This is a genomic window from Thalassotalea litorea, from assembly GCF_043642205.1.
Taxonomy (GTDB): Bacteria; Pseudomonadota; Gammaproteobacteria; order Enterobacterales; family Alteromonadaceae; genus Thalassotalea_A; species Thalassotalea_A litorea.
The window spans coordinates 1-57,671 of the sequence record NZ_JBHZSG010000009.1 but is presented as its reverse complement, the minus strand read 5'-3'; the positions used below and the strand labels follow the sequence as shown (position 1 = coordinate 57,671).

45 protein-coding genes (1 of these 45 running past the window's edge) are annotated in these 57,671 nt (G+C 44.7%); 16 read left to right on the top strand and 29 right to left on the bottom strand.

Annotated features, from left to right (window positions below):
* From pnp to ACHUFQ_RS06650, 11 genes are all read right to left on the bottom strand, one after another.
* Nucleotides 1-1,809 carry the 5' portion of a polyribonucleotide nucleotidyltransferase gene (gene pnp, locus ACHUFQ_RS06700; protein ID WP_394174144.1) on the bottom strand. 312 nt of this gene lie to the left of the window's left edge, so 1,809 of the gene's 2,121 nt are visible here — the first part of the coding sequence; the start codon lies at nucleotides 1,807-1,809; the stop codon falls past the left edge of the window.
* A 279-nt stretch (nucleotides 1,810-2,088) separates the two neighbouring features.
* Complete coding sequence (locus ACHUFQ_RS06695) at nucleotides 2,089-3,006, bottom strand: dienelactone hydrolase family protein (RefSeq protein WP_394174142.1); 918 nt, start codon at nucleotides 3,004-3,006, stop codon at nucleotides 2,089-2,091.
* Between the two features lie 480 nt (nucleotides 3,007-3,486).
* Nucleotides 3,487-3,756 (bottom strand): 30S ribosomal protein S15, encoded by a 270-nt coding sequence (rpsO, locus tag ACHUFQ_RS06690; protein ID WP_138319238.1) that lies wholly within the window; start codon nucleotides 3,754-3,756, stop codon nucleotides 3,487-3,489.
* Between the two features lie 192 nt (nucleotides 3,757-3,948).
* Nucleotides 3,949-4,896 (bottom strand): tRNA pseudouridine(55) synthase TruB, encoded by a 948-nt coding sequence (gene truB / locus ACHUFQ_RS06685; RefSeq protein WP_394174140.1) that lies wholly within the window; start codon nucleotides 4,894-4,896, stop codon nucleotides 3,949-3,951.
* Between the two features lie 5 nt (nucleotides 4,897-4,901).
* On the bottom strand, nucleotides 4,902-5,318 hold the full coding sequence (rbfA, locus tag ACHUFQ_RS06680; RefSeq protein WP_394174138.1) for a 30S ribosome-binding factor RbfA: 417 nt from the start codon (nucleotides 5,316-5,318) through the stop codon (nucleotides 4,902-4,904).
* Between the two features lie 188 nt (nucleotides 5,319-5,506).
* Complete coding sequence (gene infB, locus ACHUFQ_RS06675; protein ID WP_394174137.1) at nucleotides 5,507-8,155, bottom strand: translation initiation factor IF-2; 2,649 nt, start codon at nucleotides 8,153-8,155, stop codon at nucleotides 5,507-5,509.
* A 24-nt stretch (nucleotides 8,156-8,179) separates the two neighbouring features.
* Complete coding sequence (gene nusA / locus ACHUFQ_RS06670) at nucleotides 8,180-9,676, bottom strand: transcription termination factor NusA (RefSeq protein ID WP_394174135.1); 1,497 nt, start codon at nucleotides 9,674-9,676, stop codon at nucleotides 8,180-8,182.
* A gap of 30 nt (nucleotides 9,677-9,706) precedes the next feature.
* Nucleotides 9,707-10,162 carry a ribosome maturation factor RimP gene (rimP, locus tag ACHUFQ_RS06665; protein ID WP_394174134.1) on the bottom strand — a complete coding sequence of 152 codons (456 nt, stop codon included), beginning with the start codon at nucleotides 10,160-10,162 and terminating at the stop codon, nucleotides 9,707-9,709.
* A gap of 523 nt (nucleotides 10,163-10,685) precedes the next feature.
* Nucleotides 10,686-11,540 carry a sugar-binding protein gene (locus ACHUFQ_RS06660; protein WP_394174132.1) on the bottom strand — a complete coding sequence of 285 codons (855 nt, stop codon included), beginning with the start codon at nucleotides 11,538-11,540 and terminating at the stop codon, nucleotides 10,686-10,688.
* A 34-nt stretch (nucleotides 11,541-11,574) separates the two neighbouring features.
* Nucleotides 11,575-14,688: a gluconokinase, GntK/IdnK-type gene (locus tag ACHUFQ_RS06655; RefSeq protein WP_394174130.1), complete on the bottom strand. Its 3,114-nt coding sequence runs from the start codon at nucleotides 14,686-14,688 to the stop codon at nucleotides 11,575-11,577.
* On the bottom strand, nucleotides 14,675-16,048 hold the full coding sequence (locus tag ACHUFQ_RS06650) for an MFS transporter (RefSeq protein ID WP_394174128.1): 1,374 nt from the start codon (nucleotides 16,046-16,048) through the stop codon (nucleotides 14,675-14,677). The genes ACHUFQ_RS06655 and ACHUFQ_RS06650 overlap by 14 nt, the downstream gene beginning before the upstream one ends.
* A 458-nt stretch (nucleotides 16,049-16,506) precedes the next feature.
* Between ACHUFQ_RS06650 and cspE the strand changes: the two genes are divergently transcribed.
* Nucleotides 16,507-16,710: a transcription antiterminator/RNA stability regulator CspE gene (gene cspE / locus ACHUFQ_RS06645; protein ID WP_138319247.1), complete on the top strand. Its 204-nt coding sequence runs from the start codon at nucleotides 16,507-16,509 to the stop codon at nucleotides 16,708-16,710.
* Nucleotides 16,711-17,013: 303 nt separating this feature from the next.
* The gene (locus ACHUFQ_RS06640) at nucleotides 17,014-17,181 is read left to right on the top strand and encodes a hypothetical protein (RefSeq protein WP_394174126.1); all 168 of its coding nucleotides are present in this window, start codon (nucleotides 17,014-17,016) and stop codon (nucleotides 17,179-17,181) included.
* Nucleotides 17,182-17,887: 706 nt separating this feature from the next.
* On the opposite strand, the gene ACHUFQ_RS06635 is transcribed toward ACHUFQ_RS06640, so the two are convergent.
* Nucleotides 17,888-19,012, bottom strand: a complete 1,125-nt coding sequence (locus ACHUFQ_RS06635; protein ID WP_394174124.1) for a S8 family serine peptidase — start codon at nucleotides 19,010-19,012, stop codon at nucleotides 17,888-17,890.
* A gap of 522 nt (nucleotides 19,013-19,534) precedes the next feature.
* Between ACHUFQ_RS06635 and ACHUFQ_RS06630 the strand changes: the two genes are divergently transcribed.
* Nucleotides 19,535-20,152, top strand: a complete 618-nt coding sequence (locus ACHUFQ_RS06630) for a HutD/Ves family protein (protein WP_394174123.1) — start codon at nucleotides 19,535-19,537, stop codon at nucleotides 20,150-20,152.
* Here the strand turns inward: ACHUFQ_RS06630 and ACHUFQ_RS06625 are convergent.
* From ACHUFQ_RS06625 to ACHUFQ_RS06570, 12 genes are all read right to left on the bottom strand, one after another.
* Nucleotides 20,149-20,493 (bottom strand): DUF2956 domain-containing protein, encoded by a 345-nt coding sequence (locus tag ACHUFQ_RS06625; RefSeq protein ID WP_394174122.1) that lies wholly within the window; start codon nucleotides 20,491-20,493, stop codon nucleotides 20,149-20,151. The genes ACHUFQ_RS06630 and ACHUFQ_RS06625 overlap by 4 nt on opposite strands.
* A gap of 114 nt (nucleotides 20,494-20,607) precedes the next feature.
* The gene (locus ACHUFQ_RS06620; RefSeq protein WP_394174120.1) at nucleotides 20,608-21,795 is read right to left on the bottom strand and encodes a DEAD/DEAH box helicase; all 1,188 of its coding nucleotides are present in this window, start codon (nucleotides 21,793-21,795) and stop codon (nucleotides 20,608-20,610) included.
* A gap of 207 nt (nucleotides 21,796-22,002) precedes the next feature.
* Complete coding sequence (locus ACHUFQ_RS06615) at nucleotides 22,003-22,371, bottom strand: hypothetical protein (RefSeq protein ID WP_394174118.1); 369 nt, start codon at nucleotides 22,369-22,371, stop codon at nucleotides 22,003-22,005.
* Between the two features lie 100 nt (nucleotides 22,372-22,471).
* A complete protein-coding gene (locus ACHUFQ_RS06610; RefSeq protein ID WP_394174116.1) occupies nucleotides 22,472-23,809 on the bottom strand; it encodes a M20/M25/M40 family metallo-hydrolase in 1,338 nt (445 codons plus the stop codon).
* Nucleotides 23,810-23,968: 159 nt separating this feature from the next.
* The gene (locus tag ACHUFQ_RS06605) at nucleotides 23,969-24,679 is read right to left on the bottom strand and encodes a SapC family protein (protein WP_394174115.1); all 711 of its coding nucleotides are present in this window, start codon (nucleotides 24,677-24,679) and stop codon (nucleotides 23,969-23,971) included.
* 17 nt (nucleotides 24,680-24,696) lie between these two features.
* Entirely contained in the window at nucleotides 24,697-26,262 is a 1,566-nt protein-coding gene (locus tag ACHUFQ_RS06600) for a tryptophan halogenase family protein (RefSeq protein ID WP_394174113.1), read from the bottom strand.
* Nucleotides 26,263-26,417: 155 nt separating this feature from the next.
* Complete coding sequence (locus tag ACHUFQ_RS06595) at nucleotides 26,418-29,192, bottom strand: TonB-dependent receptor (RefSeq protein WP_394174112.1); 2,775 nt, start codon at nucleotides 29,190-29,192, stop codon at nucleotides 26,418-26,420.
* 185 nt (nucleotides 29,193-29,377) lie between these two features.
* Complete coding sequence (locus ACHUFQ_RS06590; RefSeq protein WP_394174110.1) at nucleotides 29,378-30,433, bottom strand: SMP-30/gluconolactonase/LRE family protein; 1,056 nt, start codon at nucleotides 30,431-30,433, stop codon at nucleotides 29,378-29,380.
* On the bottom strand, nucleotides 30,423-32,747 hold the full coding sequence (locus ACHUFQ_RS06585; RefSeq protein WP_394174109.1) for an agarase: 2,325 nt from the start codon (nucleotides 32,745-32,747) through the stop codon (nucleotides 30,423-30,425). The genes ACHUFQ_RS06590 and ACHUFQ_RS06585 overlap by 11 nt, the downstream gene beginning before the upstream one ends.
* Nucleotides 32,748-32,843: 96 nt before the next feature.
* Nucleotides 32,844-35,174 carry an agarase gene (locus ACHUFQ_RS06580; protein WP_394174107.1) on the bottom strand — a complete coding sequence of 777 codons (2,331 nt, stop codon included), beginning with the start codon at nucleotides 35,172-35,174 and terminating at the stop codon, nucleotides 32,844-32,846.
* A 149-nt stretch (nucleotides 35,175-35,323) separates the two neighbouring features.
* On the bottom strand, nucleotides 35,324-36,547 hold the full coding sequence (locus ACHUFQ_RS06575; RefSeq protein ID WP_394174106.1) for a DUF1501 domain-containing protein: 1,224 nt from the start codon (nucleotides 36,545-36,547) through the stop codon (nucleotides 35,324-35,326).
* Between the two features lie 2 nt (nucleotides 36,548-36,549).
* A complete protein-coding gene (locus tag ACHUFQ_RS06570; protein ID WP_394174104.1) occupies nucleotides 36,550-37,917 on the bottom strand; it encodes a DUF1800 domain-containing protein in 1,368 nt (455 codons plus the stop codon).
* A 414-nt stretch (nucleotides 37,918-38,331) separates the two neighbouring features.
* On the opposite strand from ACHUFQ_RS06570, the gene ACHUFQ_RS06565 reads away from it, so the two are divergent.
* The 4 genes from ACHUFQ_RS06565 to ACHUFQ_RS06550 all read left to right on the top strand — a co-directional run bounded on the left by ACHUFQ_RS06565 (nucleotide 38,332) and on the right by ACHUFQ_RS06550 (nucleotide 43,014).
* The gene (locus tag ACHUFQ_RS06565; protein ID WP_394174103.1) at nucleotides 38,332-39,444 is read left to right on the top strand and encodes a TauD/TfdA family dioxygenase; all 1,113 of its coding nucleotides are present in this window, start codon (nucleotides 38,332-38,334) and stop codon (nucleotides 39,442-39,444) included.
* The gene (ltaE, locus tag ACHUFQ_RS06560; RefSeq protein WP_394174102.1) at nucleotides 39,432-40,448 is read left to right on the top strand and encodes a low-specificity L-threonine aldolase; all 1,017 of its coding nucleotides are present in this window, start codon (nucleotides 39,432-39,434) and stop codon (nucleotides 40,446-40,448) included. Before ACHUFQ_RS06565 ends, ltaE begins: the two co-directional genes overlap by 13 nt.
* A 135-nt stretch (nucleotides 40,449-40,583) precedes the next feature.
* Nucleotides 40,584-42,020 carry an aldehyde dehydrogenase family protein gene (locus ACHUFQ_RS06555; protein ID WP_394174100.1) on the top strand — a complete coding sequence of 479 codons (1,437 nt, stop codon included), beginning with the start codon at nucleotides 40,584-40,586 and terminating at the stop codon, nucleotides 42,018-42,020.
* A gap of 232 nt (nucleotides 42,021-42,252) precedes the next feature.
* The gene (locus ACHUFQ_RS06550; RefSeq protein ID WP_394174099.1) at nucleotides 42,253-43,014 is read left to right on the top strand and encodes a PEP-CTERM sorting domain-containing protein; all 762 of its coding nucleotides are present in this window, start codon (nucleotides 42,253-42,255) and stop codon (nucleotides 43,012-43,014) included.
* A gap of 10 nt (nucleotides 43,015-43,024) precedes the next feature.
* Here the strand turns inward: ACHUFQ_RS06550 and ACHUFQ_RS06545 are convergent, their stop codons facing one another.
* The 4 genes from ACHUFQ_RS06545 to ACHUFQ_RS06530 all read right to left on the bottom strand — a co-directional run bounded on the left by ACHUFQ_RS06545 (nucleotide 43,025) and on the right by ACHUFQ_RS06530 (nucleotide 47,712).
* Nucleotides 43,025-44,584 carry an amidohydrolase family protein gene (locus tag ACHUFQ_RS06545; RefSeq protein ID WP_394174097.1) on the bottom strand — a complete coding sequence of 520 codons (1,560 nt, stop codon included), beginning with the start codon at nucleotides 44,582-44,584 and terminating at the stop codon, nucleotides 43,025-43,027.
* A 309-nt stretch (nucleotides 44,585-44,893) separates the two neighbouring features.
* Complete coding sequence (locus tag ACHUFQ_RS06540) at nucleotides 44,894-45,166, bottom strand: DUF4242 domain-containing protein (RefSeq protein WP_394174095.1); 273 nt, start codon at nucleotides 45,164-45,166, stop codon at nucleotides 44,894-44,896.
* 191 nt (nucleotides 45,167-45,357) lie between these two features.
* The gene (locus ACHUFQ_RS06535) at nucleotides 45,358-46,911 is read right to left on the bottom strand and encodes an AbgT family transporter (protein WP_394174094.1); all 1,554 of its coding nucleotides are present in this window, start codon (nucleotides 46,909-46,911) and stop codon (nucleotides 45,358-45,360) included.
* Nucleotides 46,912-47,157: 246 nt separating this feature from the next.
* Complete coding sequence (locus ACHUFQ_RS06530) at nucleotides 47,158-47,712, bottom strand: NlpC/P60 family protein (RefSeq protein WP_394174093.1); 555 nt, start codon at nucleotides 47,710-47,712, stop codon at nucleotides 47,158-47,160.
* A gap of 704 nt (nucleotides 47,713-48,416) precedes the next feature.
* Here ACHUFQ_RS06530 and moaB point away from each other — a divergent pair.
* The 8 genes from moaB to ACHUFQ_RS06490 are packed head-to-tail and all read left to right on the top strand — an operon-like array spanning nucleotide 48,417 to nucleotide 53,694.
* Nucleotides 48,417-48,959, top strand: coding sequence for a molybdenum cofactor biosynthesis protein B (moaB, locus tag ACHUFQ_RS06525; protein ID WP_394174091.1), 543 nt, complete (start codon nucleotides 48,417-48,419; stop codon nucleotides 48,957-48,959).
* A complete protein-coding gene (gene moaC, locus ACHUFQ_RS06520; protein ID WP_394174090.1) occupies nucleotides 48,959-49,468 on the top strand; it encodes a cyclic pyranopterin monophosphate synthase MoaC in 510 nt (169 codons plus the stop codon). The genes moaB and moaC overlap by 1 nt, the downstream gene beginning before the upstream one ends.
* Nucleotides 49,468-49,719 (top strand): molybdopterin converting factor subunit 1, encoded by a 252-nt coding sequence (gene moaD / locus ACHUFQ_RS06515; protein WP_394174088.1) that lies wholly within the window; start codon nucleotides 49,468-49,470, stop codon nucleotides 49,717-49,719. The genes moaC and moaD overlap by 1 nt, the downstream gene beginning before the upstream one ends.
* Nucleotide 49,720: 1 nt before the next feature.
* Nucleotides 49,721-50,173, top strand: a complete 453-nt coding sequence (gene moaE, locus ACHUFQ_RS06510) for a molybdopterin synthase catalytic subunit MoaE (protein ID WP_394174086.1) — start codon at nucleotides 49,721-49,723, stop codon at nucleotides 50,171-50,173.
* A 16-nt stretch (nucleotides 50,174-50,189) separates the two neighbouring features.
* Complete coding sequence (gene modA, locus ACHUFQ_RS06505) at nucleotides 50,190-51,044, top strand: molybdate ABC transporter substrate-binding protein (RefSeq protein WP_394174084.1); 855 nt, start codon at nucleotides 50,190-50,192, stop codon at nucleotides 51,042-51,044.
* A gap of 2 nt (nucleotides 51,045-51,046) precedes the next feature.
* Nucleotides 51,047-51,760, top strand: coding sequence for a molybdate ABC transporter permease subunit (gene modB, locus ACHUFQ_RS06500; RefSeq protein WP_394174082.1), 714 nt, complete (start codon nucleotides 51,047-51,049; stop codon nucleotides 51,758-51,760).
* Nucleotides 51,757-52,911: a molybdenum ABC transporter ATP-binding protein gene (locus ACHUFQ_RS06495; RefSeq protein WP_394174080.1), complete on the top strand. Its 1,155-nt coding sequence runs from the start codon at nucleotides 51,757-51,759 to the stop codon at nucleotides 52,909-52,911. The genes modB and ACHUFQ_RS06495 overlap by 4 nt, the downstream gene beginning before the upstream one ends.
* Nucleotides 52,912-52,941: 30 nt before the next feature.
* Nucleotides 52,942-53,694 (top strand): HesA/MoeB/ThiF family protein, encoded by a 753-nt coding sequence (locus ACHUFQ_RS06490; protein WP_394174078.1) that lies wholly within the window; start codon nucleotides 52,942-52,944, stop codon nucleotides 53,692-53,694.
* Nucleotides 53,695-53,815: 121 nt separating this feature from the next.
* Here the strand turns inward: ACHUFQ_RS06490 and moeA are convergent, their stop codons facing one another.
* Nucleotides 53,816-55,060 (bottom strand): molybdopterin molybdotransferase MoeA, encoded by a 1,245-nt coding sequence (gene moeA / locus ACHUFQ_RS06485; RefSeq protein WP_394174076.1) that lies wholly within the window; start codon nucleotides 55,058-55,060, stop codon nucleotides 53,816-53,818.
* 889 nt (nucleotides 55,061-55,949) lie between these two features.
* Here moeA and ACHUFQ_RS06480 point away from each other — a divergent pair.
* Complete coding sequence (locus ACHUFQ_RS06480; RefSeq protein ID WP_394174074.1) at nucleotides 55,950-57,368, top strand: sulfatase-like hydrolase/transferase; 1,419 nt, start codon at nucleotides 55,950-55,952, stop codon at nucleotides 57,366-57,368.
* The last annotated feature ends 303 nt before the right edge of the window (nucleotides 57,369-57,671 follow it).

Below are 57,671 nucleotides of genomic sequence, written 5' to 3'. Positions count from 1 at the left end.
ATCAGTGGCTGCAATCTTAACCGTACCATCGTCTTCAATTTCGATGGTCGTGCCAGTTTCTTCGGTTAATTGACGAATAGTCGCGCCACCTTTACCGATAACGTCACGGATTTTGTCCGAGTTTATCTTCATTGTGTGGATGCGAGGAGCAAACTCAGAGATATCATCGCGATGTGCATTGATAGCTTCGTCCATTACGCTAAGGATGTGAATACGCGCACCCTTGGCTTGATTAAGAGCCGTTTGCATAATGTCCTGAGTGATACCTTCAATTTTGATATCCATCTGCAATGCAGTAATACCTTTTGACGTACCCGCAACTTTAAAGTCCATATCACCTAAGTGATCTTCATCACCTAAGATGTCTGAAAGAACAACGTGGCTGTCACCTTCTTTAACTAGACCCATCGCGATACCTGCAACAGAATCTTTAATCGGAACACCAGCGTCCATCAAAGCAAGTGATGTACCACAGACAGAAGCCATAGACGATGAACCGTTTGATTCAGTAATCTCTGAAACAACACGCACAGAATATGGGAATTCTTCAATGGTAGGCATTACCGCAAGGATACCGCGTTTTGCCAAACGACCGTGACCGATTTCACGACGCTTCGGAGAACCGATAAAACCTGTTTCACCCACACAATATGGAGGGAAGTTGTAATGCAACATGAAGTTGTCTGTCTTCTCACCAAGAATGGTTTCTACACGCTGAGCATCACGCTGTGTACCTAAAGTCGCAGTCACTAATGCCTGAGTTTCACCACGGGTGAATACTGCAGAGCCGTGAGTACGAGGTAAGACACCAGTCATTACATCAAGCGCACGGATCATTTCTGGATCGCGGCCATCAATACGAGGAGCACCAGATGTGATTCGCTCACGAACGATTTTTTTCTCTAAATCGTGTAACAGATCTTTTGCATCGCCCTGGTCCAGCTCTTCGCCTTCCGCAAGGTCAGCAGTCAGTTGCTCAATAACTTTAGATTTGATTTCGCCAATCGCTTCATAGCGTTTCGCTTTTTCAGTGATCTGATAAGCTTCGGTAATGTCCGCAGACGCCAATTCAGCAATCTTAGCAACAAGCGCTTCATTTTTCGCTGGCGCTTGCCATTCCCAAGATGGGGTATTTACTTCGGCAGCAAACTCTTTGATCGCATTGATCGCAGTCTGAGATTGCTCATGACCGTATACCACGGCGCCTAACATCACTTCTTCAGATAATACTTCGGCTTCGGATTCAACCATCAGTACTGCTGACTCTGTACCGGCAACAACTAAGTCCAGTTTACTCTCAGCAAGTTCAGCCTGAAGTGGGTTTAATACGTATTTGTCGTTGATATAACCAACGCGAGCCGCACCAATTGGACCACTGAATGGAATGCCAGAAATTGCTAACGCTGCTGAAGTACCTAACAAAGAGATAATATCAGGGGCGATTTCAGGGTTGGCAGAGACCACGGTAATAATAACCTGAACTTCGTTTGTGAAACCTTCAGGAAATAATGGGCGGATTGGACGGTCGATTAGACGAGCCGTTAACGTTTCTTCTTCCGAAGGACGACCTTCACGTTTGAAGAAACCACCAGGGATTTTACCCGCGGCGTAAGTTTTTTCTTGATAGTTAACCGTTAATGGGAAAAAGTCCTGGCCAGGTACGGCTTCTTTTTTACCAACAACAGATACTAGTACGCTCGTATCATCCATGCTTGCCATGACAGCTGCGGTTGCTTGACGAGCAATAACTCCAGTTTCCAGAGTTACTTTATGCTGTCCGAATTCAAATGTTTTAGTAATCGGAGTCACTTTCTTTTCCTTATCTTTTAATACCATCTGGTATTAGGTCTGTATTTTCATATATTAATTCGAGGCTAATTATACGCACTTAAATTGTGAATGCCAGCAAAACAAAATGATGGGACAAACCCGGTTTAGGAATTGCGAGTCAGATTTTTTGTCGAGTGCCAAAATGACAAATAATCTGACCAAAACCACAGGTTCGAGCACCTGATGCAATGCGCATTGTGAATGACCGGTTCAACTTAAATTGAGTTTCTGGAATTTTAACAACCGTCTAAAAATCCCTTAGGTGCTCAGATGTTGTTTAAAGAAGTCCACGGTTCTTTGCCAGGCGAGTTCTGCCGAACCTTCATCATAACGAGAGGTAGAATCATTATGAAAGCCATGATTGGCGCCCTTGTACATATGCATTTTATAATCCACGTCATATAGTTTTAGGTCTTCTTCATATTCCGGCCAGCTAGCATTGACGCGCTTATCTAGCTCCGCCAGTTGGATCTGCATTGGCGCTTTAATGTTTTTACGAAGTTCCCGAAGTGCAGGTGTGCCGTAAAATGGCACGCCCGCATTTAACGCATCCCCCATTGTCGCGGCTAACATATTGACGATGTAGCCACCAAAACAAAAGCCCACTGCGCCAAGCTTACCGTTGCTCGACGGGTGGTTCTTTAAGAAGTTTGCTGCAGCGATAAAATCCTGTTCGATTTTAGCTCGATCCATGGAACGTTGCATGGTCCGGCCTTCATCATCATTGCCCGGATAGCCCCCAAGAGGATAAAGCGCATCAGGCGCCAACGCGATGAAGCCTGCCTTTGCCAGGCGACGTGCTACATCCTTGACATACGGGTTAAGACCACGGTTCTCATGAATCACCAGAACAACAGGCGCCTTACCGTCAAGATTACTTGGCGTAACTAAATAGCCCTGCCCTTCACCATGTCCCTGTGGCGATGAAAATTTGGCATAGGTTGCTTTAATATCCGAATCATTAAAAGAGACTTGTTCCGCCTTTGCATAATTTGGCAGTAAAGAAGATGTCAATACACTCATCGTTAAGCCAGCGACCGCAAGACCCGACAATCGGGTAAGAAAGGTGCGACGGTCGATTAACCCGTGCGCGTATTCGTCGTACCAGTCAAACGCTTCCTGAGGAATTTTATGCGGCTGCATTGATTCTGAATGTTTATTTTTTTGAGTTTCCATGTCGCTACCTTAATGAGTTTTTCGCATCGATACGTGAAGTTTGTGACGAGGATCATCCTTAACTCGGCCTGGAGCCGTTAGTAATATTCATTAATATAGAATGACTATATCAATAAAATCTATGTTGTAACTGAACCTCCGCCCTAACTCTGAGCTGTGCACAAACTTAATGTGATTGGTATAAGTTGTTCACGAGTTAAAAGTTTTTTAAAAATATACTATTGCACGCTGTTTTAACAAGTGCAATTTTACTGCGCACCATTGAGGCGTAAACGGGCAAAATCTAAACGATGAATTTGCTAGGAGGTTTTCAGGAGTTTTAAGAGGTTGCCGGCATAAAGCGGCGAGAAAAATGACTAACGTACTTGTAATGACGATCTTTTGATTCGCACGTTGTTAATGGCCTTATTGAAACGTTAAACCATTAAAAACAAAAAAGGCCGCAACAGCGACCTTTTTGCAAGTTCAAAGAACTTATTCTTAGCGACGTAGACCTAAACGAGCGATAAGATCGCTGTAACGAGCTACGTTTTTACCTTTAAGGTAGTCAAGAAGCTTACGACGCTGGCTAACCATGCGAAGTAGACCACGACGAGAATGGTGATCGTGGATGTGCTCTTTAAAGTGACCTTGAAGGTGGTTAATTTGTGTAGTAAGTAAAGCAACTTGTACTTCTGGTGAACCAGTATCACCTTCAGATTGACCAAATTCTTTAACGATTTCAGCTTTTTGTTGTGCCGTTAGCGACATAATAAACTCCAAATAAACTTAGCCAGACCGATCACTAATTCAGTCCGACTGACAAAAGAGGCGGTATTCTAACAAGATTTACCGCCAGTGCAAGTAAATAATCCCCATTCCCGCATAATTTAGCTTACATAGACGTAGAGCAAGATGACAATGCAAGGGCATGTTGTCTGAGACTAAAATGCTTTTATCTTATTAGCTGTCCTGATCATGCTCGACAACCAAACGCTTCGGCGCCAACAAGCCATCATTATTTAATTGACCAACACCAATAAAACGATTTTCTTCTTCAATGACAATTTTCATTAAACCTGACTCGTTCAATCCTGGTACAAGTACCGGATTGCCATGGCGCAGGTAACCGGCCATTTCCTTATCAACATTAGCCATTGGCAGTTCAGTAACGGCAGTATCCATAGGTAACAACAATGGTTCGAGAACGGTTGAAGGACTTATGTCTTTTTCTTTAGCATCCGCCAATAACTGTTCTAATGTTTCCAACGTCACCATTTTGTCTCTTGGATAATGACCAACCGAAACCCGGCGTAGCATGCTCACATGAGCACCACAACCTAATCGCTCACCGAGATCATCGACGATAGTACGGATATAGGTGCCTTTAGAAACGTGAATTTCCATATCCACTTCATCACCTTCAAAACGCAATACATCGAGTCGAAACACGGTAATATCCCGTGCTTCTCTTTCCACTTCAATGCCTTCCCGCGCATATTTATACAAAGGTTGTCCCTTGTATTTCAATGCCGAGTACATCGAAGGTACCTGTTTGGTGGTGCCCCGAAAATAATCCAAAGCTTGTGCCAATTGAATTTCACTGACATTTACCGGCTTTTCAGAAACCACATCCCCATCGGCATCGGACGTCGTTGTTCGAATCCCAAGCTTTGCGGTCACAATATAAGTCTTATCGGTATCCAGAAGAAACTGTGAAAACTTAGTCGCTTCACCGAAACAAATAGGCAACATTCCCGTTGCTAAAGGATCTAGTGCCCCCGTATGCCCTGCTTTATTTGCAAAATAGATACGTTTTGCCGCTTGCAATGCATGGTTTGAGGACATGTCATAAGGTTTGTCGAGTAGCAATACGCCATCGACCTGACGACCTTTTCTACGTCTTGCCATTGAACTTAGTCCTGCTTATCTATGCTTGGCTCATCTTCGCTATCGCTGTTCTCACCGGCACGACGTTTGTCTTCCGACACGGCTTTGTCTACCAGCGTACTCATCCGCACACCTTCAACTAGCGACTTGTCATATTCAAACCGTATCTGCGGCATGATGCGAGCACGCAGACGCTTGGCAAGCAATGAACGCACATAACCAGCAGCATCCGCCACGACTTTCATTGCAGTATCGATTTGTTCCTGGTCATCATTGAAGAAGGTCACAAACACTTTTGCATAAGCCAGATCGCGGGTAACTTCAACCCCTGACACCGTCATCATTGATAAACGAGGATCTTTAATTTCGCGCTGCAAAATCGTCGCAACTTCTTTTTGTATTTGTTGAGCAACCCGATCAGTACGGGCATATTCTCTCGCCATGAGAATCTCCATTAGGTATCTGCAACTGCTGGCCACCGGCCGTGCCGCAGAGAATTTTATCTATAAAAAATGGGAGCTAAGCCCCCATTTTTTTATCATACCAATTCCATAAAGTAGCATTAACCTTGTTATGTCATGCTACCCGGTAAAAAATCGTTATTGAAACTGGTATCCAAGTGGAAGCAGCATTACAGAGTACGTTGAATTTCAACCGTCTCAAATACTTCGATTTGATCACCAACTTTAACGTCATTATAGTTCTTAACACCGATACCACACTCGGTACCGTTGCGAACTTCTGGTACGTCATCTTTAAAGCGACGTAGTGATTCCAGTTCACCTTCATAGATTACCACGTTTTCACGAAGTACACGGATTGGCGCACTACGTTTAACGATACCTTCGGTAACCATACAACCGGCAATCGCGCCAATTTTCGGTGATTTGAATACATCACGAACGTCAGCAATACCGATGATTTCCTGTTTAAATTCAGGCGCCAACAAACCGCTCATGGCTTGTTTCACTTCATCGATAAGTTGATAGATAACGCTGTAATAACGTAAGTCCAGATTTTCAGCTTCAATCACTTTACGCGCAGATGCATCGGCACGTACGTTAAAACCAACCACAATTGCGTTTGATGCTGCAGCAAGTGAGGCATCAGTTTCAGTGATACCACCAACACCTGAGCCTACAATCTTAACCTTAACTTCGTCAGTTGAAAGTTTTACGAGTGAATCAGAAATCGCTTCTAATGAACCCTGTACATCCGATTTAAGAACAATGTTTACTTCAGAGACATCGCCTTCAGCCATATCGGTAAACATGTTTTCAAGTTTCGCTTTTTGCTGGCGAGCCAGCTTAACATCACGGAACTTACCTTGACGATACAGAGCTACTTCGCGGGCTTTACGCTCATCTTTTACAACCGTGGCCTCATCGCCAGATTGTGGAACGCCACTTAATCCTAAAATTTCAACAGGGATAGAAGGACCGGCTTCTGTGATTGAACGACCTAGTTCATCACGCATCGCACGAACACGACCGTATTCCAGACCACAAAGTACGATATCACCCTGTTTTAAGGTACCTTCCTGAACAAGAACCGTTGCTACCGGACCGCGACCTTTATCAAGTTTTGATTCGATAACGACACCGTTTGCCATCTTATCGACAACCGCTGTAAGCTCAAGGACTTCAGATTGTAGTAATACTGAATCCAATAGTTCATCAATACCCGTACCCGATTTCGCAGATACGTGAACAAACTGTACATCACCGCCCCAGTCTTCTGGGATAACATTGTGTTGGGATAGCTCGTTCTTAACACGATCAGGATCCGCGGTTTCTTTATCCATCTTGTTAACAGCGATGATAATTGGTACCTCAGCAGCGCGAGCATGCTGAATCGCTTCGACCGTTTGTGGCATTACGCCATCATCGGCTGCGACAACGATAATTACGATATCTGTAGCTTTCGCACCACGTGAACGCATTGAGGTAAACGCCGCATGACCCGGAGTATCCAGGAATGTGATCATCCCGTGACCCGTTTCAACGTGGTACGCACCAATGTGCTGGGTAATACCGCCGGCTTCGCCTGCAGCAACCTTAGCTTCACGGATATAATCAAGTAATGAGGTTTTACCGTGGTCAACATGACCCATGATAGTAACCACCGGCGCACGACTCACGGACTCACCTTCAGCACCACGATCTTCAAGAACCTGCTCTTCCAGTGCATTTTCTTTCACAAGTACTGCTGTGTGGCCCATTTCTTCAACCACTAATTGCGCAGTTTCCTGATCAATAACCTGGTTAATGGTTGCCATGGCACCCATTTTGAACATGGTTTTTACGACTTCAGCGCCTTTGATTGCCATCTTATCGGCAAGTTCAGCAACCGAGATAGTTTCACCAATGCGAATTTCACGTTCAACCGCTTTTGCCGGTTTTTGGAAACCGTGCTGTAACGAAGTCGGTGCATTTAATGTACCTTTACGACCTCTGTTTTGACGACCTTTCGCACCTTGGTCTTTCGCTTTTTTCTTACGACGACGGCGTCCACCACCTTCATCTTCACGATCAACAGTATCTTCGGCTTCTTGTGCATAAACAGAAGAAGTTACGTGAACCACTTCCTGTTCTTTGCGTTTACGTTCGGCTTCCTGCTCTTTCCAACGGGCTTCATTTTCTTCTGCCAGTTTGGCCGCAGCTTCTGCTGATTTACGAGCTTCTTCTTCCGCTTTCGCTTTCGCTTCCGCTTCTTGCGCTAAACGAATACGTTTCTCTTCTTCGTTTTCCTGCTTCTCAACAACCGGCTCTTTGGCTTTTTCCTGTGCTTGAGCTTGTGCACGAGCTTTGGCTTCTGCATCGGCTTTCGCTTTTGCTTCGGCTTTCACCTTCGCTTCTTCAGCAGCTTTGGCTCTCGCCTCTGCTTCAGCTTTTGCTTTGGCTTCCGCTTCAGCTTTCGCCTGAGCTTCTGCTTCGGCTTTTGCCTTGGCTTCAGCTTCTGCCTGAGCTTTTAATTCCAAGTCACTCGCCTTCACATAGGTGCGTTTTTTACGAACTTCAACCTGGACTTGTTTCGCCTTGCTACCTGAGCCGGTAGTAATGGTCGATTTTGTCTTTCGGTTAAGCGTCATACGCGAAGGTTTATTGCTTGTCGTGTCACCGTGCTGTTTCTTCAAGTGATCTAACAAGGTTTCTTTTTCCTTCTCAGTCACACTGTCACTGGCACCTTTTTTAATGCCAGCGTCGGCCAACTGTTGCAGCAATTTTGCTTCATCAGTGCCTATATCTTTAGCAAGTTGATTTACGGTTACATCTGTCATCTAATCTTTTCTCCTTGCCAGTTCTTATTCTTCGTTGAACCAACAAATATTACGTGCAGCCATGATAAACTCTGCAGCTTTCTCTTCACTTAGCTCTTCGATATCGGAAATCTCATCCACACCCTGTTCCGCTAAATCTTCCAGAGTGATCACGCCGCGACTGGCTAAAACAAATGCCAGATGACGTTCCATACCTTCCAAGTTCAATAAGTCTTCTGCAGGCTCTGCACCTTCAAGACTTTCTTCACTTGCCAAAGCTGCGGTCGTTAGTGCACCTTGTGCACGTTCACGCAACTCTTCAATTACTTCTTCGTCTAAGCCATCAACTTCCATTAACTCGCTTACAGGAACATAAGCAATTTCTTCCAGCGTAGAGAAACCTTCTTCCACCAACATAGTGGCAAAATCATCGTCAATATCCAGTTTCTCAGTAAATAAGGAGATCACCTTATCATTTTCCGCCTGATGCTTAGCATTCATGTCTTCGATAGTCATCACATTCAATTCCCAACCAGTTAACTGGCTAGCCAAGCGAATGTTTTGACCACTCTTACCAATGGCCATGGCAAGATTGCCTTCTTCAACAGCGATGTCCATTGAATTAGCATCTTCATCAACAATGATAGAGGCAACTTCCGCTGGCGCCATCGCATTGATAACAAATTGTGCAGCGTTATCGTCATATAACACGATATCGACACGTTCACCGGCGAGTTCGCCAGAAACCGCCTGAACTCGAGAACCACGCATACCAACACAAGCACCCACAGGGTCAATACGCTTGTCGTTAGACTTCACTGCGATTTTAGCCCGAGAACCTGGGTCGCGTGCGGCGCCCTTGATTTCTAGCATTTCTTCACCGATTTCAGGTACTTCAACTCTGAATAGCTCGATTAGCATTTCCGGCTTAGCACGGCTAACAAACAATTGTGCGCCTCTGGCTTCCGGTTTGATTTCGTATAACAAGCCACGAATACGGTCACCTGGACGGAACACTTCGCGAGGTAGCATTTCATCACGGAAGATTACCGCTTCAGCATTGTTACCAAGATCCAAAATAACACTTTCGCGGTTGGCTTTTTTCACCACACCTGTGATGATTTCACCCAATTGGTCCTGATATTCATCAACAACTTTCGCTCGTTCTGCTTCTCGAACTTTTTGTACGATAACCTGCTTCGCCGTTTGAGTCGTAATACGGTCGAATTTGATGGATTCGATTTGATCTTCTACCCAATCACCAATCTGAATATTCTCATCTTCAACCTGGGCAGCAGCCAGGCCGATTTCAGCATACGGGTTTTCTAAAACCTCACCGTTATCTTCAACGACCTGCCAGCGACGGAATGTATCAAATTCACCGCTTTCACGATCAATACTTACGCGAACCTCAATGTCACCTTCGTACTTTTTCTTAGTCGCAGTTTCCAAAGCGGTTTCCATTGCTTTAAAAATACTCTCGCGCGGCAGAGCTTTCTCGTTTGAAACCGCATCAACAACCAGTAATATTTCCTTACTCATCCTAACTAGCCTCTCTTATTCTTTATACAACTAAAACTTGGCTATTAAGTTAGCTTTTGCCACATTGGCAACCGGTAACTCATAACTCTCGCCATCAACCTCAACAATCAGGTTGTCACCCTCTACCGCCTCAAGGATCCCCTTGAATTTACGACGGCCGTTTAATGGCATACCAAGTTTTACATCAACAGTTTCGCCTACTACATCTAAGTAATGGGCTTTTTCAAACAATGGACGGTCAACTCCCGGAGAAGACACTTCCAGGTTATATTCGGTACTAATGGGATCTTCAACATCCAAAACTGCACTCACCTGACGGCTCACATCTGCACAATTATCAACATTGACACCATTTTCATGATCGATGTACAAACGCAACACTGAATGATTACCGGCACTAATATATTCGATACCTAACAGCTCCATACCGGTCATTTCAACCGCAGGGCGTAACATTTCAGTCAGTTTTTGTTCAAAATTGCTCAATCACTATCTCCAAAAACAAAAAAAGGGCATAAAGCCCAGTAAAAAACACCATAAGCTGAATCGTTTTTTTGCTAAAACTGCCTTTTTCGATACAACCTAGTGGCGTATGGTCAAAATAGGCAAACAATAAAAACGAAAAAGCCCCAATCTACACGGGGGCTTTAATACTGAACCCTTTGTGTTACTAAATTAGCAAGCTAATTCAGTCCCGAAAACCAGTAATGTATCTGCTTAGAGTCACAGTCAGATATCAGTTTACGGCAAAGCTGCGGCAAATTATAAAGGCTGTTGCACAAGATCGCAATAAGAAATCTTTATCCAACGGCAGGTTAACTCAGATAACCTAACAAAACGTCTAATTAGGCAGATAAAATGTCGCGGGTTTCATTCGAACAATCTGCTGCTTGTACTATCAGTGTCAACATTCCATTGACTACGCACAAGCCAACAGAGATTATTCCTCGATTCTATCGACTTCAACAACGTTAATCTCGACGGAGTAACAGAGCATAAGCCATGCCACTTAGTCATTATCTCCTTTTAACAAGGTGATTTCTGCAAACACACTTGCGTTTTTATAACCTTGGTTCATGTCGCCATTCACCGGCTCAATAGGGTGCGATCCGATAAAATGTTCACGCTGCTTAGAACCATCGTTATCACAATAGGCCAACATAAAGCCCATCTTCTTACCTATGGTTAGCGTTTTCGGCGTATTGGCTTCAGGGTTTCGATAATCATAACTATCGTCAAACACAAGAATTTTTGCCTCCCAGACCATTTTATTTGGATCATCGAGCTGACGTCGCCACACGGATTCGACATGATGATTTAACAACAAGAAGTTGTTTTCATCTTCTTTTTCTCTTGGTCCCATGTCTGCAGACTGATTGTCGAGGCTGACGTGGTAAGCAAACGCATTAAAATTATGGGTATGCTCACCTCCCGAAGCGTCTTCATCGATAAAAATTTCCAAGGCATCGTCATCCCAATAACGATGCAAAGGATCTGGATGCTGATCGAACAACACATCATCTACAATCTCTGCCAACAGATATAAGCCATCGGTTTGCCACAATAATTTGTAGCGCCCGGAGAAATCGGAGCGACTGGGCTTTTCACCAACCCAAACATGGTTCAGTAATTGCCAGTTGCCCTGCTGCCAGGCATTATCATCACTGTAACCATCAATGATGATAGCGCTGTTGACTCTTGGCACAGCCAGGGTTGCCCGCTCGGCCTGTTTTTCACTGGCATCTTGCTGCGCCTCTTCGGCAACAACACTCTGCGTTGTCAAAAAGCTCACCAAAGCCAGGCAGCAAGCTGCAAACCATTGGGATTTTAACTTAGGTTTTGTGTTTTGATGTTGTAGCTTCACCCTTCCCCCTTATTCAGAGAACCCTTACCCGCAACTAATCATCGCTGTGCATCACAAAGCTAATCTGCTCAACCATATCCTGCATTGACTGATTACCATCAATAATCACTATCGGCTCAGAAGAGCTAATTTTTTCAAAGTCTTTAAACTGACTCATTAGCAGCTTTTCGGAAAAGAAGTGTTGTTTGCGCTGCACTAATCGCTTTTGCAGCACGTCTTTATCGACTTTTAAAAATACCGCTCTGACATTAAATGGTAGCTCTTCAAAAGATTGGCGTTGTAATTTTCTTAACCCGGAATACGCGAGGACGCAATGACGTTTGCGGCGCGCCTGAGAGCGCAGATAACTTTGAATGGATTCAATCCAGGGTTTGCGTATTTCATCCGTTAATGGCAACGCTTCGGCCATCATTTTTTTAGCTTCATGGGTATGGAAACTATCCGCATCAATATACTTGTAGCCATAATGGGCGGAAAATTCTTCCGCAAGGGTCGATTTTCCAGATCCACTGACTCCCATCAGAATAAACAGATTGGGCAACTCAGGATCCAGTGGCTTGTATTTGTTCAAGGCTTTGGATTGTTTTTCTGACCAGGCTAGTACGGTTTTTGACTGATGAGGCTTTACCGTGGTCGCAACTTTGCGATTAGCCTTTTCACTCTCCCCTTTATCACTGCTCTGTTTAGTTTCGCCCTGTGGAGCTGACGAATTCACTTCGCTCACGTCATTTTCGGGTAGTGAAACCTCTTCTGGTTCCGGCGCCTCTGGCACAGGTAAATAAAGCTGTACGCGTAAATGGTATTCGGTATCCGCTTTGAGGTTTTTCAGCACATTACCTTGAACCACTTTACCATCCAGGGTCAGGCGCATCGGCTTATTGGCAGACTCCTGGGTATACTCAATACGAATGGTCGCACCACGGAATTTGCGAATAGCAGACACGCGATGCCATCCCGCGGGAAATTTCGGCGCGACCAGTAGCCCTTCTCGATGACCTTTCAAACCGAATAATTCTTCAATAATACAACGATAATACCAGGCAATCGTGCCGGTATTGATCAGCTGACTGGAACGTCCGGCATAGGCTTCTAGATTATCGACATTGCCGCGATAATAGTTGGGAATGAAATTACCAAGTTGCTGGCGTTGCTCGTAATTCTGGCTAGAACTAAGCATCTGATGCAACCCGCTAAACGCCAGATCCGATTGGTTTTGCTGGTACAAACCATAGATATGAAAAATACTGGCATGGTTATACACGGAGCCATTTTCCGCACATCCAGGGAACTTTTGAGTTAAACGACCAATATCCTCGCGCATTTGGGTATACGCGGGAGCCAACATCATAGTGCCGGCAGGCGTTAACAAGTGGCTTTCGATAGCTCCTTGAGAATCGAAAAACTGTTTTTCATCGGCAGCACCGGCAAGCCAGGCCCAGGATTGTGGATTAAGAAAAATCTTGCCTTGTTGATCAGCATTTACGCCAAATGGTTTACCAGCATCCGTGATACCACGGCTATACCACTGTCCATCCCAGCAATGCTCGTTAACGGCTGCGTTGATGGTCGCCGATAAGGCGGTAAATTCATCCGCCTTAGTTTGGTTAAATGGTTTAATCAACTGCGCTGTAATTTGCAGTGCCCAGGAAGTCGCTAAACTTAGCCAGGTAGAAATACCCTTTCCTTCAGCACCCGCCATATTTAAAGGATCACACCAGTCCCCTTGGCCTATCAAAGCCAGGTGACGATCATCGAGATTGGTGATCAGATACTCCATTGCCAGTTCTAGATGCTGGGCAACGGATACTGATTCCGAAGAATCTGCAAAGGGGATATGTTGTTCAAGCAAGGCGTAATCATCGTGTTCGTCGAGATACGCTTGCATCGTTATTGGTAACCAAACATTAATATCCTGATGTGGAACCTGATTTATGTATTTAAGCTCTGCGTTTTCATTGATCAATATGCCATCCGGCAACGCACCATTGCTGGCTTGTTGTGATAGCGCCAGGATAATACGCTGACGTACGTTTTTTTGATTTAAGTAACCAACCCCAATCAGATCTTGAAGAAAGTTACGGGTTTGTGGATCGGTAGTCAGTCGTTGCAACTGGCGATGATAATCCATTTGTTTGGGTAGCCAAACAGAGACAAACTCATCAAATTCACTGTCACCCGTATTGATTTGGATTGGCGCATTTTTGACACGCGCAGCCTGGCAATTAACACTAACTTGTTTTTCCAGACTGGATTGTTCCGCAAAGTAAAACTGCTTAATATCTTGAATTTGCGCCGTGTCTTTTGCTAACCCAAACAGCACAGGCAACTGGCCATGTGCTTTGGGAGCCAAGGTCATCGGAAATTGCTGCACGGCAATGGGCGTTTCATATTCTGCCGACTCACACCCAAGCTGTTCAGCACACACCCCATCAGGATTGTGCAAGCCGCCTTCACCTTCAAACAGGTTAAGGTTGGCACTCCAGCTCAGCGGCTGGCGGTCACTTAACATAAAACACGTGCTGGCTAATGCTTTGATTTTTTCGTAATCCGCCAGTTTCTGATAGGGTCTGATAGAGGTAGAAATTACCGCGCCTAACTCTGCGTCAAAACCTGCTGACTGATTCATCCACGAGTGATAACCAATGCTAAATGCCGGATAAATACTGAGCTTACGCTCAACATCACTGAGGTTTTCAATAGCCAATTGCCAGACTTCAACAGCCAATTCACTATCGAGTGTCACTTTCAAATGGCAGTTGAGCGCCATATAACGCACCTGCCATTCAAGACAATCGGTACCAACGGTAAATGTAAAGTCAGCGTCTTTTTGACGAACCGGTTCATAAGGCAAAGAAAAAATTTCATTGCTCGTTTCGTCTTTAATATAGAAAAATCGTCCGGGGTGATGGGCGAAATGTTGTTTTTCCGGTTGTATAAATGTCGTTGCTTCCAGCACCGGAGATGTCGAATACGTGCTCGGCTCCGGTTGCATAACTATAGCATTGGCATAGCCACGACAATTTACTTGTAATAAGGTACTCGGATTATAAAGATAACCACTGGCACCAGGAATTCGTGTGGGGGACGTTAAGTGTAATTGATGCTGTTCACTGTCAATGTGATAGCAAGGGTGTTTATCTTGACCCATGATTCAAAAGTTCCTTTCGTTTTAACGTCAAATCCTGTTGGATAGATTGTAAGGTATTGGCATTCAATGGATAAAAATAAATCACCAATACCGATAACAAAGCAAAAGCAGCGGGCAATAAACTCATAAGAAGCACAATGCCCAGTTCCGAACCTGCCGATTGCTGCTGGTTTGCCTGATAGCCGAGGGAGCCTAAAATCCACCCCATCACACCACCGGCAAGAGCTCCGCCTAATTTTTGCGAGAATGCTGCGGCAGAAAATATCATAGCTGTTGCTCTTCTACCATATTTCCATTCAGAAAAATCGGCAGTATCGGCATACATCGAAAAAACCAGCGGCGACTTAGGCCCCAGGCATAGTCCAATTAAAAACTGTAAGCCAAAGATAAGTAACAGGTTTTCTCGCGGTACGAAGTAAAATAGCGTAGAAAAGATCACCACTAAGGTCATTAACACCAATAGTAACTGGCGCTTATCTAAGATTCGAGTAAGTAACGGTGTAATCGCCGCTCCAATGGCTAGTGCAATCATGTAAAGCAAGGTAAATTGGCCGATTAATTCTTCCCGGCCAACAAAATATTTTAAGTAGAAGGTACCAGAACTTCCCCGCAATGTGATTGTCATCATGATAATCAGCGCTAAAGAAAATAGTACGAGCCAGGGTTTGTTGTGCAACAGATCCTGGATATCTTGTTTAATGGAAACTGGCTGAGCATTGATGGATTGCACCCGCTCTTTCGTCGTGGCAAAACTAATGATAAACAATATTGCGCTTAATAATCCGTAGATCAACATGGTCAATTGCCAGCCAAGTTTCTCATCGTCCCCCCCTAATACGCTTACCAATTCGGGCGTGAAATACGCCACAACTGAGCCACCGGTAAAGGCGCCGATAAAACGAAAACTGGTCAATTTAGTACGTTCTTGGGAATCCGATGTGATCACCCCAAGCAGTGCTCCGTATGGCACATTAATAAAGGTGTATGCCAACATCATGAAAATATAAGTGCCATAAGCCCACAGCAACTTACCAGTATCGCTTGTATCCGGTACCGTGAAGGTGAGCACGCCAGCGGCAATCATGGGAATTATCCCCCACAATAAATAAGGACGGAATTTTCCATATCGAGTTTGTGTGCGGTCGCTTAGAGCTCCCATTAATGGGTCAGAAAACGCATCAATAATACGAGTAACCAGCATCATGGTACCTACGGCAGCGGCAGGTAAGCCAAATACATCCGTGTAAAAAATAAACAAAAAAACATCAAACACCCGCCAGTAGAAGTTACTGGCAACATCGCCGCACGCATACCCCGTGCATTCCTTAATTGATAGTTTGCTATTCGCGTCCTGAACCATAACACTTGCCATCCTGGTTATTTTTTAACCTAGTTGACATGAATTTTTTGCATCTGTCCAGAACTATATGTCAGCACAACGACAGGTATGAGCAGCAGCTACTTCCCCCGACAAAGGTAACATTAACCTTTACTCCGGCGTTATCTCCGACTCGTTAAAAATTCCTCTCAGCCCTCTATTTCCAAGGGAAAAATTTAAACGTTCAATAGACAGCCAGAGTCTTTTTTGGGCAAATAAATAAAGTTTTAAATAAAAATTAGTGATTGTGAAAATATTGTGGTAACATGCTCTCGCCTTCTGAAGGTACTATAGTTATTTGTTACAAGCTTTGATCCAATTTTTGTTTATCTTCTAGATATCCATGCAAGATTTTGTTTATATAGCCACTTCCAATAGTTAGTTCCTCTCGGCAATACACGTTGCGTATGCAACACAATTTAATTTTTTAAGGAATATTTATGTCTACTGGTACCGTTAAGTGGTTCAATGAAGATAAAGGTTTTGGTTTCATCACTCAGGACGACGGCGGCAAAGATGTATTCGTACATTTTCGTGCTATCGCTTCTGAAGGCTTTAAAACGCTAGCTGAAGGTCAAAAAGTAAAGTTTGACCTAGAGCAAGGCCAAAAAGGTCCTCAAGCTGCAAACGTTACTGTTATCTAAGTAACGGGACTGAACTCGTTTCAGTCGCTTGAATTAAGGTCAGAGTTCGCTCTGGCCTTTTGATTTATCCTACTCCCTGATTTCTTGTCGCATTATCCTCTCCCCCATTACACAAGAATCCACTGGTTCGATCTTTCAATTACCCTAACATTTACTCTGATTTTGTTCTAAATCTGTTTTAAATGCGCTCTGCAATAATACTGTCATATTTCTCAGTTAATATTGAGTCTATTAAGCATTTATCCATTAACAAACTAAACTAAAGAGAAATAAATATTAAAATAAACAAAAACGAGGACAATTATGTCGTATCAATATAACGGGCAAGAATTACATGTAGCCCCACCTGTAGAAAATGTATCTGTAAATAATAATAAAGTTATTTTTACCGACCACAATGGCGCTAAAGCGCTAAAACTCAATAGCTCAGTCGACACCCAAAAATTTCTCAACTGGTTGCTAAACAACTAATTACGACGCGTTCGTAACCTCGCTTTGCCGGAAATTGTGTTCCATACCACAACTTCCCCAAAGCAAGAACCAGGTTTAATCGCCAATCCCTCCGCAACATACTCATTCAACACATTTCGAAAATATCAAAACATTTCAATATATTACCCAACACAAGTGCAAACAGCTAAGCATCTCTGTCAACATCCACACCGTAAACATAAAAAAGCCAGCATTTATCAATTAAAACCAATTCCATTAAGTTTTTGCATAGCCCAGAGTTAATAATACCAATCACATTAAGTTTGTGCACAACTCAGAGTTAGGGCAGAGGTTCAGTTACAACATAGGTTTCGTTGATATAGTCATTCTATATTAATGAAATATAGGGTCGTAAATGGGCCTTAAGGTAAACTCCCTACGGGTGAGTTTTAAAGGCGTTTGGACTACGTTACTGATTTTGGCTGTTTTTGAGAGCGGAATAACCATTCTCTACAATCAAAGCCTTGTCTTAAAGCCTTTAAATTCTCACTGAGTGAGCAATAATTTAATGTGATTGGTATAAAGGTTCATTTTAATCATAGATTTCAAAGATATAGTGGTTCTACATTGATGATATCTAGGGTCGTAAATGGACCTCTGGTAAACTCCCAAAGGGTGAGTTTTAAAGGCTTTTAAATTCTCACTGAGTGGGGAACACTCAGTGGAACTAGAATAACTTATTGAATTAAAGGGTGATAATCGGGTCCGGGGTGCCGTCCGGGTCATTTCCGGCTACACCATCGGTAGAAGGATTACCATTACTTAGCATTAAAACAGCACACGCTGCGGGACTTGCCATAGACGTTCCTGACATTGTCGCGGTTCCGCCATCCTTGTAAAGTGACAAAATGCTTACACCTGGTGCGGCATAATCTACTGGTGGATTACCAAAATTTGACCAGGAAACCAGACTATCATCGGACTGGGTCGCGGAAATTGTGTAAACATTTTCGCCATTGGCTCTTGCCGGCGTTGAATTGTCAGCATGTTGGCCGTCGTTACCCGCTGCAATCGCAAAAATAATACCATTACTCGCGGCGGCAACTACTGCATCGTCAACGGCTTGATTGACACCGCCACCCAAACTCATATTGGCACAATCGCCAGGGGCCGCATTTTCAGCAACATGATCAACGCCAGCGATGATTCCTGACCAGGAACCAAAGCCTTTACGATCCAGGACTCTGACAGGCACAACGGTCGCACCTGCTGCAACACCGACGACACCGATATCGTTATCAATGGCGGCAATGGTACCGGCAACATGAGTACCATGACCATCAAGATCATCCATGCTGTAATTTTTACCATCTTTAATCGCAGTAAAACCTCTATCGGCATCAATATTTAAATCAGGGTGATCCAAATCAATACCCGAATCGATAACCCAGGCAGTATAACTGCTACCATCCACCGGACCGCCAACTCTGGTTACACTCCAGGGTAGGACTTGTGGATCGGGGTCGGGATTTGGGTTTGGCTTACCGCGGTTTGCACTAACCACACCATCAGGTGTGAAACGCGTCACGTTAGCATCATTGGCGAATGCTTTTTGTGCGGCATGACATGGCATATTAATTGTCATGCCTTTGATAGAGTGTTTGTAAACATGTTTAACACTAGAACCCGCACGTTTTGCCAGACCATGAGCCAGGCCATGAACATTTTGTTTGGCAACCGCATCATTAAATTGCACGATACACTGGTTTTCAACACCCTGTGACGCAGAACCACCATAAGTTGGCGCTTCTGCATGGGCTGCTGAACTTAACACCGCAATCACTGCGGAAGAAATAAGCGTTTTTTTCATTGTTTTGTTCCCTATTTATTATGTTTTAGGGGCCTCACAATAACTATGTGAACAGCATGGCCGTACATTCCCGGTATGGAAATATATTGGTTTGAGGGGGCTGTCACCTTTACTTATCTAGCATCAATCAGGTTCACGAAGAAGCCAAATAAAGCGCGCATTACGATACGTAGCGACACTCAATAAAGATGCTCTAAAGCTAGCAATGAATTATGTAGATGTAAACATAAAATTTATAAATATTAGTAGGTTATAGACTTTTTCGATTGAAAGCCATCATCAATTCGCATAGGGTTTACGGATAAACTGACCACCATCCCGGCAACGACAATGAAAAGTGTAAGTGAAACATGCGCAATAAACACAGGGGGTGTATACGCGTTAATTAAACGCAGCAAAGTCGCAGAACAAATTGAGCAAGCCAGGAAGTTTTCTTTAGCGACAATTTATACATCATTGTATTAGCAAAAAAGCACCATGGGCCTTATCATACCTGCCATTATCTCATCATTAAGGATAGCTATGCCTTATCACATCATTGAGCCAGCTGCTTTTAAATCCCTGCCCTGGAAAAATGGTAAAGGTTCGACCATCGAACTGGCCATTAATAACGGTGCGACACTCGATAATTTTGACTGGCGCCTGAGTATGGCCGATGTCGTTGATGATGGTCAATTTTCCGATTTTTCCGGTTACCTGCGAAACTTGATACTCATTAGAGGCAATGGATTGACGCTCCGTCATTCTCAACTCAACAACCAACAAAATGATCAACAGCCACAACAGATAGACATTCTAAATCAGCACCTTTCCTTTGCTACCTTCGATGGCGCAAATAAAACGGTTGCCAAATTACACGATGGTGCGATTACCGATTTCAATGTGATCACCGCACATGATGTATTCAAAACCCGGGTTTCAACCTATCCTACGCATATTGCAGTAACGGATACCATTGAGCATATCGGTTTTGTTTACGGCTTGAGTGAAGCGCTTTCAGTCACGTTAGGCGATGCAGATAGCGCGCCATTGTCATTAGCTTCCGGGCATTTATTGCAGGTTAGCGCCACTACCGATGCTCCTTCAGCTATCACCATCACGGGTGAAAATTTTATTCTAATACAGTTAACGAAGCATTAACCGGCGAAATACAGATAGGCAATAAACAACACCCAACTCAGTGCTAACAACGACCAGGGCAAAAGTGCCGCGGTATTTTTAGCCGTATCCTGTTTAGTTGCTGCGTCATCCAATTTTTGCGAGTTACTTTTCAGGTCTCGTTGTTGCGCTTTTAGGTTTTGCTTTCGTTGCTGATCTGCGGAACGAGCACGCTTTTTTTGTTGCTTTTTATACTCGGCGATCCCCTTTTCGATGCCTTGGGCAATCAATTTTGTTTGCTCTTTGGTTTGCCCCGGCTTTTGATTCGCTTTGGCAACGCTCATAGCTTGCGCTTGTGTTTCTTTAGAAATAGTTTGTTTCATTGTTCTGGTCTTCTGCTTAGGTTTGCGCTTATGTTTGTGCTTGTACTAAAAGCTACCTTGTATCGTATCTATACTGATTGATTCGCTTATCGTGCTTATCTTGGTTATCTTTAGTTAATTGCCACGCTGATGTTTTGGCACAAAATTCAGTACTGATACAGGCACCGTCTTTTTCACCGGAAACTCCGCAAATTCCCGACGTTCAATAATATGCCCAAGGCGTGATTCAATCGCACATAGTTCCCTGAAATTATCTTTGGAAACCAGCGAAACCGCTTCCCCGGTTGCGCCAGCGCGGCCGGTTCTGCCAATGCGATGAATATAATCATCGGCCTGAGCCGGTAAATCATAATTAATTACCCGCTCTAGCTGGCCAATATCAATGCCTCGCGCCGCAACACCGGTTGCTACCAGAAAGTCAATATTGCCCTGCTTAAAATCTGCCAATATGTGTTCACGATTCGCTTGAGTGCGACCGCTATGAATACATTCGGCTTTGATACCGCGTTTTTCCAACTGGCTAACTAATTTTGCCGCCCCATGTTTAGTTTCAATAAAGATCAGCGCTTGCTGCCAATTTTGCTCTTTAATTAAAAAGCTCAACAAGGCCGATTTATTGGTTTTATCCACCGTCACTAACCATTGACTGATCGCTTGATGGCTCACCTGCTTTGGCGATACTGAATATTCAATCGGCTTGTGGATCGTACGTTTAGCTAACGCTTTCACCTGATCTGACATGGTTGCCGAAAATAGCATATTTTGTCGTTTTTCTGGCAATCGCTCAACAATCTTATTTATGTCTTCAATAAAGCCCATATCCAACATGCGATCGGCTTCATCGAGGACTAAAAATTGCAATTCGTCAAAATGCAGCGCGCGTTGATGGGCAAGATCTAATAATCGTCCTGGCGTGGCGACAAGGATATCCACGCCCCAAATTAAGGCACTTTTTTGGGCACTGGAGTCCACGCCGCCATAAACCGCCAATGACGTCAGTGACAGGTTTTCGGCGTATTGTTTTACGGCTTGTTCAACTTGTACCGCCAACTCCCGCGTCGGTGTTAGGATAAGCGATCTGATCCGTTTACCCCGCAGTTTATGATCTTTGTTTATTCGCTCTAAGATCGGCAACACAAAACTGGCGGTCTTACCCGTTCCCGTCTGCGCTGCAGCAATGATATCCCTACCTGAGAGCGCTCCAGGAATCGCTTTTTGTTGAATATCCGTTGGTGATTCATAGCCTAACTCAGCTAAGCGTTCAACGATGGGTGCGGATAATCCTAATTTAGAAAATGACATATGTGCCTATGTATAAAGATACAATCTCGAAATGCTAGATTAGCAGGACGATTAAAGGTGGGATTATAGCAAGTAATGTTCTTGGGAGTATGGGAAAGCAGGATTAGGTTTCAGGTTTTAGGTTTCAGGAAGCAGTTAAGTCAGATTATTTAGCATTGCCAGCAAAATAATCACCAAAATCAATATACTGGTTTTATCCTTAGCTATTCAACAAGGAGTCAGTCTTTCAATAGCAGGGATATCAAGATAATCATCGTTGTCCCGTTCAAGCGCTTGCTTGCGTCGCGCTTTTGCGCTCTCTACCTTATCAAGTTCAACCCCAAACACCTCGAAATACGCCTGACTCATCAAATCTCGCCCCTGCTCAGCAGTTATTAACCCCAGAAACTGGCCCGCATGCAAAAATCCCTCTACCCGGCCCTTTTCCTTATCAGTCGTTTTACCCTGAGATTTACTTTTCATGAAAAGGTTGGTCAGTTGCTGAGTGGCTTGAAGAGCAAAATCTTGTTTGTCCATAGATAAAATCCCTGTAATGTAGGTGGCGATATGTAAACGCTCAATTGAAATGATTAACATGGATAAAAAGCACTGCAACTATAAACGAATCCTACCCATAAACAGGAATCAAAACACAACGCATCCATGCTGTTGATTGTAAGTGATGGATTACGACACTTTAGCGAGCACGGCTTAACCGATAAATCAGCACAGCGGCCTTTTCGATGTTGTTCGAGAAGCTGGTCATATCCGCAACTTCGTCTTTGGTATGGCCACAACATCCCATAAGACCCAAACCATCTAATGCCATATCCACATGATTGGCGGCAAATGAAATATCCGCGGCGCCGGCTTTTCGTGGGTTGGCGGCAACCACCTTGTTGTAACCTAAGTCGGTGCTGGCTTGTGAATAAAGCGCCAGCAATTGTTGGTTGCCCTGATGGGGCGACATCGGCGGGTAACCGTCTTTAAACGTTAATGTCGCTTGAGTATGCGGTAGACTTTTGGCCACAATGGCCTGCATATCTTTTTGTGCCTGTTGCAATTGTGCCAGCGATAGTGCCCGAATACCGCCAATAACTTTGGCGTCTTTGGCAATAACATTGGATTTGCCAAATGCAGTGCCGCTGGACGTTTGCGGATCATGGGAAATTGTCGTGCCACCGACAAACATACCAGGGTTAAATGTCAGGTTTTCCCGTTCGGACAATTGTTCCTGAAATTGCGTCAGGATACGGGAAGCTTCAAATATCGCGCCATAACCGATGTCTTCTCTGAAAATTTGTGAAGAATGTGCCGGTTTTCCGGTAACCGTTAATTCCCAACCGATAGAGCTGCGCCGAGCCACCATTGCGGTATTGATATCGCTATCGCCATTTTCAAATCCCAGGGCGATATCGGCCCACTTACCACCATCAATAATAGCCTTTTTCGACAGCGACAGAGGCCGACCACTGCGCTCTTCATCACCCGTCATCACCACACGAATACTGACGTTGTCTAATAAGCCAGTGTCCTTTAGTGCTTTTAAGGCCGCAATAATAATCACATCGCCGCCTTTCATATCGACAATGCCGGGGCCCGATACTTTATTATCGGCCAGTTGTTTATATTGCTGAAACTCATCGTTTACGGCAAATACCGTGTCTAAATGGCCAATCATCAAAATTTTAGGCGCATTCGGCTCACCACTGATTTTGCTCGCCTGCAAATGCCCTGCCCGTTCAAAGCCATCACCGCTTAGCCATTCGACCTCAAAGCCGAGCTCAGTAAATTGCTTTTTAAACAACTCGCCAACCTTGCGCACCCCGGAAAAATTCATCGTGCCACTGTTAATGTTTACCGAATCCTGTAAAAGCTGTACGTGTCTGGCTAGATCCGCCTGTACCGCACTGACTATGGCCTGTTCATCTGCGTTCAGTTTATTAGCAGCCAAAGTCGAAAAGGATAAGGCGGCGGAAAAAAGGCCGAATGCAAAAAGTAAACCTGAAAGTAACCGATTGATATTTTGAGTCATTATTCGCTCACAGTAAAAACATTAGAGGGTAAAGGCAATTAAAGTAAACTCACCTTACCCGCCTAATCAGACGTTGTCCAGAGTCAAAACAACCGGAATTTTTTAACATTACTGGCATGTCTTGGGCCCAGTATCAGGAGTGACAAAATGTTGTCCGCCTTATAGATTATTTTTCAAATTCACGAGTTTTTGAATATTACCCACTGCAGCAATCAAATAGTGACACGCTTGTAAGTACCCCTGACGGTGAAACCATTGTACTTGCTCCGCATTTAATTGACTGAGCTTCTCTTCATTAACGGTATACATGCCGCCCAGCTGATGGTTTTCGCCGCTTTTTAATGTCAGGGTTAATTGCACCGCGTCGAGCAGGTCATTGGCAAGCAAGGCTTGTATAAATGCTTCATTTCTATTCATCGCCGGTACCAGAGAAAACACCATCTGACTGGTTTGACGCAAATAACTGCTTGGAGAGCCATCCACTTCGAACAAGGCTACGCCATCGTTGCTCGATACTCTCGGGCTTTCCATATCAATGGTCAGTACCAAATTTTCAGGGGTTGGTGATTCTCCCTCCCCTTTAATTCCGGCCATAAATGGCTGACGACGAAAGTGGGCAGGAATATATTGGGAAGTCCATGAATCACCCTGCAAAAATAGATTTTCCTGAGAGTCGATCCCCAGTAAAGCATGCATGGAAAACTTGCCATTTTTTGGGTCCTTAAACAAACAGACGGGAAAGTCTAATACCAGTGATTTCAACTCATCGGCCAAAACAGGAACCCGATTGACCGCCTCACCGAAGTGGGCACCATGATCCGTGAATACACGTAACTGATTATGCTCTTTGTTATTTAATACCGTATACATTGTCTAAATACCTCAGGTTATATTTTTGCCAGCTGTTGTTGAGCAATGGCGTTCAACAAGGTTCTATTGCTCGGCATTTGAGCAACTAATTGTTTGGTTTCCATCGCGTTTTTTTGCATCAATTGCAGCGCCTGTTGCTGACTATGCAGGGATAAACCCGATGGATTGGCTTGGGTATGAAAGCCCATGCCATAGAGGACGTATTGATAACTGGCTGCGGGAAATACTTCCTGAGCATAAGGAAAATCTTCATGCCAGGGAGACTGGTACCGCCACAGGGATAACATCTGCTGCAAAGAATCCGGAATGAATTTCGGGTTTTGATTATCGATCCAATATTGGCTATCACGCCGTTTGCTTAACAGATAATGGAGTTTTAGAAAATCGATAATGCTTTGCCAACGATATAAGAACAACCGATTAAATCGATTGGCAATCACATCCATGGGCTCTTTGACTGCGGGTAATTGCTGTGCGATAAACGATGCAGAAATCTCGACCAATAATAGCGCGGATGCTTCCAGAGGCTCTAAGAAGCCCGCGGATAACCCCACGGCGACGCAGTTTTTATGCCAAAATTTTTGCCTGTGGCCCGATTTAAAAGTAATGGGTCTGAAAGTCAGCTCTGCGGCTTGCGCTTCGGTAAGATGCAGATAGTCGAGCAATTGTTGATGAGCCTGATCGTCACTAATGTAATCACTGGCGTAAACGTGACCAACACCGCGACGATTGGCTAGCCCAATATCCCAGATCCAGCCCGATGTTTGCGCGGTGGATATAGTATGAGAAGCAATTGGACTATTTTTATCCGGATAAGGCACTTGCACCGCTATCGCCTTGTCATTAAATAAGATGTCCTGGCAGGATTTAAACGGTATCTTAAAGTGCTCACCTATCAACAAGCTTTTAAAGCCAGTACAGTCAATAAAAAAATCGCCTTCAATCGTCTGGCCATTCTTCGTGATTAACGATTTAATATCGCCATTTACATGGCTATTCACCGCTTCAACATCCGCATAAATATGTTGGACATTTAATTGTTCAACACAATGACGCTGTAAAAATTTGGAAAACTTTCCAGCATCGAGGTGATAGGCATAATTGGCCACGCTATCGTATTCGGGCGTACTTATTAATTTTGGTGCAAGCCCATGCTCACATAATGCCCCTTGGCTGCAGACACTATTCGCAAAATCAGGGACTGTGTTATGCATGGCCTGCAACGATAACCAGTGCTCAGCCAGATTGGTTTGCTCAAAATCTTTAGGTAATACCAGAGGGTGATAATAACCGTCATCGGCTGCCCCGGTCACCCAACCACAAAACTTTGCGCCTTGCTTAAAAGATACATTACATTGGCGGATAAATTCGGTTTCATTCACCCCCATCGCCTGCAACGAGCGACGCATCGTCGGCCATGTTCCTTCTCCAACTCCGATAATCGGGACGTTTGCTGATTCCACCAGCGTGATCCGGGGTGGATTATGATGGGCCCTGTTAAGTTTTGCCGCAATGGTACCGGCAGTGATCCAACCAGCGGTACCGCCGCCTACAATGATTATTTCCCTGATTGGTTGTGACATAACATAGCCTTTTTTGAATTATTATTTTTGTATTAATTTTACATTATGTGGAGTGGTTAACTCCTGTATAAGTGGCTGCTCAACAAAGCCTAAGCCTTGATGAACAGCCAATTTTGATCGTTTAATTCAACGATCAAACACACCGGAAACGGCAGTTAGAACGTGTAACTGATCCCCAGATTGTAACGCGGACCATATTGCTCAGCCGATAGCAACTGCTCTTCAAAACGGCCATGTCGGCGCGCCGTTTCATCGGTCAGATTCAAGCCATCAAACGTAATGGTCAATGCCTCTGTGATGTCGTAGCTCGCGCTCATATCCAATTGTCCGTATGCTTCTGTGAATGTAGGCTCGTTGCCCAGGCTCAACAGAAACTCATCTCGCCAGTTATAGGCGAAGCGGATTTGGAAATTATCCCCTTCGTAAAAACCAATCAGGTTACCAGAATCACTTAAACCGGTTAACGCGATAGTCTGTTCAAAGTTATATGGATCAAATGCCTCGTCACTGTCTACTAAGGTATAGTTAGCAACAGCCCCGAATCCGGAATCTGCAAACATATATTGCACGTTGAATTCCCAACCATCAACAACCCGGTTTTGAATATTGTCCGGCGTTGCTACTTCCCAGCTAATAACGGGATCGGATGCCTGGCTTAAACAAGCAGGGTTAGGTGTCTCTGACGCATCTGGGCAACCGGACCGTGGATCAACACTAGGATCACGTAGAGGGTCACCGTTAACATCATTGATAGCACGGTTTTCTGTGCCAGCACCAATAAAGTTTTCAACATATTTCTTGAAATACCCTACTGAGGCATAGCTCCCGTCATCCAGATAGTATTCAACAGATACATCGAAGTTATCGGATGTGATTGGCAACAGGTTCGGATTACCTTGCGAGGCATTAAATGGACCACCAGGGCGTGCATTGACAACCGTCGCCGGAAACATTGCGCTAATCCCGGCACGAGCTAACGTGCGGCTATAGGAAAAACGAGTCACTAACTCATCGGTAATCGTCATGCTAACATCAAGGTTTGGCAAAATACGGGTATAATCACCGGACAATGATTGTTCAGAAGGCATGTCATCAAATACCGGACGTAATTCCTGAACATGGCGGTAATTCATCGCCACTATGCCATTTTGGATGGAGTATGCCGTTACATCGGTTGATTCATATCGTACACCGGCATTCATCTTAACCGGCATATCATTGAATTCTGTATCAACATCGACCGATACATACAGAGCGGTCGTGTCTTCAGAAATACCATTGGTTCTAATGGACGGTTCAACAAACTTTCCTTCGGCTGCAACAATATCAATAAACTGATGAACGTTGTATTGCGGGATCAATGGGAATAGATTTTCGGTACCCGGAAATTGATCAGCGGTATCACCCAGTTCAATAAAGTCCAGATCAAGATTGTCCAACGGCACGTCGACAAACGAGAATACTTCACTTAAGTAGGTATCTACTTCATATTCGGTGCGAACCACACCAAAATTGATACGGGCCAGTGCACTATCGGTACCAAGGTTTTCCCAACTACCGGACAGATGATATTGCTTGATATTGTTTTCCATCTCATACCCACGTTTTTGGTATAAATCAGAAACAATATTTTGTTTTGCGTATCCACCGCCAGGGAGTGAAGAGTCGTCAACAATAATCGCTGGAATTTCACCATCAAAATCCGCACCAATCAAGGCGACCGAACCCGGAGGGTTTTTCAGGTTAGCCAGAGTCTCTGCGGTTTGACCATCCGGGTTAGAATGAGACGTAGAATCGTGCAAATCAAGACCAAAGGACAAAGAATCTGTCGCTTGCCACTCAATATTTACACCAATTGAATCGTTTTCTTTCTCTTCATAATATTCCCATGCCCAGAAATTCAATTCATCATCCGGATCACGAGGGTCAATCAAGGTGCCGTTTACATCCGCTGAACCCATCGGGCTATCAAACCAGAACGCCATACGATTTGTCTGACTCACTTCTTTCAGGCGCGACATGGTATAATCAACCGTCGCCACTAACCCGTCGAAAGGTTGAAATTGCAGCACAGCTTGTGCATTTTGGCGTTCACGTTCCGTATCGAAATGTTCTACCCGTGCAGTCCAGGGTGTCCAAATTGCCTGCTCTGGATTTTTGCTGGTATCTATCGCGCTTTTATCAACATTATCCGCACTTCGATTTCGTACCCAACCGTCAGTACCAACAACATCGGTGTGACTGTCACGTTCAGAATGCGATGCAGAAAGAAGCAAGCCCAAGGTACCATCGAGAAACGTACTGCTGATCATGCCAGAGATTTCCGGCGTAATATCATCACCGCTTTCAACACTGGTATCGTAAATGGCTTTCGCTGAGGCAAATGCGGTGAATTCGTCATAATCAAATGGACGAGCCGATTGAATATCAATCGTCGCACCGATGCCACCGGACGATACGTTTGCCCGCCCCGTTTTATAAACATTCACGCCAGAAACACTTTCCGCAGCAATTTCACGGAAATTAAAGCTTCGGGATATACCAGCAGACTGTAATGCCGACGAGTTTGGCATTTGTCGACCATTTAAAGTAACCAGATTAAAATCCGGTCCAAAACCACGTACGGTAACCTTGTTACCTTCGTTATTAGCCCGGTCAATGGATACACCGGAAATCCGTTGCAATGATTCCGCCAGATTTGTGTCGGGTAATTTACCAATATCTTCAGCGGTTATGGCATCGACAACACCGTCAGAGTAACGTTTTGTCGCAGCCGACTTGGTCAAGGCACTGCGAATTCCCTGAACTTCGATGACCTCAATATTCTGAGCATCTTCCCCAGAACTTTCTTGCTGGGCATATGCTCCACCACTCATTGCAACCAACATGGCAGCATAGAGCGTGCTTTTTTTAAATGTACTTTGGTTCATAGTTTTACCTATCGGTTATTTTGTTGTTATAAAATGGCTTTATAAACCTCAGTCGACAGTCTGTCTGGCTGTACAACCAACCGGATTTATGACATTCACCCTTCCTTATATATTTAAATGTTAACAATTTTAATGTCGTAAAAAAGTGCCTGTTAGCACCTGGATGCCCTCCTTTGTCGGTTAATTCATGGGGAAAACGTTAAAGATTGAGTAGTATTTGTCTGCAAACGCAATTTTCTTAATTCACTGTCCGAGGTCAAATAGAGAAGCGTTTCATTGTCCGCAAATGCCAGATTTGCAGTAAAGCCCGGCAAGTGAATGCGGGCCAATAGTTGCTGGTTTTGGTCAAATATCCAAATACCTCCAGGGCCAGTTGCAAACACCCAGCCATTACTGTGCACTTTAAGTCCATCCGGGGCACCCACTTCATTCGTGGATTGCTCTGGTTTATAGAACAACTCTTTCGCCAAAATATCCCCCTGTTCACTTAAACGATATCGATACCAGGCTGGCTGATGTTGATCAGAAACCGCCACATAGAGCCACTTTTGATCAGGCGATAAGGCTACGCCATTGGGAAATGTCAGAGAGTCATCGACCAAGGTGATTTCACTCTGATCGCCGGTAACGTTGTCAGTAACACGGAAAACACCTTGAAAGCTAAGCTCTTTAAGAGGGTCGTTGAGCTGTCCCGCCAACCCATAAGGAGGATCGGTAAAAAACAACGTGCCGTTGGCATGCACTGCACAATCATTGGGACTGTTTAATCGTTTTCCCTGATAGTCACGCATTAACACATTTAGGTCTGGTTTAGTGTCAATAGAATGTGCCTGTGGTGATTGGTTTAATAATGCTACCTGCCTTGTTCTCGATTGCATCATCAGCAATTGACCTTTGCCATTACGGCACAGACCATTGCTAAACCCAGAATCCGTTAAAAATTCCGTTAAGCCGCGCTTTTCATCATAACGGTAGATTTTATTGGCAGGGATATCGCTAAACAGCAAAAAATCCTGGTCTGCAAACCATAACGGTCCCTCTGCCCACTCAAAACCATCGGCAACCACAGTATAATTCTGACTGATATCTAATAACTGCAGAGCCGCTTCATCGTAAATGGAATAAATACCCGTGCGCTCAACCGCATTCACCTGAGCGCAAAAGATCATTACCGAGGTTATCCATAAACCGGCAGAAAGGAGCACTTTCCAGGTTACAGAATCAAGGTGTTTATGGCTCATTGTGACCATACCTGCGCTGGTACAAATTACGATTTACCTGACGCGCCGCATCTACCAGCGGCGTATAGGGAATATCGGTAACGGAAACAAAGCCTACGTTGTAGTTCTCGCCATCTAACGCTCTGCCAGTTAATGGCGAATCTATATATTGAAACCAATGAGTGCCAACAAAATACGGATTATCAATCGCACTGTTAACATATTCCGCGTATTTCTTGCCTCGGTCTTGTTGGCTGGCTGCATGGATTAGACCAGGGTTGAGTAACCCAGAATCCAGGGCGCCATTATGAAATTCACCGATGATCGCGGGTTTGTCTATTTCATCGAGAAAGCGCCAAAAATCATCATTAATGACTTCCTTGTAATAGTTGTAGCTAACCACATCTACGACTTCCGACGCCGCTTTTCTTAATTCCGGTGTCATGCCCCAATCTGCAAACCGAACACCCATATATAGATGATTCGGCATAAAGGTTTCCATGGCTTGATTAACCACGGTAAAATACTGCAAGCCAAATTCATAAAGCATGGTAGACAAGTCGGCGACCACGCTCTCATTGAATTCCCTTAATTCAAAACCCGAAGCAAAGCTATCCCAGGAATCCAAGTTGATTTCCCAGGCCTGGTTGAAAGCCTCTATGGTCGAATATTTTTGTTGCATTAATGCACTAAAATGGGCTTTGGTCGGGCTACTTTTCCGATCCAGCCTGAGTGCATTTATTGGAATCGCAAATTGGCTTTTATATTTGCCCATTTGTCCCCAGCTTTTTTCATTATCAATAAAAACACCGACACACCAAGGGCTGTCATTTACTTCATCGGCCACCTGCTGCACGGTAACCATGGCTCGTTCTTTAAAAACCGGATCGAAAGGATCCGGCAAAGGCGACCAATAGTCATTGCCACTACTGACCGTTTTAAAATCACCAATAATCCAGCCATTAGCGAAATAGGGATATTGCTGCATCGAGTAAAAACTGGGATCAATCCAGTTACCAAATGAAGTAAAGCCCCAGGATTGCATGCGTTTAATGGTCGTGTCTCGCCATTTCTGTTCAGCGAGTTGAATATTATTGGTTTGATATTTTCGGGCTAAATTTGCCTGATAAAAACTATAGGTTTCGCCTTTGTCGATGGCACCGGTATGAACCTCGCGGCGATAGCCAAAATGTTGTCCCATTGGCGATTCATATTCGGGTAACCAGGTAAACATCTGGCTACGCATTTTTGACGTTTCATAACGGCTAGGCCAGGCATCTTTTGGGGCACGGTTCAAACCAATAGAATCTTCTGGGGTGAGATCCCCTGGCTGGCGCTGCTTGATATACGTTGCGTCAAAGTCGTAGCCGGTTATGGTAGACGTGTTCGCCATCCGCACATTGGCAATGCCATTAGAAAAAAACAAATAGCCTTCAGGATCTACCAATGACCATTTGCCCTGATATTTTTCCACTCGATAGTAACCGCTTGCCTGTAATTTTGGTCCCAGTTTCCAACCATTAAACTTACTGCGATCCGCAATGTCATTCGATGCCAGCGAACTTTGTTCCTGCTCAGCAATCGCTACCAATTGGTCAACGCTATGCACTTTATTGGTAAATTCCTGCTTAGCATTCTGACCAAATTTATCCACTAACCCGATTAGGTAGTTTTCATCCATAGCGTTTGGTTGAACCAAGGTAATATCATCAAAGATAAGTGTTTTGTTTTCCGCCACCCCAGTGACTTTAAACCCAAGACTCGCCACCTTGCTTAGATCGATATGTTTATTGCCATACCGCCAGATAATCGGCTGATAGTTATCTTTCCAACTAAATGGATTTGAGCGAATGCCGGTTTCAATCTCCAAATCCGGCCCCGATAATTCGATGAGATAACGTTGAGATGATTGCGCCGGTATCGCTACGCTACGGTTATGCGCTACCCCGTGACTATCTTTAACCGACACATACAAATGTACCGACGACAACTCTGGATTTTCAATATTCAGAGCAATACCAAAATTGCCCTGATTGCTCCAATCCCAGTGTTCATCAGGCACGAATTCAACAACCGATTCATGGTTAGAAGCGCTGGCAAACTCAATTTTCACCGCCTGTCCGTGCTCTGATGCAAGCAAAGATTTATTGGCATTATGTACGTTTACCTGATGCAGCGTGGCTTCATCATCAAAATTCAATAATAATTTGCTACGAATCTCTTTGGTTTCGGACACTATGTCGGGCGCAGAAGGTTGATGACAGCCCGCAAACAATAAGCTTGTCGTCAATACGCCTGTCGTGAATAACATCTGCAATGTAGAAAGGTTGCTCATGGCAGTTTTTTCCTTGCTTGCCTTAGCTTCATAAGGACTTGTTAATTAATGTTACTCCAAGAAGAAGAGGTTGATTTAAAAATCAACCTCTGCCGATTACTGGGTACCTAAACGTTTTTGATACATAGATGCAGTTACCTGTTGTACGGCTTCAATCAACTCTGGATAAGGGGTATCCGTAACGTTAACCAGGCCAATATTGGCATTTTCACCATCAAAAGCGCGACCGGTAATGGGTTCATCAACGTATTGAAACCAATGCGCCCCCACCATATACGGCTTTTCAATAACGCTCTGCATATACGCTTTGTATTTGCGGGCGCGATCTTGTTGGTCGCTGGCATGGACAATGCCCGGGTTATACAAACCCGAATCGGTGGCCGTACCGATATGGAATTCACCGATAACAACCGGCAGATCAACGGACTCTAAAAATTTCCAATGATGTTCCTGAACCCCATCCTCATAAATATTAAAGCTAAGTACATCTGAGTATGTCACCGATGCTTTAATAATTTCATCAGGCATGCCCCAGTTTGCCATGCGAGCCCCCATATAAAGGTGATTCGGCATAACCTGTTCCAGTGTGTTGTGCACCACAATAAAATATTGTTCGCCTAACCGGGTTAATAATGCGGATAAATCATCAACGTGCGCTTGTGTATAGTCGTCAAAAGTTGCACCTGAGGCGAGTTGCTGCCAACTAGTAAACTGGGTATTCCACGCCTGATTTAACTGAACAATGGTGGAATATTGCTGCTGCAACTGCACCATAAATGCCGCTTTCGCCGGGCTAGATAGAGCGTCCTTGGACAAGGCATCCAGGATCACGCCATATCTGGCTTCGACACTGCCCTGTCGTTCTCCCCAGCTTTTTTCATTATCAATAAAAATACCTGCGCACCAGGGCGAATTTTTCACCTGTTCAGAGATCCGCTCAATGGTGATTTTTGCGCGTTGTGCAAACACGGGGTCGAATGGGTCTGGCATCTTGCCCCAATGATTCACTTTTCCTGAGAGCGTCTGAAAATCGCCGATTATCCAACCATTGGCAAAGTAAGGTACCTGTTGTGCACGATAAAATTGTGGATCTACCCAATTACCAAACGAGGTAAACCCCCAGTGTTTCATGCGTTTCATCGTAGTTTCATACCAGCTTTGCATAAAGTCATCGCCATATTTTCGTTCTAAATTGGCGCGATAAAAATTAAACGTTTCGCCATGAGCAATAGGACCTTTATGGGTGCTACGACGATAACTGTAGTGCTTGGCCAGCGACTGATCATAACTCGGCAGCCAACGGAACATCTGGTGTCTAAGCGGCAACGTAACAAAGCTGGTCTGTTGCGTTTGTTCGGGAATATTGACGATACCGATGGAATCCTCCGGGGTCACTTCATCTGGGCTACGATAGCGAATACTGTCATCTTTATAATCCACTCCGGTTAATGTCGACAAATTGGCCATCCGCACATTAGCCGGCCCATGGGAAAAGAACAGATAACCTTCCGGATCTACCATCCACCACTTACCGTCGTGCTTTGCTACCCGAAAATATCCGGTACCTTCAAGTTTTGGACCCTGACTGAACCCACCAAACTTTGATCGTTGTTCGGCATAGGCATTGTTTCTGAAATCCTCGATTTGTTGTTTGGCCTGAGCAACCAGTTCCGCATCGTCGGTTACGTGAAGTGAGGTTTGCACCTTGGTATTTTGACCATATTCATCAACAACGTGTTTCATCCAGTCAGGATCACTTTCTGGATTTTCTCGAATGCGGATATTCGATAACGTTAAAGATTGGTCATTCAGCAAACCAATAGTAAAGAACCGAAGTTGCGCCAACGAAGACATATCAACCTGACTCGCGCGCCAGGAGCGCCAAATCATCAGTTGGTCCTCGGTTTTCCAGGGTGGTGCGTCTCCCCACATTCCCGTATCCGTAAGTGCCTCTTTGCCAGACAATGGAAAATACACGGTTCCCGAAAAGCCCACTGGAATGCTAATTGAACGTTTTTGGACATCTTCGTCTGGATTAGCGATTTCAAGGTAAAAGTGAATGGACTCGGTACCTGTATTGGTGACATCAAAGGCAAGATTGTGCGCTGGTAACACCGACAATTGCCAGGGAGATTGGGGGGTTAACGTGACAGCAGATATATGCTCTGACGCTTTAAATTCTATCTCGAGTTGGTTTTGCTGTTGGCTGATTTTAGCGGTTTCAGCGCTGATATCGGGAACGTTTCCGGCGTCATCGGGTCCGAGTAAATCGAGCAACACTTGTTCTTGTAAAAACACATCCGCGTTCTTATCTGCCAAAGGCGGCATGCTATTGCTGTCACTATCGCTACAGCTACTCAGGCATGTAATTAAGCCTGCAATTACCACCGACTTTATCGATAAACGTTTGGTTTTGTTTTGGTTCATGACATTTAATCCATAATCTGTTCATAAAACCAACTTACATTGTTAACAATTAACGATCAACATATTCCTTTGTATTGCTTGTTTTTAACTCGCCTGCAAACCGAGTTTGATTAAACCTGCTTTAAAAGATTTGTCTTAACATGCCCTTGTCATGCGGGCTTTTGAATCAAAGACTCCCGATAGGGTTTCATATGAGGAAATATTTGTGCAATTTGCTGTTCCGACAATTGCCAGTGCTCTGCCAGCACGTTACCAATCCAACCAAACATATTCGATGTTGGCATCAAATCCCGTCCAGCCAGTAACTGCTCGGTTTTTAATCCCGGCCAGGAGCCTAATACCCTGCCACCTTTAACGGCGCCACCGGCAATAAACATCCCACTCGCGGTGCCATGGTCGGTTCCTGCGGTGCCATTTTCTTTAGCGGTACGGCCAAATTCTGTCGCAATCATCACCACGGTCTGTTGCCATTGTTGTCCCAACGAAGATTGCAATGTCGCCAACCCATCATCCAACTGCTTTAATTGCCTGTCGAGACGGTTACCCTGACTATTGTGGGTGTCCCAGCCGCCTAGCTCCAACATCACGCAATCTGGCCCTTTATCTGCAACCATTATCTGCCCCGCAGATTTGCACAGCTGCATAAAATTCCCCTGACGACGCGTCACTATATCGTCATCCACAAGTCCTTTTACCTTTAATCCGCTTTGTAAGCTTTCATTCATTCTAGGGTGGTACTGGTACAAATCCTGTAGTGCCGAATACAAAGACTGATCTCCATCTTTCAAATTTGACGGGAACCAGGTATCAACATTTGCTGCACTGCGCAGACTGATGGGAACAGTTCTTGAAACTGCCAAGGCAGATTGATTGTTCACGGCAATGGCGCGCGCCAACCAACCACTATCATGATCAATGTTACCAAGACCGCTCTCCAGGAAATCCTGAGCGTCAAAGTGGGAGCGCTCCTGATACCCTGACGATACCGCAACCACAGGTAATAATGATTTTTGCTGATACCACTTGTGCATAGTGCTAAGCGACGGATGCAGGCTAAAACCACGTGCCAACGGCAGTAGCGGCGAATGAAAACTGGCAGAAAGATTGGGACGCAATTTTCTATATTGGGGATCGAATTCAGGCACTATAGTATGCATAGAATCCAGCCCACCACGAAGCATAACCCAAACAATTTTCGGACGACCTGCCTGTTTAGCGTCACCCGTAACCCTAGTCGCCTCGCGTGCGAATATATTAGCTCCAGGAATTGTTAACAGCGCCATGCCACCTCCCGCCATTTGCATGAATTTGCGGCGCGATAGCGTTTTTTCCTGACCGGTGTTCACGTTCGAACGCTTGTTATTAGGCATCATGGTTATCTCCACTGAAACTCAGGGCTCATTAAAAACAACGCGATGGATTGTTCCCGACTTTCCGCTCGCATCACACTGTTATAGGTATGTTGGCTAACTTGCGAACCTAATGACGTGCTCAGAATCTTCTCGATTTTTTGCCACTTTTGATAACCACCAACCATCGCAGACCAGTCAATTCGCGCCATTAACGCACTTGGACCCAGCCAATCTTCATTTTTATCACTGTAACCAGCGGGGGAATTTGCATTGAATGGTTGTTGACCTAGGTTATTCAACGAATACCGGAAACTATTTTGTTTCACTTCCCGAATCCCAAACGCCCGATAGGAAGAGATAACAAATTCCCGTGGCGTTTTAAATTTTTGCGGTTCAGCAATCCAGGATTCATCGGCTCGAAATAATGTCGTCATAACCGATTTGATATTGCCATCGGTTTCACGCCAGGTCTGTTGCATTTTATCAAGTAGAGATTTTGGCGGATTCTCAGAAACAAAGTGAAACGCCAATTTTCGGCAGATATGTTTCGCCGTCGCGGGGTGAGTCGCCAGATCTCGTAACATTTGCTCTCCCTGACTCATGCCATTTTGTCGGTAGGAACGCCCCAATAACGTGCGTTTCCCCGGTTCATGGCCATAGTTGCGAAACACAAAACCATTGCCCTCTTCCCGTTTCGGATGCTTGACACTCCAGCCAGAGATCCCCTTAGCGAGCTCAATCACGTCTTGCTGCGAATAGGGGCCATCAACACCTAGCGTATGTAGTTCAAGGATCTCGCGCGCCAGATTTTCATTTAACCCCTTGCCTCGTTTCTTTGCGGCAAGAGAATTAGGTCCAAAAGAACGCTCGTTATTCAAATACATCAGCATCGCTGGATGTTTTGTGATTGCCAGCAACATATCCTCAAAACGGCCGATTAAATTAGGCGCGATGGCCTCACGTTCCAGGGTTGTGGCAAGGCCAGCCATTAAGCGGTTATTGGCTGTCACACTAAAGTGATTGGAGAAGAAATCAAGCAGACGCCAACTGACACTATCACTCGACTGTATAGAACGTATTAAACCATCGGCGGAAGCGTTCTGTAAGGTTTTCCGGGAAAAATTTTTCGGGATTTCATCGTCGCCAAAGTCGATATTTTGGTTGGATTTTTTCTTGCGTTGTTGCTGTTGATATTGATAAAAGGCATGAAGCACCTCATCAGAGCCTGGTAACGAAGGGTCAAACTCCACGGTTTTCAATTGGCCAATCACCCAGCCTTTAGCATCCCGCTGAGCTTTTAGCATTTCACCTTGTCTGGCACCATATCCAAAACGATTAGTTGCAATTAACGCCCGGTTAAGCGAATGCGTTTTCATATTTTGCTCAGACATCGTTCTGCCCTATATTCCTTATTGTTTTAACTATTATATAAACCGATTTTATTTAAGATTGCCAATGCCTTTACGCAAAATTTACGTCCTCCTTACTAGGCTATGTGTTCATACCCAGATTTAAAGCAATATGCCCGCAACCAAAAACCTCGTTTTTGTTAAAGTTTATCTTTGCTGCCAGGTTCATTAGAAAGGCAGGTATGAAAAGCTATTGAAATGAGTGTAAACCGATTTACTTTTGCATCATCTAAGTCAGAATTGGGTCCGATAAATAACAATAATCCGTTGGTATTCAAATTTAAATTTGTTAGGGTGACGGAATTACGATGTGAGTTAAGAGAATAGCTCGCAGTCATAGGGTATTCGGCACCATAATGAACCAATACCAAGCATCCATACAGAGGTTTTACGATAATGCGTATTCACGCTTGCCAGTGCCAAGAAGATGGCATTTCCATTGAGTTTTCCGATAAAAAAACCGCAGAATTCAGCTTGTTTTGGCTTCGGGATCACAGTACCGATGCCAAAAGTCTGAACCCCAGCACATTGCAGCGGGATCTGGACACCTTTAACATGCCTGTCCCGAAGCTAGCGCAGCAACAATTATTAAACGATGGTACGGTATTACAAATTCACTGGCAAAACGATGCGACATTAACCGAATTTACCGCGGATTTTCTGCATGCCATGGCATATCCATGTGTGCCAGAGCCTGGTTATAAACTTTGGGGCAACGAGCTTCAAGACCGTGTCCCGGATTTTGATTTTAATCAGATATCGCAAAGTGACGCCGCGTTTTTACCGGTAATCGATGCCATGGAAAGTTTTGGTATTGTCACATTTTCCTATGTACCAACAGATATGAGCGCCACCAAAGCCCTGCTTGAAAAAATTGGTTATATTCGCGAATCGGTATTTGGCGGCCTGTGGGATTTTTCCAATAATCAGGCCCACAGCGACAGTGCTTATACCAGTGTTGGTATTGGTTTGCATACCGATGGCACTTACACAATTGACCCACCAGGGTTGCAATTATTGCATTGTCTTGCCTTTGAAGGTGAAGGCGCGTTCAATCAATTTGTTGATGGTTTTAAGGTCGCACAACTCATTAAAGAACAAGACCCACAAGCCTACCAAACGCTCACTCGCATTAGAGTACCGGCCCATTATATCGAGCCCGGTATTCAATTAAGGGGCGAACATGCGGTGGTACGTCAAGATAAGAACGGCCATTTTGAGCAGATCTGTTTTAACAATTTTGATCGCAGTCCGTTTAAATTAACGGCTGAAGATGAAAAAGCGTTTTATCATGCCTATGGTAAATACCAACAATTAGTCAATGATCCGGCGCTGCAAATTCAATTTCAGCTACAGCCCGGTAAAGCGGTGTGGTTTGACAATTGGCGTACTTTGCATGCAAGAACCGCGTTCAGCGGATTTCGCCATCTCGCCGGTGGTTATACGAACCGTGAAGATTACATCAGTAAAAAACTTACATTACGAGGTCAGACACCATGGCAGGAATAATTGATCTACGCAGTGATACCGTCACCCAACCGACTCAGGTTATCCGTGAATTAATGGCAAGCGCGGTAACAGGCGATGATGTCTATGGTGAGGACCCAACAGTGAATCAGCTGGAGCAATTTGCCGCGCAATTGCTCAATAAAGAGGCCGCGATTTTTTGTCCATCCGGTACTCAAAGCAATCTGATCGGCTTGTTGGCCCATTGTGGCCGTGGTGACGAGTACATTGTAGGCAGCGCCGCCCATACGTATCTATACGAAGGCGGCGGAGCAGCGGTATTAGGTAGTATCCAACCACAACCATTGAATTTGAACACCGATGCAACTTTCGATCTGCAAGCGCTGGAAAGTGCCATTAAGCCTGCTGATATTCATTATGCCAGAACCCGGCTGATTTGCCTGGAGAACACCCACAACGGTCGTTGTTTACCACAAGGTTATACCAGCAAGGTCAAAGCCATCGCTGATAAATATGGCCTGGCAATGCATTTAGACGGTGCCCGCTTGTTTAACGCGGTCGTATCTGACAACTCCACAGCGGCGAAATTAAGCGAAGATTTTGACAGCGTTTCGATATGTTTGTCTAAAGGCTTAGGTGCGCCGGTAGGTTCCTTGTTAGTGGGCTCTGAAGCCTTGATTAATGAAGCCCGACACTGGCGCAAAATGCTCGGCGGCGGCATGCGCCAGGCTGGTATATTGGCCGCTGCAGGCCTTTACGCATTACAACATCATGTTGAACGGTTAAATGATGATCATCAACGCGCCTCACAATTGGGTAAAGCGCTAGGCAATATCGATGGGGTCACCTTAAAGTTCGATCAGGCATTTACCAACATGGTGTATGTTCAGGTCAGTGCCGAGATGAAAGCCAGCCTCGACAAATTAGCGCCGGCTCATAATGTCATTCTTCCTTCGGGAGAGCAGATGCGTCTGGTCACCCACTTAGATGTTGACGATGAGGACATCGACACCATCGTTAAATTATTCGAGAAAGCCGCACAATAACCGCGAAGATACTACCCGTGCTGATGCCCGTACAGGCATCCGTACGGGCATCAGCACGGGTAAAATTTCACACTTTTCACGCACTGTCTTTCACCCCAATCGTTAAAGACAGTATTTGTTCAAGGTATAAAAGCTATGCAAACGCCCGTCTATTCCTACCCGCAACTGTTTATCAATGGTCAATGGCTCTCAAGCGCCAGTGCACAGCCCCACATTGACGTTATCAATCCTGCAAACGGCCAGATTGTTGCAACAACAGCCAACGCCAATCAGCAAGATGTAGACCGTGCAATAAGCGCGGCAAAATCGGCCTTTGCGCATTGGTCTGTAACAACCGCTGAACAACGCAAACAATGGATTCTGGCAATTGCAGATGAAATGCAAAATCGTTTTTCGGATTTAACCCGGGCGATATCGCTAACCATGGGTTGCCCTTATGAAGTCAGCAAAGACGCGCAAGTACAAAGCGCGATAGACGCGTTTCGAGAATTTGCGGATTTAGCTCATGTAGCACAAGGGGCGGAAACGGTTGGAAATGTGATCCAAAATCACCTTGCCGTTGGCGTCTGTGTATTGATTAATCCATGGAATTATCCATTATCACAACTCGTCGGAAAACTCGGGCCTGCCCTGGCCGCTGGTTGCACTGTCGTCGTAAAACCTTCTGAGCAAACCCCTATTCAAGATTTGATCATCGCGGAAATCATCGAAAAGATTGGCTTACCTGCTGGTGTATTCAATGTCATTACCGGCTATGGCGCTGACATTGGTAGCCACCTTTGTGCTCACCCGGATGTGGATATGGTGTCATTTACTGGCTCCACCGCCGCAGGGGTAAAAGTTGCACAGGCCGCAGCGCCGTCGGTTAAACGGGTATGTCAGGAATTGGGCGGGAAATCGCCCTATATCATAACCGAAGATGCGAACCTGGAAGCCGCAGTGCGCTATGGTGTGGAAGATGTTATGTTTAATAGCGGCCAGACCTGCAGCGCGTTAACCCGAATGCTGGTACCGAAAAGCCAATATCAACAAATATTAGACATCGCCAAACGAGTCTGTGAAGAAAATATCGTCGGCGACCCAGCAGATCCGAAAACGACCATGGGGCCGTTAAGTTCAAAGCGCCAGCAACAACGTGTATTAGAGTATATCCAGACTGGCATTGATGAAGGCGCGCAATTGCTTACCGGAGGGTTTGAATTGCCAGAAGAGTTACAGCAAGGCGCCTATGTGATGCCAACGATTTTTACCGATGTCAGCAATGACATGACGATTGCCCGCGAAGAAATTTTTGGCCCGGTGCTTTGCATCATCCCCTACACAGACGAAGAAGAGGCCATCAACATTGCCAATGATACCATTTATGGTTTATCTTCATCCGTTTACGCAAAAGATCCACAATCAGCCTTAGCGCTCGCTCGTCAAATACGAGCCGGGCAATGTTTCATTCAAGGCGCATATTTCACCACCAAAGCTCCCTTTGGCGGCTTTAAACAATCGGGTAATGGTCGAGAATGGGGACTGGAAGGACTTAAAGAGTTTTTGGAAATACAATCGATAATCACCGTCTGATCACCGATTAGACGATTGATTGCAAATCGGATAAGTTGCAATCAATCACGTCAATGTAATTTACAGTGTTTTGCCAAGATAAACTAAGGTTTTGTAATTTATGTTAAAAATTACTGGTATGGGATTTGCTTTCCTATGAACGAGTGATTATTAAGGTCTTCGTAGTCTGATACCTTTGCCGTTCGCTTAACGATTAATTTAATGTTTGAGTAAATTGATACGGAGCACTGTGATGACATCATTGAATACGACGCGTTGGTTGCTAACTAGTGTTGTAATGTTTTTATTGCTGCTGTCGCCATTGGCAACAGCGCAACTTATCGAAGCCGATGCGTTTGCAGATGGCGATAATAAAGCCTTCACCTTAGATCTACCTCGCTACAACTTAATCTGGCTTGATGCGTCACAAGTGTTAAATCTTGATAAAGACGAAATTCAGTCTTTGCTTAACGACGGTCTTGCAAATGCCGGTTGGCGCCTTGCAAATTACAGTGAAGCACAAAAGATTTTTTCGTTCTTATATTCTGAACGTTATGAAACCGATCCCAGCAGAGAATTCCCATTTATATGTTTATCAAGCTGCACAAATGTATTTTCGGATAGTGAAAATGGGTTGATTTGGCCGACTTATCAGGAAATTATCGGTTTCGAAGCGCTTGCGGATGAGCAATTCATACACACCTTTTTCACTTCCACCCGAGGATATGAATATTATCCATTTGAGTTAGCGTTAAATCTGTTCGCACCAGGACAAGATTTCGCTGAAAACCCTCAGTGGAGTTACGATGATTTTTACTATCACTCCTATGCTTCGGATCACCCAGGTATTTTACGGAATTACTACCAAGTACCGGATCTTACCAATTATCCAAACCCTTTCTCTTTTCTTCTGGTGGCCTCACGCGACGGTGAAGATACGCCGGTACCTGAACCAACCAGCGCATTACTATTTTTATTTGCCGGTTTCTTATATTTTAGAAAGCTTAAGCAATAAACGTTCTTTACTAACGTGATTTACGTCGTATCGGCTTACCCGGTGCAGCGTCAACCTTGAGCATCTCATTTTCAACAACAAATTTGCCATTAACTATCACGGTGGTGACGCCTATGGGCGTTTTATTTGGCGTTTCATAGGTAGCGCGATTTGCGACAGTGTCGGGATTGAAAATGACAATATCCGCATCCATTCCCGGCTGCAAACGACCTTTTTTCTTCATCTGCGGCACAAAGTCATCGAGGATGTCTGCCGGCATGGTACTCATTTTGTTAATGGCCTCCGATAGAGTCATTAGTTGCCTTTCGCGAACATATTCTTGTAGCACTTTAACAAATGAGCCACTTGAACGAGGATGCGCAAAGGCATTGTCAGGAATTGGCCAATCACTGCCTTGATAATTTTCTACCTTTTCACCATCAATCAGCATCCAGGGCATGGAATCGGATTCGATAAGAACATCATCATGAACAACAGATTTATCTAACAACGTCTGTTCCTCTGGTTTACTCTCATCGAGAAAGTGCCAGGTTATCAATGCGCCAGGATTATTTTTACGAAGCTTTCGAAAAGCACTGTCATTTAAACGCTTTGGTCGGTATTGAATACTCTTATTCTGGTATCCGGTTTTTTGCTGCCACCCTTTTGTTGAAAATAGTGCTGCACCGGCTACGGTGCTGGCGGCTCCCCAAGGGTAGGTTCCGGCACTAACCGGTATGCCTTTTCCTATGGCCTTGTTAAACAATTCTAAGGTAGCATTTATATCCCGCAATGATGTACTGTTGATATGACAAATATGCATATGTGTGCCGGTAAGGGCGGCGTTAGCTATCAATTCTTTGACAGCTTCGAAGCTGCTTTGCGGTTCACTGTTACTGGCATACCGCACATGAGTGAAAGTAGCGACTTTGTATTTAGCCGCCAGCTTTGACAATGCGAAATATTCCTTTTGCCCATAACCCGGCGCATAACCAGCGTTAATACCAATACCCAACGCTCCATCTTTTAACCCCTCTTCAACCAGCCCCATCAACCGTTTGAACTGCTCTTTATCGGCTATTTCCTGTTTCCAACTTTCTTCTCCTTGGGCATTTTGAAAATACTCAAGTTCAGCCTCCGGCTTGGTGTCGGTAAACACCGAAATCCGGGCAAATGTCCAGGCAACAGAGGCGCCATAATGAATCGGCAAATCTTTTCTCTTCTGGGCTCGATACCAATCATCAATGGGTAAAACTCCCGACTCTAACTCTAATGCGGTTGTTACCCCCTGCACTGCCTGCATCCTGTAGCCGGTAATATTTTGACCATGATGATGTAAATCAATAAAACCAGGCGCCACAACCTGGCCACTGGCATCAATAACCTTATCGCCTTCGAGAGCATTTTCACTGATCACGGCAATGCGCTTACCGTTAATCCCAATATTTCGTATGGCATCCAGTCCAGAGTCTGGGTCAATGACTCGACCATTACGAATAACCAAATCGAAAGAGGAAAATGCCTGCACCTGACTTGAAGAAAACCATGAAATAGCAGCGACAACAATGAATAGAAAGCATGATTTACTCACTGGCACAACAACACCTTTACTCCAACCAGAACACATTAACTATAGCCGAGAGACTAGTCATATAAAGATGAAGCACTACGACTTTCAACGATATGTGCACGGTCGATGTTGCTTAATTGGACCTTTAGCAGGGTTTTTCGGTATCGATAGAGATAATGGCAGAGACGAACCAGTTTCATTTAAAAATGAAACCCCCAAAGCGTTACTATCAAGCCACCTTTAGGGTTAAAATCACTTGTAATGCGAAGGGCAATGCTTTTTCGTGTAACCTGCCAGAACCAGCTATATCTAAAGATACAATTGGATGCTCTATTCCGAGGTTGTCGGATCAATAATGGCTTTAACTTCAGAGATTGAATTGGCCTCAAATCCACCCTGCTCTGCATGCTGTTTAATTAAGTCTTCGTTATCCGCAATATACACACAATAGACTTTATCGCCTGTTACATAACTTTGTACCCACTGTATTTGCGGGCCCATGTTTTGTAATACACTGCAGGACTTTTGCGAGACCCCTTGCAAGTCGCTCTCAGACAAGTCCCCTACTCCTGGAATTTCCCGCTCTATCACATATTTTGGCATCGTTACCTCCTAACTAACCGGTCACCTAGCTTAGAAGTGACAAATCAAAAATCATGCTAAAACTCATATAACACAATGAGATAAAATTAAATTTAGTCACCGACAGCACTAATCGTCAAGATTAACAATAAAAAACGCCGCTAAATTAGCGGCGCTTTATCAAACGGATGTCGTGCCTTAAGGCGAATAAATTAGTTGGGCAAATACTCGTAAGATGCCTGTAAACCAAGCGGCAAGCCCAATCCCCAATAGGCCATCAGGAAAATGGTCCAGACAATCAGGAAACTAATGGAAAATGGTAACATCATTGCCGTTAAGGTGCCGATGCCGGCATTGGTCACATAACGCTGACAAAACACCACCACTAATGGAAAGTAAGGCATTAGTGGCGTGATGATATTGGTGCTGGAATCACCGATACGATAAGCCGCTTGTGCTAAATCTGGAGAAATCCCCAACTGCATCAGCATCGGAATAAATATTGGTGCCAGTAAAGCCCATTTTGCCGACGCTGAGCCGACAAACAGGTTAATAAAGCCCGTTAAGATAATAATACCTGTAATGGTAATGCCGGCAGGTAACGCCATTTCTTTTAAGAATGCTGCGCCTTTTACCGCCAACAATACACCAAGGTTCGATTGGCCAAAAGCGTATATAAATTGGGCGATAAAGAACATGATAACCAGGTAGTAGCCCATGCTCGACATTGCCTTTGACATGCCTTCGATAAATTCTTTCGAAGTTCTTATCTTGCCGATGATAATGCCGTACACCAGGCCTGGAATTAAAAACAGCAGGAAGATTAACGGTACAATTGATTTCATCAACGGCGCCGCAAAGGCAGTTAATGTGCCGTCGTCAGCACGCCATGACGAATCGGCAGGATAAGCCGTAGCAAATAAAACGCCTAAACCAATAACGATAGCGGCCATGGCCCAACGCAGCGCCTTACGCTCTTTGTCTTCTAAAGGTTCCATCGTTGGTAAATCAGACAAATCACCATCTAACGCATTTTTTGCAAGTTTTGGCTCAACAATTTTATCGGTAATAAACCAACCAAGGCTAGTAACAACAAGCGCAGAAGCGGTGGTAAAATAGTAATTATTCAATGGGTTTAATACGACATTCGGGTCGAGAATTTGTGCACCAGCCTGAGAAATACCCTGTAGCATTGGGTCGAGAGCCGATGGCACAAAGTTCGCCGAGAAACCACCGGATACCCCAGCAAACGCCGCAGCAATACCCGCTAGCGGATGACGACCAGCCGCATAGAAGATAACCCCTCCAAGCGGAATAACCAGAACATAACCAGCATCAATCGCCGAGTGACTGATAATACCCACCAGGATAACCATAGGGGTTAGCAACCAGGTCGCCGTTTTAGCCATGATCGCCCGAAGACCGGCATTAATAAAACCGCTATATTCGGCAACACCAATACCTAGCATTGCCACTAATACCACACCGACCGGATGAAAATGCGAGAAATTAGTAACCATAGAGGAAAAGAAAACGGCTAAGGCATCGCCGCTCAACTGGTTTTTCACCATAAGCGCTTCGCCATTGCGAGGATCTACGGCGTTAAAATCGACGCCCGCTAACGCCCAGGACAGCCCCCAGACAATGGCAAGCAAGGAAATAAATAAAGCAGCAGGATCGGGTAATTTGTTCCCCAGAACCTCGACTTTATCGAGAAACCTCTGAACCAGGGACGGTTGTTCTATTGTGGCTTGAGCTTCACTCATAACACATCCTATTTATTGTTTTTATGAAAGGAAGGTTTTCATACTAACCAAGTTTGCCACGTTGCTCAATTCAAAGGGTTAAGAAATGCCATAATGAAACGCTGACCACGTGAGTCCTTTTCGTTGTTTCGATGCTTTTTCACGATGCCTTGTTGATTATTTTTCTATTGGCTTTTAATAAAGGAACATTTGACGACGTTGTACGCATATAAGTACACAATTCCGTCGCGCATTGTCTTAACTAGATTAATGTTGAAGCCTTCTTGAGTGCCAATACTTGTCTTGCCAATAATAGTCATTCAAGGTTGAAATCATCACGCCTTTTTTGGTCGAGGCGTGAATAAATTTATCGTCTTCAAGGAAGATGCCAACATGGCGAGTGTTGCGTCCCGTTTTAAAAAACACCAGATCTCCCGGGCGCAATTGCTCTTTAGAGATCTCCTCTCCAGATTTTGATTGCCGCTCTGTGGTTCGGGGCATCTGTATACCCAAACGATCTCGATACGTTAAATAAACAAAACCCGAACAATCAATACCATTTTTACTCAATCCCCCTAATCGATATGGGATCCCTTGCCACTGCCGATATTGTACATACAACTGTTCTTTTATCTGCTTAGCATTGTCATACCAATCAGTTTCCGCCGATACAGACGCTGAAATTGCATCTTCTTGTTCTAGATTTTCAATCGTGGTGACTTCATTCGTTTCGGGTATCGAGCTACAACCAGATATGACGATAAATAACATAGCAGTTAGTAAGGTACGGAGTAAATTGGGTTTGGATACCGTAATATTCATAGGTCTATTTTGACTGTCATCCAAAGATGTTGATACCCAGTGAATCATTGAGCGATTGGCAAATACGTGGGTATGGTTTTGATTACCAAAGAAATGACATAATAACTAAGATTACAATATTGCGCACTTGATTGTTCGCTTGATAGTTGGTTTGATACTGCGCTTGATAGTTGGTTTGATACTGCGCTTGAGTGCGCACCTGTCTATCACATAATCCGTGAACCATCATCCACGTAACGCTGCCATTGCCCTGCTATTATCTTGTCAAAAACCTGTCATCAATAAGCATGGATGCAATAAGAATTAACAAATACCCCGTTGGGAATATTTACAAAACCTTGTTTGCAAAGCATTATGCATAATTGTGATACGCACTATGAACCATTGTGATACAAACTTAGAATCCTTTGCGCTCCAAGGAATATGAGTAAATCGCACAAACGAGGTCGAAATCGTGAATCCTTAATGCTTAATGCTTAGGCATTTTATTCGCGGGCGGCCAATCCAAGCGGATCGGCCAGGATAAAAAACGTTATTGCCTCACCCTCAAAGTTGATGGTAAAGGTCAAGCGTTCAAAGCATTATAAAAGCAGGTTCGGTGCACATCGTTCATTGCTGATGAGCCAATCAAGCTGAGTAATACCAATACGCCAGAGCAATGGCATGATGGTCAGCAAATACTGAAATCAGGAAGTTAACAGGTTATGAGTCACAAACAAAACATCCCGTTTAAGCCGCTAAACATCGCAGTACTGACGGTATCGGATACCCGCGATGAAAGTAATGATACCTCCGGGCAGACCCTGGTCGAAAGGGTTGAGAGTGCCGGACACAAAGTCTGCGAGAAAGTCATCGTTAAGGATGATGTATATCAACTTAGAGCGATTGTCTCAACATGGATCGCCAGTAACCATATACAAGCGGTAATCGCCACCGGTGGAACAGGCTTTACCGCCAGAGATAACACCCCGGAAGCATTATTACCCTTGTTTGATAAATCGGTTGAAGGCTTTGGCGAAATCTTTCGCCAGATTAGCTATGATGAAATTGGCACATCTACAGTGCAATCGAGAGCGCTAGCAGGCATCGCCAACGGTACCGTTATTTTTTGTGTTCCCGGTTCGACCAACGCCTGCAAAACCGCATGGGATAAACTTATTAAAGAACAATTAGATGCAAGCCATCGCCCTTGTAATTTTGTGAATCATTTAAAAAATATTGATTTAGTGTGTGATTCGAGAAACTAATGAATAACGATAAAAGCGTACAACAACTGACCCACCTGAACTCGCAAGGCGAAGCCAATATGGTGGATGTCAGTCATAAACAAGCAACCATTCGCACCGCGACTGCAGAAGGCTATATTCGCATGTCTGCCGAGACGTTAGCCTTAATCGATAGCGGTGAACACAAAAAAGGCGACGTATTTGCCGTTGCTCGCATTGCCGGGATCCAGGCCGCAAAAAAATGTTCGGATTTGATCCCACTTTGTCACCCATTGATGTTAACTAAGGTACAGGTGGATTTTACCCTGGATAAAGTCAACAATCAGGTCCGCGTCGAAAGCCTGTGCCGACTTACGGGCCAGACCGGGGTAGAAATGGAAGCCTTGACCGCTGCGTCTGTTGCCTGTTTAACCCTGTTTGATATGTGTAAAGCCGTTGACCCTGGCATGCTTATTCATGGCATTCGAGTGCTGGAAAAGCAAGGCGGTAAATCTGGCCACTGGCAATCTGACAATCAAGGAGCATGTTGATGATAAAAGTCATTTTCTTTGCCGCGTTGCGCGACAAACTTGATTGTGATGGATTAACCATAGAGACGACTTCTGAGATCACGTGCGTCGCGGATATCAAGCAATATTTGTGTCAAAAACATCCACACTGGCAGCCATTTTTCACGGAGCAAAGTATCTTGTCAGCCGTTAACCATACTATGGCGGACGAATCCTTTGCGGTTACCTCTGGTGATGAAGTCGCCTTTTTTCCACCGGTAACCGGAGGCTAAGTTGACGGATTTCATTTCGATTCAAACGCAAGACTTTTCGGTCGATGAACAATTACAGGCATTAGAAGCAAATAATGTCAGTGATGGTGCTACGGTTATCTTTACCGGCCGTGTGCGCAATAAAAATGACGGGCAGCAAGTGCATGGTTTATATCTGGAACACTACCCCGAAATGACCGAAAAAGCCCTGGCAAGGATCATTGCTCAGGCGCGACAGCGTTGGCAAATTAACCGGGTTCGGGTGATCCACCGAATTGGTCAGTTATCAATTGGGGAACAAATCGTCTTTGTTGGCGTCAGCAGTGCCCACCGGGGTGACGCCTACGCTGCCAATGAATTTATTATGGATTATCTTAAAATCGAAGCGCCCTTCTGGAAAAAAGAAACCACCGAACAAGGTGACAAATGGTTGGATGCTAAACAACAAGATAACCAGAAAGCCCAATCCTGGTAACCGGGCGAAACCGCTTATGTTGACAACAACTATCCGCCCGGCTTCGCAACTAAAACGGCACAAAATTAGCCAATTAAGTCTTTTGTATGTCGGATTAGTGATTAGCATATTTAGTTTGGTTAGCGCCCCGGCTAACGCGCAAAAATCAGAAAAAACCAATGAAGTCGTGCCATTAAAAATTGCCGTTGCGGCCAATTTTTCCCATGCATTAAAACAAATTTCCCAACAATTTCATCAGCAAACGGGTATCCCGGTCAGTATTACGGTGGGTGCTACCGGAGGGCTTTACCAACAAATCCGTCATGGCGCACCCTATGATGTTTTTCTTGCCGCAAACGCGCAACATCCAAAATTACTGCAACAACATAAACTGGTGCTCGAGCATTCTCTAAAGCCATATGCTATCGGTCAACTCGCCTTTTTTGCGACCGATAAGGCTTTTACCTGGCAAAATCTACCCACGACCTATCATCAGTTCACTAAATTTTCGATCGCCAATCCAACCCATGCTCCCTATGGGAAAGCCGCCAAACAATTATTGAAAAATATTAATATGTGGTCAGCGCTGACGCCCAAACTGGTGCAAGGCAACAATGTTGCACAAAGTTATCAGTTTATCCGCGCGCAGGCCGCCAGTGCAGGCCTGGTTGCAAACAGCTTCTTGATCGAACATCAACAAGAGATTACGGCCAATGTGGTCCCGCAGCATTTATACGATCCGATTGATCAATATATGCTAATTCTCAAAACCAGTAAGGTGCCTGAATCGGCTAAAGCATTTCAACAGTTTTTACTAAGCGAGCCCATTCAGGAAAAAATATCTAAAATGGGATATTATCCGGTTAATCATCTATTAAAAAGTAACCCCTAAACATGGAAAGTTATTGGTCACAGGACATTCTGGCGCTGTTAACCACGTTAAAAGTGGCATTCGTCAGTACTGTGATTTTGTTGCTTATTGGCACACCGCTCGCCTGGTGGTTGGCAAAACTGCAGTCGCGCTGGCGGGTGTTGATTGAAGCGTTAGTTGCCCTGCCGTTAGTGTTACCGCCAACCGTGCTGGGCTTTTACCTGCTGATCGCATTTTCTCCACAATATTTACCCGGTCAATGGTGGCAAAGCATCACTGGCCAGCAACTTGCTTTTAGTTTTTCCGCCATCGTTATTGGCTCAGTTATTTACTCCCTGCCCTTTGTTGTTCAACCTTTGCAAAAGGCGTTTGAGCAGCTTGACCATTCACTATTAGACAGTGGCGCGACACTGGGCGCGGGTCCATTCGACCGGTTTTGGCATATTGTATTGCCGCTTTGTAAAGCCAGTTTTATTACCGCTGCAACCTTAGGATTTGCTCATACGGTGGGCGAATTTGGTGTGGTGTTAATGATTGGCGGCAATATAGCAGGTGAGACTCGCGTCCTTTCTATTGCCTTATTCGATCATGTCGAAGCGTTTGATTATGCAAGAGCGCACCTGTTAGCTATTGGTTTGTTAATCGGCTCCATTGCCGTGTTAGCATTGGTATATCTGTTTAACTTCTCTGAGCAATCACGACAAGAATTGTCGAATCACAGCGGGCAAGAACTATGACAGTACTTGATATCGGGATCCGCTGTGAGCGTCGTTCATTTCAACTAAACGTGAACCAACAATTTGAACTATCCGGAATTCATGGCATTTTCGGACACTCGGGGTCGGGTAAATCCACCCTGTTGCGATGTATCTCCGGTCTGGAAAAATCAGTCCGTGGTCATATTGTCTGGGATCATAAAACCTTGCTTAACTCTGCCGATAATTGCTTTGTCGCAGCAGAGAAACGTCGCATCGCTCATGTTTTTCAACGTAGTTGTCTGTTTCCCCATATGACAGTACAAGAAAATTTAACCTTTGCGATTAAGCGTCGCGTTAAAGACACCATTCCCGTGGCAGAGATCATTGAACTGGCAGGCCTGAAACCATTATTGTCTTCAAAAGTCACGTCCCTTTCCGGTGGCGAACAACAGAAAGTGGCACTGGCACGAGCCATATTGTTTGAGCCCGATTTACTGCTGCTTGATGAGCCACTCAGTGCGCTCGACAGACAAAATAAACGTCAGCTTTTATCTTTGATCAAGCGCTGCCACGCTCACTATAAAATCCCCATGTTATATGTCACTCATGCTATCGATGAGTTGCAACAAATTGCCACGGATATGAGCGTATTGGAACGTGGCGAACTCAAGCTAACTGGCTCAGTTCACAACGTGATACACCAGCTAAACAACAGTGCGATGATAGAGCAGCAAACCAGCCTGTCATTAACCGTTGCCCCACAAGAAGCGCAAGCTGGCGGCTTGACACCATTGCTATTTTCTTCGCCGGCAAACGCTGGTGATAAAAGCACCGCCCATAGTAAGCTGTACATGTTAACCACAAACCTGGGTGATACTGCCAAGCCCTTGCAAGAGCAGTGGCGCCAACAAGACTCACAAGAACAGCAACCGCTGCGCTGTTTCATTCTCGCCAGTGATCTAAGCTTGTGTACACAAGAGCCTCAGAACAGCTCCATCGTCAACCAGTTACAGGGTGAAATCACCGCGATTGAGATAAACAACCATCAGGCACTGGTTCGGGTGAATGTTAATGAACACCCATTTTTTGCCAGTATCTCGGCGTTTTCGGTAAACACGCTTAACCTTGCCATTGGCCAAACGGTATATTTGCAGTTCAAAGCCAGTGCGATAAAAACCCTGTTCACATAAATCTCTGGTCAAAAAGTCAAAGGTATTATTTTGCTAACAACACAAGAACAACTTCGCTATAGCCGCCAGACGCTGGTATCTGATTTTGGAGAATCCGGACAAATCGCCTTACAAAACGCCTGTGTTTTGGTGGTCGGCATTGGTGGTTTAGGCAACCCCGTTAGCCAATATCTGGTTAGTGCTGGCATTGGCAAGTTAATTTTGTGTGATGGCGATAGTATTGACGTATCAAACCTGCCTCGACAGATCTTGTTTGATGACAGCGTATTGGCCGACAATAAGGCCGAAACGGCCGCCAATCGCCTGGAGCAATCAAACCCTGAGTGTAATATTGAAGTGGTCGATGAAATGCTCGATGACGAGCTGGCCGATTACTACATTGCTCAAGCTGATATTGTTATCGATTGCACCGACAGCGTTGCCAGCCGTTATCTGCTTAATGCCTGGTGCTTAAAGCATCAGACACCACTGGTTATCGGTGCGGCAACCGGCCTTGATGGCCAGCACTTCTTTATCGACCCAAACACCCCAAACAGCGCCTGCTATCAGTGCCTGTTTCCGGAAACGGAAAAAGCACCGGTACAAAATTGTCAGACGATTGGGATTTTAGGTCCGGTATTGGCAATGGTCGGGGGGATGCAATCCTTTACTGCAATTAAATATTTAGCTGGCATGAAAACTTTCCCAAATCGTCTGGACCTATTCGACGGAACCCAACAAACCTGGCAATCATTTAAGGTACAACAGCAAAATAACTGCCCTGCGTGTTCAAGTAATGAATAATTCCCGTCATATGCGGCAATCAAATCAGTGCTTGGTAAGAACTCTTCGCATCAATCGCCGCGTTCCTGCGTTCTTGATAGATTTCAGGCGCTAAAACAATGTAATCATACTGCCTGAAACTCTAACCGAGTATGTGATCAAACAATTGCACATCAACCTGCTCTCCGGCAGAGCAACCCGAATGCTGTTGGCTTAAGACGATATAACAATTGGCTTTGCTTATCGAAGATAGTACCCCTGAACCTTGGTGCGACAACGGTGTCACCGTCAATATGCCGGCTTCTACCGATGCGACTCCTCGCTGAAAATCCATGCGGCCGGGACGTTTTTTAATGGCCATATTGGTGGTAGCTTTTAATGTAAGAGGGGCAATTTGAGCCGCGCCAGACATCTTCATAAGCGCAGGCACCACCAATTGATGAAATGTTACCGTAGCAGAGACAGGATTCCCTGGTAACCCAAAAAATACACTGTCTGGTAGATTTCCAAACGCAAATGGCTTACCCGGCTTCATTGCCACTTTCCAAAACTCAATTTGGCCTAATTCATCAAGCACGTCTTTGGTATAATCCGCATCCCCAACTGAAACCCCACCAGTACTGATCACCGCATCAGCCGTATTATTTGCCTGGATGAAGGCATCGCGGATTTTAACCGGATCATCACCAATAATGCCAAAATCAATAATATCGACATTGATGCGCTTTAACATCGCAATGATTGCATGGCGATTACTTTCGTAAATGTCACCCTCATTAAGCGTATCGCCCGGCGATTTCAATTCATCTCCGGTGGAAAAGATGGCGACTTTGGGTTTTTGGTAAACACAGACTTTATCGATACCCAGTGACGCTAAAAGGCCAACATCAACGCTTTTAAATCGGTGACCGCAAGAAAATACCGGTTGGTTTTTGCCAATATCTTCCCCAGCTAAACGAATATGACTGCCAAGTTTTAGCGCTTGCTTTAAGGTTATCTGTTTACCGCTGACTTGCACATTTTCCTGCATTTCCACCGCATTTGCTGATTGCGGCACGACAGCGCCGGTCATAATGCGAATGCACTGTCCAGCAGCCAACTCGCCTGTAAATGGCTGTCCTGCCAGCGCAACACCGACCACAGTAAACTCCGCACCCGCTTCGATAACAGCATCTGACAACTTGCCGCAAATGGCATAACCATCCATTGCTGAGTTATTATGCGCGGGCACATTGATTGGAGAGATGATTTCGTGAGCAACAACACGCATATCCGCATGGGAAATTGAAATATCTTCAACCGTGTCGATTGGCGCAATATTGTTCAAAAGTTTTGCTAATGCATCTTGCATGGGCATTAGATTTGGGGCACTACAGCAGTCAACCATATTTATTCTCTTCTTTGCCAGATTGTCTTTAGTGGGTCGATGTTCACGTTCAATTGATTGGGATAAATCAGGATAACGATCCTAAGTATATCCTTGTTAATCATCCCGCAATGCGGTGCTTTATGCGATACGTGATGGACTTACGGTAAAAATAAGCACGTTAACAACATATTGAAGCCATTGCTCTACCCGCATTATGATCACTATTTGCGTTATTTTCTACAGCCAGAGAAAATTATTGCCCGTACAACAATTGATATAACAAACGATGTAACGATCTGATAACCATCACATTCCCTTAAAATGTTAACCGTAACAAGGCCAAAACCGGTGTTCACCTTAAAAAATGTACGGACAAGGTTAAACAATTCAGAACGCAAATTTACATTTTCACCCAAGATATATCTCCTGGTTTTACACAGTAACTTTCTGATTTCTATCGTCAGCAAAACGTTGATAAGACCTATATTTATCGGGTTCGCACCATGCGCCAGCTTTTTGCAAATAACTCGCTCAAAACGACAGGTAACAGTTGATAATGGCATGAGGTTCTTGCAGAAATCGAACGATTATACTCATCCCAAATTGCAACATAACCCGATCCATACAGTGTTAATTCATTGGATTTTATGACGTTAAAATCAAATAAAGTAACTTGACGAGACTATACTGTATTTCGCAATCAGATCTTCAGGTACGCAGTATTCCTAAAGTGCCATTGTTTGAATTTTTCATCGCTATGCAGCCAAAGCCGACTTGGTTTTCCTGCTAAATAACAAGTGATAACAAACGGTTATTTATCAACGTATGAGTTCGTGAAATAGATAACCTTTCAAGAAAGCGCCTAAGTGGCCAAGAATAGCCACAATTTGAGGAGGATAAACTTGTCATGAAATTGGTATACATTTTTTTCATCGGACTTTTGTTGATCAATTTTTCCGTTAACGCGCAAACCCGCCCCAATATTGTTTACATCAATATCGATAATATCGGATTTGGAGATCTGAGCAGCTACGACGGAGGCCTCACGCGAGGAGCCAGTACACCGAATATTGACAAACTAGCTCAAGAGGGTTTCAAGCTCTGGAATTTCGCACCTGAGTCACAGTGCACCCCTTCTCGCTCCGCACTGATGACGGGACGCTACTCGATCCGATCTGGCACGCATACAGTAGCTTTGGCAGGGACTGACGGCGGACTCGTCCAATGGGAAAAGACTATTGCTGAGACCTTGTCCGAAGTGGGATATGCCACCGCCATTATGGGTAAATGGCATATCGGTGCCTCCGAAGGCCGCTGGCCAACCGATCAGGGTTTTGATATCTGGTATGGTCCCGCACATTCCTGGGACGAAGCGTTATGGGCTGATGACCCGTGGTATAAACCTGAGCGTGATGGTATCTCGTATATGTACGAGGGCAAAAAAGGCAAACCTGTCGAGACACGGGAAAAGCTTTCCGTCGATCTTAAAGTGAATCTCGATGTGGCATTTTTAGAGCGCAGTAAGAAGTTTATGAAGGCTGCCGTCAGTTCGGGAAAACCCTTCTATCTCTACTTTAATCATACCTTGATGCATATGCCGGTGATACCTCGTGACGAGTTCAAGGGTAAGTCTGGGCGAGGAGACAATGCCGATGCCCTCTTACAATTAGATGCAGATGTCGCTTCGCTAATGCAGATGATTGATGAACTTGGGCAACGAGACAATACGATCGTGGTCTTCGCTGGTGAAAACGGTCCCGAGCACATGGAACCATGGCGAGGGGACGCTGGCAGGTTTACGGGGTCATATTTCTCAGGATCAGAAGGTAACCTGAGAACACCCTTTATCATTCGTTATCCCGGTGTCGTGCCCGAAGGTAAAGAAAGCAATGAGATAGTACATATCACCGACACCTTCACCACATTAGTCAAATGGGCTGGTGGCAAAGTACCTGACGATAGAGTGATTGACGGCGCTGATCAACGTGCATTTCTCGAAGGCAAGACCGGGACTTCGGCAAGACAAGGTTTCCCGTACTGGATGGGTGAAACGATGTACGGTGTAAAATGGCAGAATTTCAAGGTTGTCTTCGTTCGACAAATGAATCTCGCACAACCTAAAGAGGTGCTTGCGACCCCGCACCTTATCAACCTGGATGTAGATCCCAAGGAACAGAAAGCCTATGATTTTCCGTATCTGCATACCTGGGTAATGAAACACGTGGCGGAAATTCTGACCGACTTTGAAGCGTCTCAAAAAAGAGAACCATTCATCCCACAGGGTGCGCCATTGAATTACGTCCCTGGTGCTAGCGACGAGAATTAACGCTCTTTTTTGAAATCTTCGCCTGATGCTAGTTAAACCAATCACATTAAGTTTGTGCAAAACTCAGAGTTGGGTCGAGGTTCAGTTACAACATAGATTTCATTGATATAGTCGTTCTAAATTAATGAAATTTAGGGCCGTAAATGGACCTTAAGATAAACTCCCTACGGGTGAGTTTTAAAGGCGTTTGGACTACGTTACTGATTTTGGCTGACTTTGACCGATGTTGAGATAATGGAGCGACCATTCTCTGCAATCAAAGCCTTGTCTAAAAGCCTTTAAATTCTCACTGAGTGAGCAATA

Bases quoted from the DNA above. Each gene is read 5' to 3' on its own strand.
- ACHUFQ_RS06480 (WP_394174074.1), top strand. From the start codon at position 55,950: ATGAAATTGGTATACATTTTTTTCATCGGACTTTTGTTGATCAATTTT.
- ACHUFQ_RS06600 (WP_394174113.1), bottom strand. From the start codon at position 26,262: ATGTCACAACCAATCAGGGAAATAATCATTGTAGGCGGCGGTACCGCT.
- ACHUFQ_RS06695 (WP_394174142.1), bottom strand. From the start codon at position 3,006: ATGGAAACTCAAAAAAATAAACATTCAGAATCAATGCAGCCGCATAAA.
- ACHUFQ_RS06555 (WP_394174100.1), top strand. From the start codon at position 40,584: ATGCAAACGCCCGTCTATTCCTACCCGCAACTGTTTATCAATGGTCAA.
- ACHUFQ_RS06605 (WP_394174115.1), bottom strand. From the start codon at position 24,679: ATGTATACGGTATTAAATAACAAAGAGCATAATCAGTTACGTGTATTC.
- ACHUFQ_RS06650 (WP_394174128.1), bottom strand. From the start codon at position 16,048: ATGGTTCAGGACGCGAATAGCAAACTATCAATTAAGGAATGCACGGGG.
- moaD (WP_394174088.1), top strand. From the start codon at position 49,468: ATGATAAAAGTCATTTTCTTTGCCGCGTTGCGCGACAAACTTGATTGT.
- ACHUFQ_RS06585 (WP_394174109.1), bottom strand. From the start codon at position 32,747: ATGAGCAACCTTTCTACATTGCAGATGTTATTCACGACAGGCGTATTG.
- infB (WP_394174137.1), bottom strand. From the start codon at position 8,155: ATGACAGATGTAACCGTAAATCAACTTGCTAAAGATATAGGCACTGAT.
- ACHUFQ_RS06550 (WP_394174099.1), top strand. From the start codon at position 42,253: ATGACATCATTGAATACGACGCGTTGGTTGCTAACTAGTGTTGTAATG.
- ACHUFQ_RS06590 (WP_394174110.1), bottom strand. From the start codon at position 30,433: ATGAGCCATAAACACCTTGATTCTGTAACCTGGAAAGTGCTCCTTTCT.
- ACHUFQ_RS06495 (WP_394174080.1), top strand. From the start codon at position 51,757: ATGACAGTACTTGATATCGGGATCCGCTGTGAGCGTCGTTCATTTCAA.
- ACHUFQ_RS06565 (WP_394174103.1), top strand. From the start codon at position 38,332: ATGCGTATTCACGCTTGCCAGTGCCAAGAAGATGGCATTTCCATTGAG.
- ACHUFQ_RS06530 (WP_394174093.1), bottom strand. From the start codon at position 47,712: ATGAATATTACGGTATCCAAACCCAATTTACTCCGTACCTTACTAACT.
- moaC (WP_394174090.1), top strand. From the start codon at position 48,959: ATGAATAACGATAAAAGCGTACAACAACTGACCCACCTGAACTCGCAA.
- ACHUFQ_RS06610 (WP_394174116.1), bottom strand. From the start codon at position 23,809: ATGACTCAAAATATCAATCGGTTACTTTCAGGTTTACTTTTTGCATTC.
- modB (WP_394174082.1), top strand. From the start codon at position 51,047: ATGGAAAGTTATTGGTCACAGGACATTCTGGCGCTGTTAACCACGTTA.
- cspE (WP_138319247.1), top strand. From the start codon at position 16,507: ATGTCTACTGGTACCGTTAAGTGGTTCAATGAAGATAAAGGTTTTGGT.
- rbfA (WP_394174138.1), bottom strand. From the start codon at position 5,318: ATGGCGAGAGAATATGCCCGTACTGATCGGGTTGCTCAACAAATACAA.
- ACHUFQ_RS06615 (WP_394174118.1), bottom strand. From the start codon at position 22,371: ATGTTAATCATTTCAATTGAGCGTTTACATATCGCCACCTACATTACA.
- modA (WP_394174084.1), top strand. From the start codon at position 50,190: ATGTTGACAACAACTATCCGCCCGGCTTCGCAACTAAAACGGCACAAA.
- moaB (WP_394174091.1), top strand. From the start codon at position 48,417: ATGAGTCACAAACAAAACATCCCGTTTAAGCCGCTAAACATCGCAGTA.
- ACHUFQ_RS06580 (WP_394174107.1), bottom strand. From the start codon at position 35,174: ATGAACCAAAACAAAACCAAACGTTTATCGATAAAGTCGGTGGTAATT.
- ACHUFQ_RS06570 (WP_394174104.1), bottom strand. From the start codon at position 37,917: ATGTCTGAGCAAAATATGAAAACGCATTCGCTTAACCGGGCGTTAATT.
- truB (WP_394174140.1), bottom strand. From the start codon at position 4,896: ATGGCAAGACGTAGAAAAGGTCGTCAGGTCGATGGCGTATTGCTACTC.
- ACHUFQ_RS06655 (WP_394174130.1), bottom strand. From the start codon at position 14,688: ATGGGTCAAGATAAACACCCTTGCTATCACATTGACAGTGAACAGCAT.
- ACHUFQ_RS06575 (WP_394174106.1), bottom strand. From the start codon at position 36,547: ATGATGCCTAATAACAAGCGTTCGAACGTGAACACCGGTCAGGAAAAA.
- nusA (WP_394174135.1), bottom strand. From the start codon at position 9,676: ATGAGTAAGGAAATATTACTGGTTGTTGATGCGGTTTCAAACGAGAAA.
- moeA (WP_394174076.1), bottom strand. From the start codon at position 55,060: ATGGTTGACTGCTGTAGTGCCCCAAATCTAATGCCCATGCAAGATGCA.
- ACHUFQ_RS06625 (WP_394174122.1), bottom strand. From the start codon at position 20,493: ATGAAACAAACTATTTCTAAAGAAACACAAGCGCAAGCTATGAGCGTT.
- ACHUFQ_RS06620 (WP_394174120.1), bottom strand. From the start codon at position 21,795: ATGTCATTTTCTAAATTAGGATTATCCGCACCCATCGTTGAACGCTTA.
- ACHUFQ_RS06595 (WP_394174112.1), bottom strand. From the start codon at position 29,192: ATGAACCAAAGTACATTTAAAAAAAGCACGCTCTATGCTGCCATGTTG.
- ltaE (WP_394174102.1), top strand. From the start codon at position 39,432: ATGGCAGGAATAATTGATCTACGCAGTGATACCGTCACCCAACCGACT.
- ACHUFQ_RS06630 (WP_394174123.1), top strand. From the start codon at position 19,535: ATGCCTTATCACATCATTGAGCCAGCTGCTTTTAAATCCCTGCCCTGG.
- ACHUFQ_RS06640 (WP_394174126.1), top strand. From the start codon at position 17,014: ATGTCGTATCAATATAACGGGCAAGAATTACATGTAGCCCCACCTGTA.
- ACHUFQ_RS06540 (WP_394174095.1), bottom strand. From the start codon at position 45,166: ATGCCAAAATATGTGATAGAGCGGGAAATTCCAGGAGTAGGGGACTTG.
- rpsO (WP_138319238.1), bottom strand. From the start codon at position 3,756: ATGTCGCTAACGGCACAACAAAAAGCTGAAATCGTTAAAGAATTTGGT.
- ACHUFQ_RS06635 (WP_394174124.1), bottom strand. From the start codon at position 19,012: ATGAAAAAAACGCTTATTTCTTCCGCAGTGATTGCGGTGTTAAGTTCA.
- ACHUFQ_RS06535 (WP_394174094.1), bottom strand. From the start codon at position 46,911: ATGAGTGAAGCTCAAGCCACAATAGAACAACCGTCCCTGGTTCAGAGG.